This window comes from Pseudomonas fluorescens (assembly GCF_902497745.1).
GTDB classification, from domain to species: domain Bacteria; phylum Pseudomonadota; class Gammaproteobacteria; order Pseudomonadales; family Pseudomonadaceae; genus Aquipseudomonas; species Aquipseudomonas fluorescens_BM.
This window is the reverse complement of record NZ_CABVHJ010000012.1, coordinates 167834-221470: the sequence shown is the minus strand read 5'-3', so window position 1 is coordinate 221470 and position 53637 is coordinate 167834. Positions and strand designations below refer to the sequence as shown.

Genomic DNA, 53637 nt, shown 5'->3' with positions numbered 1-53637 from the left:
CTCCACAGCCATGCTGACCATCGCCATAGTGTTTAGTCGCGGCTTTGCACAGGTAGCTGCACCGACGAAAGAACTCGTCGTGACCGAGGTAATCCTGCCGAGTCAGGTGGAACTTGGACTCCCTGGGGATATGCACAGCCCCCAACACATCAGGCACTGGTAAACGAAGTGCACTCGCCCAAGCCAATTCGAGACGGCTGTACAGGTTCGGACCCTCAGACCCGATACGGCCTACCGTCCGGTAAGCATCACGATTGAGAAAAACAATACAGTGGTAATGAGGCACACCTGCTTGTCCACGCTCTCGTACCCAGAAGAGCCTGATGCACGTGTCATGAGCCAATCTATTGAGACGGCGCGCACACTGACGATCATGACTGATCTGCGCCTCCAGTGACGCCCTGAAGCGCGCTATGACCCTATTGGTCATCGCATCGTCAGGTAGGTTCTTGTCATGCGGTAGTCTTAGATCAAACCTGAAGGCAAATACTCGGGCGTAGTCATTCAAAGCGTATTGCAGCGTCTGGTACAACTTCTCCAAGTACTGTTCAACGAAGGGGCCTTTGTCCAGCATGAGCGGGTAGCCATTTCAGACAGATAGCCTGCGCAACGTACCTTTGCGCAAACACTTCGCCCCCATGGGCTTGAGACGCACCTGCTGAGCATCCTTGACCAGGTAGCACATCGCGTAATGGACATGCGGACGGATCTCCTGATCGTTCTGAAAGATCATGCCGATACCCAGCTCGCGCTGCTCCTCTACCTTATCCCGCCCCTTCTTACCGTACTTTTCTTCCTTGTCGTGATTGCAGCTGTCGTAATAGCCTTGACCACGGGTGATATGAGCCCAAAGCTCGCCTATCTGATCGGCCTTGTAGACATCCCTGCACACCTCATTACCATTGAAAAAGTAAGCAGCATGGATGTGGTAGCCGCGATCATCACCCTGCTCCACCGCACAGATATAACCAAGGAGGTGATTAAATATCGGGTTACGCTCATGCTCAGCTGTCAACCGGTCAAGATCATCGAAGACTCGCTCGACTCGCAGCCTGAGCTGAACTGTCTGGTAGTAATACAGATTGACCCGAATGATCAGCGTGCGCGAGTAGCGACTGATCAGGGCATCGGTGTAGTCACAGACACGTACAGCATTTTCCTTGGCTTGCTGACGTCGATCTCCCTTCGGGCGACGATACCATTGCTCACCTGTTAGCCGGCGGATGCGCTCGACCAACATGTTCATACTGCGGTGATGACCCAGGTACGCTGTAGCGCTCTCGTTCAAGCACACAGGACCTTGTGTACTCCTTTCCAGCCCAATGCCCTGGCAGGCCTCCCAGAAGGCTCGCAGGTGCTCACTGTATTGGTATGGGAAGTCCTCCTGGAAGAGATTCAGCATCTGCCGGATGTATTTGAAGTATCGGGACAGCTGGGTACGCTCAATCCGCTCAAGACCTGAACGTGTCACTTCGAATCGAAAGGCGGGCGTGTCGTGTCTCTCGATGGATAAAACGAGTCGTTCGATCTGCAGCGTAATGCCGGATTGCGAGAGCCCGGTGTAGAGGTTGCTGTGCGTCATGGCTGTGTACCTGGCGATGTTTTCATACCAGATACCGAATGAGTATTTTAGAACCGGCGAGCTAACTCCCTATCGCCAGAGATGACTGAGCGTTAGTCAGAATTGCTCATTGCCTGTGGGTCTATCATTGGGTGTTGTTTGATGGTTGATGCTGCGATAGGGATGAGTAGTACTGATAGGTCTAGCTAGTTGAGTACTTAGACCATAAGCCTATACAAATCCAACTAGTTAAGAAGCTACACCTACAAACCCAACTATCAACACATAGAGCTATAAATCAAATTCTTACTCCAGCCAAGCTAATAAGTTAAACCTATCAATCTAATTGGTTAGAACCTATGTTAGAAGCTATCAATCTAATTAGTTAGAACCTATATAACTAGATGCAGCTCAGCCTCCAGCGATCATTCACGCTCCCATCAGGCCAAGTGGACCCACACTCCCAAGCCAGCTGAGGAATTTACGCCATCTCCTTCTGAGGAAGTTAGCTGAGAGCTGAGGCTGCTCAGTGGGCAGTAACGCCAACCGAATGACTCGATTGAAGCTCATCCCATCGACTGCTCGCCACCCTGGCCACTGAGCGCTTGCCAACAGCTCTTGCCGAGCGCGAGAACAGCAACCGGGTCATACGGCATACAGGCATCACGACGGGAGTCACCCCAGTCGTGATGCCTGTCAATTACTCATCGCTAGCTACGCTCAAGCTGTTGTTTAGTCAGCCAGGTCGCGCGCCTCGATCCTGGCCAAGATCCAATCGTGGACCTCTCCCTCCACCCAGCCTACGCAACGCTCTCCCAATGAGACCGGCTTCGGGAACGTACTGTCAGCGATGTACTTGTAGATGGTCGACCGGGCCAGACCGGTCGAGTCGATAACGTCTTTCAGGCGAATGATCCTCATGAACGGGGCTCCTCTGTTCGTTCAGAGGATGGGCAGGGTCGGTAAAAAATGACCTAGGGCTTCTCAGCCTTGCGCTTGGGCGGCGTGAGCAGCCCAAAGTCATAGCGGTTGAGCAAATTGACCTCAGACTCCGCCATCTCTGGTCGAAGCCTGACGACACCGGGTCGTTCTTCCTCCAGCCAGACAAACGCCTTGGCACCTTCTGGGGGCGATCCAACCACCAGGGTGATGACCTTGTAGCCCAGATCGTCGGCCACGGGGAGCACGCTCATCTGCCTCCCATCCAGCGGCAGAAAGGCGGCCTGCCCGAAGCGACTACGAAACTCATGGGCGATCTCATGGGTCAGCCTGTAAAAGTACTCGATGATCTCAGCCCAGTCAGCATCAAGACTACCTTGCTCGGCTGTAGTGTCCTCGCTGGTTACCTTCAATACCGGCTGGCGAAAGTCACGCCTGATCATGGCGTAGAGCTTGTCGTCCCACAGGTAGGCCCCCGGCAAAAGAGCCGACCAGCGCTGGGACAGCAAAAAGGAGGCATAGCGATACAGCCTGACCTGGAGTACGGGGTAAACGCGTGATCGCTGCCCCGCCAGAAAGCGAAGGACGCTCAGCGGCGTCACCAGGGCTGACCCCCTATCCCCGCGCTCATACGCGGCGACATCGAAGCTGAGAATATCGGCATGGGTAAAGCGCTTAGCCTCCCGATCCCACGCCAGATGCACCATCACCGCGCAGTGACTTTTGAGCCCAAAACCAGGGTTCAAATTCAAAAAATAGGTGCTGCTGACTCTAGGACTGGCAAATATCGAGCTGGAGACCCCAGGCACATAACGACGGATCAACCCCAGGTCCATCAGGCGTCGCAGGCGGTGCTTTAAGCTGGCCGCGTCGAAGCCGGTCAACTGCCGCAACTCCGGACCGCCGAGCCCACTGACCACACCACAGTGGTCCGCACGTGCCAGCAAGGTGGCGAACAACAACCGATTACCCGCACTCAGTCGCCTGCTCGCGCCCGGTGGTGCCGGCCGCCCTGCCTTGGTCACGGCTAGCCGCGGTTTTGCTGGGTGCAGCGGAAGGCCGGGTACTTGCGTCTCGATGGGAGCGCCAGACAATAGACAGCCAAGCAATTCAGCGTGAACCCCGTACACCGGCCCGCTGACCGTCAACGTCTGCACCACCTTCGGAGAGAGGGTGTAGGTGATTGAGGGTCGCCCTTTACCCTCCGACCGAGAGCGCTCTGGCACCACCAGACCTAACCGCACCAACTCGCCCAAGGCGTCACTGACCAGCGTTCGGGATAGCTGAAAGCGTACCGCCAGCACCTCGACTCGGTAGCCCTGCGCATCGCCCGGTGCGCGCACCGCGCCAGCCGCAAGCAGCTCAAACACCAACCGGGTTTCTGGATCAGCCCCTTGCAGTGACGCTATAAACAGCTGATAGAAAAGCTTCATAGGCTGAAGGGGTGCCATTAATTAACTGTTTTTATACCCTATAGGAAATATTGCATTTGTACAATAACGTTACCTATAACGTGACAGTAACATTACTATAACACCTGAAAAATAAACCTTACCTATACAGACACCCCTGCCAGAGTGACGGATAGAACCATGATCGAAGAGAAGCGCGAACTGAGATGGTTACGCAGAGGAGGCGATGAGTGGCAGTGGGCACAGCAGTACATCAGCAAGCATGCTGACGTCGCCATGCGCAGCGACATTGAGCGCTTTGCTCGCCGCATGGTGGAGGGTTACGAGCAGGTCGTAGCGGACATCGCCCACCTTGAGCAGACCGCCGAGGGACTGAAGTTGGTAATGCGGCTGAAGAATGCACTGAGGCAGCACCGCTACCGCGCCCCCAGTCACGGCAGAAAGCCGTGTACCTTCTCGTTGCCCAGCGCGACGCGAGCGAATCTTTCTCGCCTGTCCAAGGCCAATAGGGTCACAGAGACAGCCGTCATCACTACGCTCATCGACGACGCCGAATGGGCCACCAGAAAACACATCGAGCGCGAGAAAAACCTCAAGACCAGCCTGGCACTGGAACGTAAGCGCGCAGAGCTCGCCTTGGAAGCAGCCAACGCCCAGCTTGAGCAGACGATCAAGCAGCTGGAGCGCACCACTGAGCGTCTCGTCATGTGGGAGCTCGCCATGGAGAGCGAACAACCACCGTTTAATGGCGACCAAGAACAGGTCAGGCAAGCGGTGGAAACGCGCCTGAAGAAGGTGAAGACGATGAACGCCATCATTGCCCTGAGTCACAGCCAACCCAACGAAGACTAAGCAGCCATAAAACTGGCCTTGCTACTCAGGAGACGCGACAGAGCAAGTGCGCGCGAGCCACGCAAATGTCACTCGCCCTCCCGGCGACCTGTCGAGCGAACACAACCCCAACCAACACACCCAACCATACTCCTGCCCATCGTTCTTGATACGCAAAGACCAAACATATGAGACGCCATGAGAGTGTACTTTCCAGGGTTCGAACTACAGTACCTGAAAGTTCAGCGACCACAAAAACAAGAGAACTCATAGCATGGAAGATGAATTGGAACAACGGGCTGCCGACTACCTCAGCAGCGTCCTGGGCTTTAATGGCGAGCGTATCGACCCGGTGCTGGGTGGCTATCACTTGGGCAATGGCTACCGCCTACAGCCCTGGTCTGCGAGAAACGCAGAAGCTGACCTGGCACAAATCCGCGGTCAGAGGGCTGAAAGCACGTAAGTAGAGTGCCTATGAACAGTTGCCGTTCTGTGACGTGGCTGATGTATTCCGCCTTGTTAACGAACAATGCCATTTTCTTCCTGTCATGAAACCCCTGCAACCGCGCTGTGCCAAAAAAGGAAGCGGATGCTGACAGTTTGACGGCTACCTGATTGGCACTAACGAGTACGAAGCTCACCATGTATTTGACATCTGGTACCGCAACACGTCGGATATCATACCCATTATGAGATTTTTTTTGCCGGGCAGCAATAAATGCCTTTGAGAGGCTTGAGCGGAGTGCGGTGAAAGTCGCACGCTCCGTTCTTAGGAGAGCACAGTCAGGCAACTGCCTGTGTTTATTCTACTATATGACCGTTTTGACTGATCGACAGCAAAACCCCAGTTTTTTTCTGTGCAATGGTTAATTAAATATAAGTTTCCACCAAACAAAAAAAGGTAATTAATGTGGCGTATACAAAAGAAAGTCCAGGGGTGTGGTTTTCGATGAAGCAAGTTCATCCGGGCGATATTTATATGGTGATCGCCGCAGACTTGGATCGGAATTCCGCTTACACGGTGGGGAATTACTTTTCAGCTACCCAATCATTTCTCTGCAGTGGAGATCCCGTCACGTATTACCCTGCTGGGAATATGTCAACAGATAACTGGACGTGGGTTGGACATCAATTTACAAAAGGCAATCCGGGGATATGGAAGAGGGGGCAGCAAGTTAATCAGGGTGACACTTATTTGGTGACCCCCGCAGACCACTCCAGGAATTCCGCTTACACGCCAGGGAATTATTTTGTAGCCGCAGGCTCATTTATCTGTAATGAGGGCGTCACAGATTACCCATCTGGGGATAGTTCAGGCGGTTACTGGACGTGGGTTGGAAACCAGCAGTCTCCGATGACATATCCGCTGAATAGAGCAGGCAATCCAGGGGTATGTCCGTTTCTGCAAGTTAATCCGCATGACATTTATATAGTGACCGCCGCAGACCACTCCCGAAATTCCGATTACACGGCGGGAAACTACTTTTTATCCCGCTACTACCAGCCCCCCGATTTATATCATCCTTACCCTTCTTACCCTGCTGATGACAGTTCAACCGATTCTTGGGCCTGGATTGGAAATCAGCAATATCCGCTGAATACAAAAGGCAATCCCGGGTTATGGTGGGAGACTCAGCAAGTGAATGCGGGTGACATTTATATGGTGGATACCATATATGCCGATGTACATTCCACTACCACAGGGTGCACAGCGGGGAATTATTTTTTAGCCGCCGACTCATTTGTCTGTAAGTATTACGCCGCGGATATGTACCCTGCCGGTGACAGCTCAACAAATCACTGGCTGTGGGTTGGAAACAAGCAATATCCGTTGAATACAAAAGGCAATCCGGGGATATGGAAACAGTTGCAGCAAGTTCATCCGGGTGACATTTATATGGTAACTCTCGCAGACCATGCCCGGAATTCCGCTTACACGACAGAAAACTATTTTGTAGCCACTGGAACATTTGTCTGTAATGAGGGCGTCACAAATTACCCGGCCGGGGATAGTTCAACCGGTTTCTACTGGTCGTGGATTGGAAATCATCATTATCCTCTGAATACAAAAGGCAACCCGGGGACGTGGAAGATAGGGCAGCTAGTTAATAAGGGTGACATTTATATGGTGACCGCAGACCACGCCCGGAATTCCGCTTACACGTCAGGGAATTATTTTGTAGCCGCAGGCTCATTTATCTGTAATGAGGGCGTCACAGATTACCCATCTGGGGATAGTTCAGGCGGTTACTGGACGTGGGTTGGAAACCAGCAGTCTCCGATGACATATCCGCTGAATAGAGCAGGCAATCCAGGGGTATGTCCGTTTCTGCAAGTTAATCCGCATGACATTTATATAGTGACCGCCGCAGACCACTCCCGAAATTCCGATTACACGGCGGGAAACTACTTTTTATCCCGCTACTACCAGCCCCCCGATTTATATCATCCTTACCCTTCTTACCCTGCTGATGACAGTTCAACCGATTCTTGGGCCTGGATTGGAAATCAGCAATATCCGCTGAATACAAAAGGCAATCCCGGGTTATGGTGGGAGACTCAGCAAGTGAATGCGGGTGACATTTATATGGTGGATACCATATATGCCGATGTACATTCCACTACCACAGGGTGCACAGCGGGGAATTATTTTTTAGCCGCCGACTCATTTGTCTGTAAGTATTACGCCGCGGATATGTACCCTGCCGGTGACAGCTCAACAAATCACTGGCTGTGGGTTGGAAACAAGCAATATCCGTTGAATACAAAAGGCAATCCGGGGATATGGAAACAGTTGCAGCAAGTTCATCCGGGTGACATTTATATGGTAACTCTCGCAGACCATGCCCGGAATTCCGCTTACACGACAGAAAACTATTTTGTAGCCACTGGAACATTTGTCTGTAATGAGGGCGTCACAAATTACCCGGCCGGGGATAGTTCAACCGGTTTCTACTGGTCGTGGATTGGAAATCATCATTATCCTCTGAATACAAAAGGCAACCCGGGGACGTGGAAGATAGGGCAGCTAGTTAATAAGGGTGACATTTATATGGTGACCGCAGACCACGCCCGGAATTCCGCTTACACGTCAGGGAATTATTTTGTAGCCGCAGGCTCATTTTCCTGTAATGAGGGCGTCACAAATTACCCAGTCGGGGATAGTTCAGGCGATTACTGGACGTGGGTTGGAAATCAGCAATATCCGCCGAATACAAAAGGCAACCCGGGGATATGGAAGCAGGGGCAGCAAGTTCATCCGGGTGACATTTATATGGTAACTCTCGCAGACCATGCCCGGAATTCCGCTTACACGACAGAAAACTATTTTGTAGCCACTGGAACATTTGTCTGTAATGAGGGCGTCACAAATTACCCGGCCGGGGATAGTTCAACCGGTTTCTACTGGTCGTGGATTGGAAATCATCATTATCCTCTGAATACAAAAGGCAACCCGGGGACGTGGAAGATAGGGCAGCTAGTTAATAAGGGTGACATTTATATGGTGACCGCAGACCACGCCCGGAATTCCGCTTACACGTCAGGGAATTATTTTGTAGCCGCAGGCTCATTTTCCTGTAATGAGGGCGTCACAAATTACCCAGTCGGGGATAGTTCAGGCGATTACTGGACGTGGGTTGGAAATCAGCAATATCCGCCGAATACAAAAGGCAACCCGGGGATATGGAAGCAGGGGCAGCAAGTTCATCCGGGTGACATTTATATGGTAACTCTCGCAGACCATGCCCGGAATTCCGCTTACACGACAGAAAACTATTTTGTAGCCACTGGAACATTTGTCTGTAATGAGGGCGTCACAAATTACCCGGCCGGGGATAGTTCAACCGGTTTCTACTGGTCGTGGATTGGAAATCATCATTATCCTCTGAATACAAAAGGCAACCCGGGGACGTGGAAGATAGGGCAGCTAGTTAATAAGGGTGACATTTATATGGTGACCGCAGACCACGCCCGGAATTCCGCTTACACGTCAGGGAATTATTTTGTAGCCGCAGGCTCATTTTCCTGTAATGAGGGCGTCACAAATTACCCAGTCGGGGATAGTTCAGGCGATTACTGGACGTGGGTTGGAAATCAGCAATATCCGCCGAATACAAAAGGCAACCCGGGGATATGGAAGCAGGGGCAGCAAGTTCATCCGGGTGACATTTATATGGTAACTCTCGCAGACCATGCCCGGAATTCCGCTTACACGACAGAAAACTATTTTGTAGCCACTGGAACATTTGTCTGTAATGAGGGCGTCACAAATTACCCGGCCGGGGATAGTTCAACCGGTTTCTACTGGTCGTGGATTGGAAATCATCATTATCCTCTGAATACAAAAGGCAACCCGGGGACGTGGAAGATAGGGCAGCTAGTTAATAAGGGTGACATTTATATGGTGACCGCAGACCACGCCCGGAATTCCGCTTACACGTCAGGGAATTATTTTGTAGCCGCAGGCTCATTTTCCTGTAATGAGGGCGTCACAAATTACCCAGTCGGGGATAGTTCAGGCGATTACTGGACGTGGGTTGGAAATCAGCAATATCCGCCGAATACAAAAGGCAACCCGGGGATATGGAAGCAGGGGCAGCAAGTTCATCCGGGTGACATTTATATGGTAACTCTCGCAGACCATGCCAACAATCCTAGTTGTACGACAGGAAACTATTTTTCAGCTATCCAATCATTTGTCTGCAGTGGAAAAAATGTCACGTATTACCCTGCTGGAAACAAGTCAACAGATAACTGGGCGTGGGTGTTTGGTAATCAGCAATATCCGCTGAGTACAAAAGGCAATCCGGGGATATGGGCGTCTGGGCTGAAAGTTAATCCGGGTGACATTTATATGGTCACTGCCGCAGACCACGCCAACAATCCTCGTCATACGACAGGAAACTATTTTTCAGCTACCCAATCATTTGTCTGTCATGATGGCACCACGGCTTACCCTGCTGGTGACAGTTCAACACGGAACTGGATGTGGGTTGGAAATCAGCAAAATCCGCTGAATACAAAACGCAATCCGGGGATATGGAAGATGGGGCAGCAAGTTAATCCGGGTGATATTTATATGGTGACCATCGCAGACCACGTCAACAATTCTCATTATACGACAGGAAACTATTTTTCAGCTATCCAATCATTTGTCTGCAGTGGAAAGAATGTCACGTATTACCCTGTTGGGAATACATCAACAGATAACTGGACGTGGGTTGGAAATCAGCAAGATCCGCTGTAGGGGTTGTGCGCCCAAACCGCCGAAATTTCCATCGAGCCTATAAAGGCGTGTTTTGAGACTGGTCGGCGCTGCGCAAACGTTCGTTTTCAAGAGCATCGTCCAATGGCGGCTTACTGTGCTTTCAATTCCGACTTCTGAGGTGCCCCCCATCTGCGCTTGAATCCTTTGGTGTGAGAGCCTGGGTTCTACCGGTGGCTGACTCTCTGCCTCTCGTTTCAAGCGTTGCAGTTATTCTATGAATTCAGGGGGCCCACTGCACTTTATGAACGACTTTTTTGATAACCGACCATCATAGTTCACGTAATAAGTGATCCGGCCCAGATATTGTGCGGGCGCGCGAGCGAGGAAAATAAAGACTAGCAACACGTGAAGAGCTGGTCTTATTTTTCGTGCGACCATTGCCGAGGTCAACCAGCCATGCACCTTGACCCGGAGCTTCCGATCAGGGGCCGTCTTCGCCCCTATCCGCCCCCGCTTCATGCCTGACTTGATCAGTACGCCGATCACTTTCCTTGAGCGCGCTGTACAAGTCATATCACTCTACTGAGCCAGCGACCTATACCGCTCAGACAGTGGTGGAATCGCTCCAATCAGCTTGGCGCTGCCGACCAATCAATGGTCACAGGAAACCCCGTCTGCTGCTCGATCCGACTGAGCGCTACCCGGTACTACTGCCACAGCTTCAGGTTGGCTGCATCACCATCGCTGGCACTCCCCAGGCCAACCGCATCCTGAAGCGGCGCAATACGAATACCCGTGCTCCCCAGCAAACTGTCCCGTGGCCAGCGTTTGCGCTGCGTGGGCCTGGTGCTCGGCATCAGCATCGAGCTGCCAGCTTCCCCAACTTCAGACATGGTAAGGGTCTGGGCACGATTCCTGGGTTTACTCCTTCGTAGTCGACCGAGCTGGCCCCACTATGCTGGCAGGCCGGTATTGGTATGAAACACCATCCCGCGCACGTCCTCTACATGGGTCCAGACCTGCGTCTCGCCCTCGACATGAATGATCGCAAACCCCGCCTGAGGTTATTTCACAACGCGGCATGCCCACCATCCTCCTCGCAGAGATCGAGCCGAATACGGTTAGGCTGGAGGATAGCGCTCAGAATAGAAAGAAGGGATGACTGAGTCACCTCAAGACACGGACATTTCTGCGAAATCCCCCTGGGGGAACATATGGGGGAACCTAAACGGCAGAATGCAAAAAGGCCCCGTAAAACGGGGCCTTTTTGTACTGATATGGCGGAGAGATAGGGATTCGAACCCTAGGTACCGGTGAAGGTACAACGGATTTCGAATCCGTCCCATTCGGCCACTCTGGCATCTCTCCAACGGCGCGCATCATAACAACACTTTTACCGAAAGCAAACCCTCTTTCGAAAATTTCTTCGTGCTATCAGATGCTTGCGTCGATTAAAGCGGTACGCCCAGACGATTGGCGACTTCTTCGTAGGCTTCGATGACGTCACCGAGGCCCTGACGGAAGCGGTCTTTGTCCATCTTCTTCTTGGTGTCCTTGTCCCACAGACGGCAGCCGTCCGGGCTGAACTCGTCGCCGAGGACGATCGAGCCGTCGCTGAACACGCCAAATTCAAGCTTGAAGTCGACCAGCAGCAGGCCGGCGTCGTCGAACAGCTTGGTCAGGACTTCGTTGACCTTGAGCGACAGTTCTTTCATGCGAACCAGTTGCTCGGCGGTGCCCCAGCCGAATGCCACGACGTGGGATTCGTTGATGAACGGGTCGCCCTTGGCGTCGTCCTTCAGGAACAGTTCGAAGGTGTAAGGGTTGAGCTTGAGGCCTTCTTCGACGCCCAGACGCTTGACCAGGCTACCAGCGGCGTAGTTACGCACGACGCACTCGACCGGAATCATGTCGAGCTTCTTCACCAGGACTTCGTTGTCGGCCAGCAGTTTGTCGAATTGGGTCGGTACGCCGGCCGCTTCGAGTTTCTGCATGATGAAGGCGTTGAACTTGTTGTTGACCATGCCTTTGCGGTCGAGCTGCTCGATGCGCTTGCCGTCGAACGCCGAGGTATCGTTGCGAAACAGCAGGATCAAGCGGTCAGCGTCGTCGGTCTTGTAAACCGATTTGGCTTTGCCGCGGTAGAGTTCTTCACGTTTTTCCATGATGGGCTCCGCTTGCTAAGTAGGTGGGCTAGGCGATGTGGCGCCAGTCGAGCCCTGAATCTTGATCGGCCAGTTGCAGCCAGTCCGGGTCGCACCCAAGGGTGTCGACAAAACATTGCCGGGCCAGCTGCGACAGGTTGTTCTTGCTGCTCAGATGGGCCAGAACCAGGTGTTGCAGACCTTGCCAGCCCAACTCCGACACCAGGAATGCCGCCTGATGGTTGTTCAAATGTCCCAGCTCGCCGCCCACCCGCTGCTTGAGAAAGTACGGGTAATGACCACGGGCCAGCATGTCGCGACAATGGTTGGACTCGATCATCAACGCATCGAGGTCCCGATAACCGTCCAGCACCCGCTCGCAGTAGGAACCCAGGTCGGTCAGCAGGCCGAAACGCCGCTGCTCGTGATCACTGAAGACATACTGGGTCGGTTCCTGCGCATCATGGGCCACGGCAATGACCCCGATGTTCAGAGCACCGATCTGCAGTTGCTCGCCGCCGGCCAGAAAGCCTGCGGGTTCAATCGGTTTGCGCATCCCGCGCAGTGTGCCGCGACTGAGGTAGACCGGTAGATTGTAGCGCCGAGACAGTAAACCCACGCCATGCACGTGGTCGGCATGTTCGTGGGTTACGAGTATCGCGCTCAGTTGCGCCGGGTTCACACCCAGGCGCAACAGGCGTTTTTCGGTTTCCCGCAGGGAAAAACCACAATCCACCAGCACGTACGTATCAGCACTGGCGATCAGCGTGCCGTTCCCTTGGCTACCGCTGCCGAGAACGGCAAAACGCATGATTGATCAGCCCAGGTTGTCCTGAATCACGCTCAACACTTTGCGTGCCACTTCGGCCGGCGCGACGGTGTTGATGTTTTTCTCGACGGTCACCTGAATGTTCTCGCCAACCTTGCTCAGGCGAACCTGATAACGCTCGGCACGGGCTTCAACTTCTTCCTTGCTCGGCGCACTGCCGAACAGGCTGCTGAAGAAACCAGGCTTGTCGTCTTTCTTCTCGGCTTTTTCGGCCAGGTTGATGTAGTACAGGCCCAGGCTGCGGTTGATGTCTTCAACGCGCCATTCGCCTTGTTCCAGTGCACGGCCAACGCTCGACCAGGCACGGTCCAGATCGGTACCGACGTTCAACACAGGGTTACCGCTGCCGTCTTCGCTGAGGCTGACACGGCTCGGGGTATCGAAATCACGAGAAGCCAGCATCGACACCGAACCGCCCTTCTCGGAGATCCGGCTCATGCTTGCAAGCATGTCGTCGACCAGCGCTGCGTCCAGGCCAGTGTTGACCGAACGGTTGGTGAAGGCGACGTCGGCAGTGCTGCCGGCAGGACGCTCGGCGCTGACCACATAGATTTCACTGGTGTTGCGCTGCACGCCCGGCTCGATGCGAACACGCACACGGGTTTCGCTGTCGCTGGCAATGCCGGCTGCGCTCAGGCGCTTGGCCATGGACGCGGACAGTTCATCGGAGTGCTGCCAGGTGGTGGTGAATTCACCGGTTTGCGGGCGCTGCTCATCCAGACGGAAACCGTTGTCCTGGAAGAACTGCACCGCCACTGGCCAGACTTCGGCCGGTGGATGCTGGGCCACGACCCAACGCGAATCACCGCTCTTCTGCAGCGAGTAATCGCTGGCATCGGCAACGGCCGACAGCGGCTGAGGACGCGGAACAATGTATTCGCCCTTGGCGGTGTCATCAGCAACGTTACGCGGGATCGGCAACAGCGGATCCAGACGCTTGGAAGTGCTGACTTCCGGCGGCAGTTGCATCGGTGCAGTCTGTTGCGCTTGCAGGTAATCGCTACCACGGTCGCGGAAATAACCTTCCGGCCCCCAGACCCATCCGCAGCCACTGGTGCTGGAGATAATCAAGGCAAGTGCGGAAAGTCCGGCCATTCGCTTCATGCGTTGTACTTCCTCAATTAAACCAGGACGCTGCACTGGCGCAGGGCCGTGCGAAGCGTTTCATGACAAGGTGTGCTCAGCCAGGTCAGTGGCAGGCGGATGCCTTTGTGCATCAGGCCCATTTCAACCAAAGCCCACTTCACCGGAATCGGGTTGGCTTCGATGAACAGGTCTTTGTGCAGCGGCATCAGTTTTTCGTTGATCGCCCGTGCGGTGTCGGCGTCGCCTTTCAGCGCAGCTTCGCACAGATCGGCCATTTCACGCGGCGCGACGTTGGCGGTTACAGAGATGTTGCCTTTACCGCCCAGCAGGATCAGTTCAACGGCGGTCGGATCATCGCCGGACAGCACGATGAAATCCTTGCTCACGCCATCGATGATCGCCTTGGCGCGCTTCAAGTCGCCAGTGGCTTCCTTGATGCCGATGATGTTCGGCACGGTGGACAGGCGAATCACGGTCTCGGCCTGCATGTCGCACGACGTGCGGCCAGGAACGTTGTAGAGAATCTGTGGAATGTCGACCGCTTCAGCGATGTACTTGAAGTGCTGGTACAAGCCTTCCTGAGTCGGCTTGTTGTAATACGGCACGACCAGCAGGCAGGCATCGGCGCCGGCTTCTTTGGCGTTGCGGGTCAGCTCGACGGCTTCACGGGTCGAGTTGGCGCCAGTGCCGGCGATAACCGGAATGCGCCCGGCAACCTGTTTGACCACGGCTTTGATGACGGCGATGTGTTCTTCTACATCAAGGGTTGCCGACTCGCCGGTAGTACCGACCGCGACAATGGCATGGGTGCCGTTCTTGAGATGGAAGTCCACGAGTTTGCTGAGGCTGTCCCAGTCAAGACGCCCTTGTGCATCCATGGGAGTGACCAGTGCCACCATACTGCCCGCAATCATGAAACCGCTCCTGCCGGAAAAAGAGAGCGGTAATGGTACTGGCGCCAAGATGCTTGCACAAGCGAAGTACTGCGCTGCCGCCATTCCCCTTGGCGCCGCTTTTCGCTACCCTTCAGACTTTGATCGGTACTGATCAGCTTGTACGCCGGGTTTCAGCCTTCCTTTACGGCCTCCCAGACCCCGTTCCTGCGTCGCATCGACGCGCTCCCGCTATAGTGGAGCGAGCCGCGAGCGCTTGCAGGGTCTTTTAGTACGGATGCCAGAACAGGCATTCCCCGGCAGCCAACGCCCGTAAACTACCGACCGCTCATCGCTTTAGGAATGCTGCATGTCCACCCCCACAGTTCGCGAACAATTCCTTGTCATCAGTGCCCTTGGCGCCAACCCCATGGAGCTGACTAACGTCCTGTGCCGCGCCAGCCATGAAAATCGCTGCGCCGTGGTTACTTCGCGCCTGACCCGCCACGGCGAGTGCAGTGCGCTGATCCTCGAGATCTCCGGCAGCTGGGACGCTCTCGCTCGCCTGGAAGGCAGCCTGCCGGGCCTGGCCAAAAAACACGCCTTTACCGCCAATGTGGTGCGCAGCGCGCCGCTGGAAAATCGTCCGCAGGCACTGCCATACGTGGCTTACGTCAGTTCGGCGTATCGCCCGGACATTATCAATGAGCTGTGCCAGTTCTTCATGGATCACAATGTCGAGCTGGAAAACCTGACCTGCGACACCTATCAGGCACCACAGACCGGCGGCACCATGCTTAACGCCACGTTCACCGTGACCCTGCCGGCCGGCACCCAGATCAGTTGGCTGCGCGACCAGTTCCTCGACTTCTCCGACGCGATGAACCTGGACGCACTGATCGAGCCTTGGCGCCCACAGAACCCAATGTAAGGAAGCTTTCATGGCCGTTGTCATCGACCAACCGGTTGCCGATTTCGAAGCACCTGCAACCAGCGGGCAGACTGTCCGCCTGTCCGCCCTGAAGGGCAAGCAAGTGGTGATCTACTTCTACCCGAAGGACAGCACGCCGGGCTGCACGACTCAAGGCCAGGGCTTTCGTGATCAACATGAAGCGTTCAAGGCTGCCAACACGGAAGTCTTCGGCATTTCGCGCGACAGCCTGAAGTCCCACGAGAACTTCAAGGGCAAGCAGGCCTTTCCGTTCGAGTTGATCAGCGACAAGGACGAGGCTGTCTGCCAGCTGTTCGACGTGATCAAACTGAAGAAGCTGTACGGCAAGGAATACCTGGGCGTTGATCGCAGCACGTTCCTGATTGATAAGGACGGTGTGCTGCGTCAGGAATGGCGTGGTGTGAAAGTGCCGGGGCATGTGGATGCGGTGTTGGCTGCTGCTCAGGAACTGAACAAGGCCTGATGGTTTTGCGTCGCCCTCATTGACGCCTTCGCGAGCAAGCTCGCTCCCACATTGAACTTGTGAACGCCACAGATCCAATGTGGGAGCGAGCCTGCTCGCGAATAGCCTTTCTACAAAATCTGGATCAATCGCTACAACAGCGGCGCCACCGCCGGCTCCTTGCGCGGCCACGCATCCAGCACCGCCTTGAACAGCGTTGCCAGCGGGATCGCAAAGAACACCCCCCAGAATCCCCACAACCCGCCAAACAACAGCACCGCGCAGATAATTGCCACCGGATGCAGGTTGACCGCTTCCGAGAACAGCAACGGCACCAGCACGTTGCCATCCAGTGTCTGGATGATCCCGTAGACCGCCATCAAATAGATGAACTGATCGCTCCAGCCCCACTGGAACAGCGCGATCAACAGCACGGGCACGGTCACCACCACCGCACCAACGTACGGCACTACCACCGACACACCGACCAGTAACGCCAGCAGTGCCGCGTAGTTGAGACCGAGCGCCACGAAAGCGATGTAAGTCACGCCGCCACAGATCACGATCTCGATGACCTTGCCGCGAATGTAATTGGCAATCTGCCGGTTCATTTCCTGCGCAACCCGGGTGATCAACGCACGTTCACGCGGCAAGTAGCCACGCACCCATTCGCCGATCATGGCCCGGTCTTTGAGGAAGAAGAACACCAGAATCGGCACCAGTACCAGATAGATCATGATGTTCACCAGCAGCGGCAGACTCGACAATGAGAATGTCAGTGCCCATTGGCCGAACTTGCCGATCTCGCCCCGTGCCGCTTCGATCGCCTGCAAAACCTGCTCGTCGGACACCAGATGCGGATAACGTTCCGGCAGCAATAACAGCAGCGATTGCCACTTGGCGAGCATGCCCGGCAACTCATTGAACAGCGTGATCAACTGATGCCAAAGCAACGGCACGACCACGACGATGAACACCATCAGTACGCCCATGAACAGCGCAAACACCAGACCAACCGCCACACCACCCGGCACGCGCAGGCGCTCCAGCGTTACCACCAGGCCTTGCATCAGATACGCCAACACCATCCCCGCTAACACTGGCGCGAGCATGCCGCCGAGGGTCAGCACGGCCGTAAAGGCGAGAAACAGCAGCACTGCCAGCACCACGGCTTCTTCATCGGAGAAGTAGCGCTGAATCCAGTCGCGTAACACTTTGAACATCAATAATCCTTAGGTCTTTTACGCTGTCGGTTTCAGGCCTTTTTCAACCAGTAACGGTAAACGCCTGCTTCGTCTTCTTCACGCAGCAGCGTATGACCGGCCAATCTGGCAAAGGTGCGAAAGTCGCGCTGCGAGCCAGCATCCGTGGCGATCACCTTGAGGACGGCGCCACTTTGGAGTTTGTTGAGTTCCATTTTTGCCTTGAGCAACGGCAACGGACAATTCAGGCCACTGGCGTCCAGTTCCACGTCATGGGCTACAGCGTCAGTCATTGCGTCACTCCGGTTCGGGTCGTCGAGCTGCCTAGAATATCTGGTCGCAGCTCCGGTGTCCGGCTACAGTAAGGTCTTTGTCTTCTAAGGCTTTGTGCATGACTTTTCTGCGCCCTACCCTGCTGACGCTCGCTTGCCTGCTCGCCTCACCAGGCTTTGCCGACGATCTGCCGTCACTCGGCGACGCCAGTTCTGCCATTGTCTCGCCGCAACAGGAATATCAGCTCGGCCGCGCCTGGCTGGCGATGTTGCGCAGCCAGGTTTCACAGCTCAACGATCCACAGCTCAAGGACTACGTCGAATCCAGCGTCTACAAGCTGGTGGAGACCAGCCAGGTCACTGACCGGCGTCTTGAGTTCATTCTGATCAACAGCCCACAGCTCAACGCCTTCGCAGCGCCGGGCGGTGTGGTCGGGGTCAACGGCGGTCTGTTCCTCAATGCGCAGACCGAGGGCGAATACGCTTCGGTACTGGCGCACGAACTGGCGCACTTGTCGCAACGCCACTTTGCGCGCGGCGTCGAAGCTTCGCAGCGGATGCAGGTGCCGATGATGGCCGCGCTGCTGGCGGGCATCGTCATTGCGGCGGCCGGTGGCGGTGACGCTGGCATCGCAACAATTGCCGGTACACAGGCAGCGGCGATTCAATCGCAACGCACCTTTTCCCGCCAGAACGAACAGGAAGCCGACCGCATCGGCATCCTCAATCTGGAAAAGGCCGGGTATGACCCGCGCTCGATGCCGACCATGTTCGAACGCCTGATGCGTCAATACCGTTTCGACGCCAAGCCCCCGGAATTCCTGCTGACTCACCCGGTCACCGAATCGCGTATCGCCGACACCCGCAACCGCGCTGAACAGGCCAAGCCTGGCGGTATCGAAGACTCCAAGCGCTATCAGTTGATCCGCGCACGCGTGCAACTGATCTACGAAGAAACCCCGGGCCTGGGCGCCAAGCGTTTCCGTGCGCAACTGGACGAAAACCCGAAAAACGACGTGGCGCGCTACGGTCTGGCGATTGCACAGATCAAGGGCGGCCAATTGAATGAGGCGCGTGAGAACCTCAAGCAATTGCTGGCAACGTCACCAAACGAAATCATCTACAACCTTGCTCAGGTCGATCTGGACATCACCAACAATCGCCTGCCGGATGCGCAATCGCGGGTTGACCGGATGCTCACGCAGTATCCGGGCAACTATCCGTTGAATCAGGTTCGTGTGGATCTGCTGCTCAAACAGAATCGCGCACCTGATGCCGAGAAAGCACTGGAAGCATTGCTCAAGTCACGTCCGGATGATCCGGATGTCTGGTATCAGGTCGCCGAAACCCGTGGCTTGTCCGGCAACATCATTGGCCTGCATCAGGCGCGTGCCGAATACTTCGCACTGGTCGGCGATTACCGTCAGGCGATCCAGCAGTTGGACTTTGCCAAGCGCAAGGCTGGCAGCAACTTCCCGCTGTCGTCACGCATCGATGCTCGCCAGCGTGAGCTGATGGAGCAGGAGCGCATGATCAAGGACATGATGGGCTGATCGTTACCTGCCGGGACAAAAGCTTCAGGCATAAAAAAACCGCCTCTTTCGAGGCGGTTTCTTTTTTACCCTACCGCTGGATTATTCAGCCAGCTTGAAGGTGATGAAGCTGGCGCGACCTTGACGCAGAACGCGCATCGACACCGAACGGTTCTTCGGCAGCGCTTTTGCGATCTCGCCGAACTCCTTGCTGGAGCCGATGGCCTGGTTGTTCAGGTGCGTAATCACGTCACCTGGTTGCAGACCGATCAACGCTGCAGGACCGTCCTGCACTTCCTTGATCACCACACCACCTTTGAGGTCGTAGGTTTTCTTCTGCTCGGCAGTCAGTTCGCCTACCGAAACACCGAGGCGGTTACTGGTGCTTTCAGTGCCGGACTTCGGCAGCGCATCCAGCTCTTTGTCTTCGTCCGGGATCGCGCCGACGGTCAGCTCGACGTTCTTGCGCTTGCCTTCACGAATCACTTCCAGATTGGCTTTCGCACCAGCCTTCAATGCGCCAACCAGATGTGGCAGGTCAGCAGACATGACGATCGGCTGACCGTTCATGCTCAGGATCACGTCGCCGACTTGCAGGCCGCCCTTGGCTGCAGGGCCGTCATCCTGAATCTGGGCAACCAGCGCGCCGGCCGGTTTATCCAGACCGAACGACTCGGCCAGATCCTTGTTCACTTCCTGGATGACTACGCCCAGCCAGCCACGGCTCACCTTGCCACCGCTCTTCAACTGGTTGGAGACGTCCATCGCCACGTCGATAGGAATCGCGAACGATACGCCCATGAAGCCACCGGAACGGGTGTAGATCTGCGAGTTGATCCCGACCACTTCACCGTTCAGGTTGAACAGCGGACCACCGGAGTTACCCGGGTTGATCGGCACGTCGGTCTGAATGAACGGCACGTAGTTTTCGTTCGGCAGACTACGGCCGACGGCGCTGACGATGCCTTGGGTCACGGTGTGATCAAAGCCGAACGGCGAACCGATCGCGACAACCCACTGACCGGCTTTCAGGTCCTGGGATTTACCGAGTTTGAGCACGGGCAGGTCTTTGCCTTCGATTTTCAGCAAGGCCACGTCGGAACGCGGGTCGGTGCCGATCAGTTTGGCTTTCATTTCGCTGCGATCAGCCAGACGCACGAGGATCTCGTCAGCATCAGCGATCACATGGTTGTTAGTCAGGATGTAGCCATCTGGAGAGATGATGAAGCCCGAGCCCAGCGACTGCGCTTCACGCTGACGACCACCACCGCCCGGCGAACGCTGCTGAGGCGGCATGCCACGTTCGAAGAACTCGCGCAGCATCGGCGGCAGACCTTCCAGATCAGGCATCTGCTGGTTCACTTTACGGTCCGGCAGCTTCTGCGTGGTACTGATGTTCACCACGGCTGGCGAAGCTTGTTCGACCAATTGGGTGAAGTCAGGCAGATCGGCCGCTTGCGCAGCAGGCACCGCCTGACCGAGCAACAGCACAGTGGCGAAAATGGAAAGACAGGATTTCAAACTTGGTATCGACATACAGCTCCCGTTACGACGAGCAGGGTTAAGCGATATGGAGCAAGGAACACCGGAAACCACCGACCGGCATTTTTGTTCCGGCAACAACAAACAAGGCCAGAGCCGTGAGGCTCTGACCTATAAAAAATTTTCAGGGTATTTGCAAATGAAAATGCTCAGCAAACATTTCATCTACGTCCCGACGAAGAAGTGGTAATGACTGAAATCAGCTCACTGCTTGCTGGTTGCAGCGCCATCAGTGTTACGCATCGACAGAGCAATTCGTTCGGCGGTGCCAATCGGAATTTCGCCGACCACTGTCACCATCATTTCGCCTTCTGGCGTGGTCAGGCGCCGGGAAACGGCAACGGTCGGGCCCAGTTGAGTCCGCGTGTCAGTGACGGTTGCGCCGTTCAATGGCTCAAGGAAAACCGAAAAACGCGCCAGACCGTCGTCATACAGCAAGCTGTTGACCTGAGTCCTGGTTTCCGGATCTTTGTGCGAAGTGCTGCTAGTCAGTTCGAAACCTGGCGGCAGCCAGTCCGAATGCCATACCTGAGCAGCCTTGACGGCCGAAGCCTTGTCGCTGTCGAGCGAAATCGCTTTACAGTCGGCGTCGGCCTGCAAGTCTTTGTCCGAAGGGACTTCATCAGTATCAAGACTGGTGAACTGGAAGCGTTCGAGCAGCTGACCTTTGTCGTTCAGCAACAACGACTTCAACGGCAAGCCGGTTTTCTTGTCCAGATGCAATTCAAAGCCGTAACGATGCTGATCGCGAGGCGTCAGCGATACAATCACCGCGTCTCGCCCAGCCACACGCGATTTGCCGATAACGGCAAGGTCATACCAGTTTTTCAGCTTTTGCGGATCGAGAGGACGAGCGGCTGAGTTGGGAGAATCTCCCAGCCCGGCAATCAGGGTGCCGCTGACGCATTGAGTGTGTCCATCAATGCGCACGACTTCCTGCGCCGAGCCGTCGAGCTGGAGTAAACGCTCGCGGACCTGGCCATTCTGGACGCGATGCCAGATGTTATGGGTAGAAAAGCTACCGTTACGCTCGTATACGAATGTGCCGTGAAAGCTTTGCTGCTGCTCGGCCTGGCCCAGACGGGTCAACCAGTCCTGGGCCTCATCAGCATGGGCTGGAACAATGAACCAGCCACTGAGCAGAAGCGAAAGTAGAGGTATGGCGCGCATGATCCTCCTTAACGGTTTTCCAGACTTGCTGCACGTGCGTATGGCAGTGCGCTTTCAGTGCCTTTCAGTGCAGCCTGTTGAGCGTGCTGGCGCAGATAACCTGGCAGACGCTGATCATGCCAGCCTGGTTGACCTTGCAATACGCCGTTGGCCATAGGGCCAGTGGCTTCCGAACTCTCACTATAGCCTGCCAGAACAGCCGGACCTTTGACCTGAGGGGTCGCCAGGGTTGGCTGATTGGACTGCTGAGCCAGCTCGACACCAGCGATTTCGTCCTGATTGTACAGGCGAACACCGGCCAGAACGGCAACAGTCACCGAGGCCGCAACAGCCAGACGGCCGAGGTTGCGCCATGGGCTGCGGGATACTTTGGCCGGAGCCGTTTCGTCTTCCAGTGCAGCAGACACTGCCGCAGCGATATCCAGACGTGGAAGCAGCAGATCCTTGTGCATGGCTGCCCGAGCGATCTGGTAACGAGCCCAGGTCTCACGGGTATCAACATCGTCCAGTGCATTGAGCACTCGACGCAATTCCAGTTCGTCCGCTTCGTTATCCATCACTGCGGACAGCGATTCCTGCAGGGCTTCACGACTCATGGCGTTCCTCTCTTGGCTGTCGCCGCTGTCTCAGTTTTCCTGCAACAACGGCTGCAGGGCTTTATCGATGGCCTCCCGGGCGCGGAAAATCCGGGAGCGCACGGTACCCACCGGACATTGCATGACGCTCGCAATGTCCTCGTAACTCAGACCATCGAATTCACGTAAAGTTAAAGCCGTACGCAAATCCTCTGGCAGTTGCTGAATGGTTCGATGGACGGTGCCTTCGATCTCATCCCGCAGCAGTGCACGTTCTGGGGACTCGAGATCCTTGAGGCCATGATCGCCATCGTAGAACTCTGCATCTTCGGAACTTACATCGCTATCCGGCGGCCGGCGGCCGCGTGAAACCAGGTAATTCTTCGCCGTGTTAATGGCAATACGGTACAGCCACGTATAAAACGCACTGTCGCCGCGAAAGTTTCCAAGTGCTCGATACGCCTTGATAAAGGCTTCCTGAGCCACGTCCTGGGCTTCATGGGTGTCGTGCACAAAACGCACGATCAACCCGAGAATCTTGTGCTGATACTTCAGCACCAACAGATCGAAAGCTCGCTTGTCGCCGCGTTGAACGCGCTCGACCAGCTGCTGATCCTCTTCCTGGGTTAGCATGAACACTCCTCGATAAGCCCGAAGGAGACTTGCATAACTAAACGACCAGACTTGCAAACATAGACTCGGGCTTTTCGCAAAAGTTCTCCCCCTCCAGGCAAGTTTCCTGCGGGCTCTGATTTGGCACGCACGAAAAACGCAGCTCGGGATAAACCGGCTGCGCGAATAATCTTGTTATCGGTTTCGCCGGGCAGGAATCCAATCGCAGATTCCGCACTGAAGCCGACACGTCCCTTGTTTCTGGCACCGACTATTGATCTTGGGCCTTTGGCAAAAGTTCCAATTATTTATAGCCGCACCGCCCAGACATTGGGCAACCCTGAGCAGAAAAATCCTGTTTCAGCGCCGATACAGTCGTGTTCTCCCCAAAAGGGTGAAAAAAACTTCCGACGAAGCACCCGGTTTTTTCCGTCACAGTAGTTTCACAATGCCATATCGGCTCGGCTATTGTGCCGTCCCCCCCCTCTATATACTAGTGGGCTGTGTGGCTGTCTTGACTCGCCGATCCAGCTGTCTTGCGCCACCCCCGACCCGGGTCGCTTTGAGCGGAATCCTGTAATGAGCCAACAATTCCAACACGATGTTCTGGTCATAGGCAGCGGTGCTGCCGGTTTGAGTCTCGCGCTGACCCTGCCGGGTCATTTGCGCATTGCCGTATTGAGCAAAGGCGATCTCGCCAACGGTTCAACTTTCTGGGCCCAGGGTGGCGTCGCCGCCGTGCTCGATGACACTGATACTGTCGAATCCCATGTAGACGACACCCTGAACGCCGGTGGCGGTCTGTGCCATGAAGACGCCGTGCGTTTCACCGTGGAGCACAGCCGCGAAGCCATCCAGTGGCTGATCGATCAAGGCGTGCCCTTCACCCGCGACGATCAATCCGGCACTGAAGATGGCGGATTCGAGTTCCATCTGACCCGCGAAGGCGGTCACAGCCACCGTCGCATCATCCATGCGGCCGATGCTACCGGTGCCGCAATCTTCAAAACTTTGCTGACTCAGGCCAAAGAGCGTTCGAATATCGAACTGCTGGAGCAGCGGGTTGCCGTTGATCTGATTACCGAACGCCGTTTAGGCATGGAAGGCGAGCGCTGCCTCGGCGCCTACGTACTCAACCGCAAAACCGGCGAAGTCGACACCTACGGCGCACGCTTCGTGATTCTGGCTTCGGGCGGCGCAGCCAAGGTCTATCTCTATACCAGCAATCCCGACGGCGCCTGCGGTGATGGCATCGCCATGGCCTGGCGCTCCGGCTGTCGGGTGGCGAACCTGGAATTCAACCAGTTCCACCCGACCTGCCTGTACCACCCACAAGCGAAAAGCTTCCTTATTACTGAAGCTCTGCGCGGTGAAGGCGCACACCTGAAGCTGCCGAACGGCGAACGCTTCATGTATCGCTTCGACAAGCGCGCCGAACTGGCACCGCGCGACATCGTCGCCCGGGCCATCGATCATGAAATGAAGCGTCTGGGTGTCGACTGCGTCTATCTCGACATCAGCCACAAGCCCGAAGATTTCATCAAGACTCACTTCCCCACTGTTTATGAGCGCTGCCTCGGTTTTGGCATCGACATCACCAAACAACCAATTCCGGTCGTACCCGCCGCGCACTACACCTGCGGTGGCGTGATGGTCGATCAACAAGGCCGCACCGACGTGCCGGGCTTGTACGCGATTGGCGAAACCAGCTTCACCGGCCTGCATGGCGCTAACCGCATGGCTAGCAACTCGCTGCTGGAATGTTTCGTCTATGCCCGCTCGGCCGCGGCGGACATTCTCGCGCAGCTGGACGATATCGCCGCGCCAAGCGCCCTCCCCGCGTGGGACGCCAGCCAGGTGACCGATTCCGACGAAGACGTGATCATCGCGCACAACTGGGATGAATTGCGCCGGTTCATGTGGGACTACGTCGGCATCGTGCGCACTAACAAGCGCCTGCAACGGGCGCAACACCGCGTGCGACTGCTGCTGGACGAGATCGACGAGTTCTACAGCAACTATAAAGTCAGCCGCGATCTGATCGAGTTGCGCAATCTGGCACAAGTGGCCGAACTGATGATCTGTTCAGCCATGGAGCGCAAGGAAAGTCGCGGCCTGCATTACACCCTCGACTACCCGGACATGCTGCCCGAAGCACTCGACACTATTCTGGTGCCACCCACCTACGCCGGCTGAACTTGAGCCGTACTCGCAGGCGTCGGTGCAGATCCGCCGCCTGCGAGTCCCATGGCACGCAGATCGATCTGACCCGCCATTCGCCGCGCAAGCGAAAACGCAGCACCACGATCAAGGGCAGCGCGAGGCTGTCCGGGCGCAGCTGCGCCGCTTGCCAACCATCAGCCTGATTCCACACCTGCCAACCATCGGCATCCCGACGCAATCCACGAAACGCCTTGGGATTATTCAGCAGAATCTGCCGAGGCAACACCCAAACGCCATGCAGCAGGCAGATTAAAGCCCCGAGCAGACTGGCCCAGAGTGGAATCGAAAGCAGAAACAAAGCACCCAGTGCGAACGCCTGGGCCAACAGATACGCCGCCAGCAACTGCCGTGAGGCATGCCAGCGGCATTCGAACGTATTACTTGGGCTGGACACGATCCAGGATCATGCGAACCATGCGCTGCAGTTCCGGATCTTCAGACTCGCTGCGCTCCATGAACCAGCCGAACATGTCCTGATCCTCGCACGTCAGCAGACGCACATACAGATCGCGATCCACCTGGTTCAACGTCGCGTAAACCTCCTGCACGAATGGCACCAGCAACACGTCAAGCTCAAGCATGCCGCGACGGCTGTGCCAAAAGAGGCGATTCAGTTCAACTTGTTCGACCATGGAGCCCTCCTCAAATTTGGCGGCAAGTATACAGCCCCGAGACGGCTCGCACAGTCGGCTTTGGTCGGGCACCACCGATCCTTTATCAACTACCCATTTCACCGATGCGCCCTTATGATGTGCCCCAGTCTATTTACCCTGCGATGACCCATGGCCGATTCTGCTTTTTTCTGCACCCTGTCTCATGAAGGCGTTCTCGCGGTTCGCGGCGCGGATGCCGGAAAATTCCTGCAAGGCCAGTTGACCTGCAACCTCAATTACCTGAGCGACAGCCGCGCCAGCCTCGGCGCCCGCTGCACACAGAAGGGCCGGATGCAGTCGAGCTTCCGCATTCTGCTCGAAGGTGACGGCGTGGTCCTGGCGATGGCCAGCGAGCTGCTCGAGCCGCAACTGGCGGATCTGAAAAAGTACGCGGTGTTCTCCAAATCGAAACTGACCGACGAAAGTGCCGCTTGGGTGCGTTTCGGCCTGAGGTCGGGCGACGCCGCACTGAGCAGCCTCGGCCTGAATTTGCCAGACGAAACCGACAGCGTCGTGCGTAACGAAGGCCTGATCGCGATTCGCGTCTCGCCCGATCGCGCCGAACTCTGGGCACCGGTCGATCAGGCTGACGCGATCAAAGCCAAATTGTCCGCCGCCCTGCCTGAAACCGAGCTGAATCAATGGTTGCTGGGTCAAATCCGCGCCGGTATCGGCCAGGTCATGCCGAGCACCCGCGAGCTGTTCATCCCGCAGATGCTCAATCTGCAAGCCGTCGGCGGTGTGAGTTTCAAGAAAGGCTGTTACACCGGCCAGGAAATCGTTGCGCGCATGCAGTATCTGGGCAAACTCAAGCGTCGTTTGTATCGCTTGAGCCTGGACGCTGCTGATTTGCCGGAACCTGGCACACAACTGTTTGCGCCGAGCCACAACAGCTCCATCGGCGAAGTGGTGATGGCCGCCAAGGCCGGGCAAAACATTGAACTCCTGGCGGTGCTGCAGGCCGAAGCTGCCGAAGCCGGTGATTTGCATCTGGGCACCCTCGAAGGTCCCGCGCTGCATCTGCTCGACCTGCCTTACGAACTGGATCGCGACCGCGAAATCCAGCGCTGATCGCAGCATTTGTTGCTACACCCTAGAGAGTTTAAATGAGCGAACTGGCGGAAAAAGTCCAACAGGATTTGGTTGAGGCCATCGATAACGATGACCTGGTTCTGCCCACGTTGCCGGAAGTGGCCCTGCAGATTCGCAAGGCCGCTGAAGACCCGGAGATCAGCGTCAGCGACCTGAGCAAAGTGATCGGCCGTGATACCGCGCTGTCGGCGCGCCTGATCAAAGTGGTCAACAGCCCGCTGCTGCGCGCCGCGCAGGAAGTCACCGACCTGCACACTGCCATCACCCGGCTGGGCATCAACTACAGCAGCAACCTGGCGATCGGCCTGGTGATGGAGCAGATCTTCCACGCCCGCTCCGAAGTGGTCGAACAGAAGATGCGCGAGGTCTGGCGCAAGAGCCTGGAAATTGCCGGGGTCAGTTACGCCCTGTGCCGCCGCTACACGCAGCTCAAACCCGATCAGGCTGCCCTCGGCGGGCTGGTGCATCAGATCGGCGTGCTGCCGATTCTGACCTACGCCGAAGACCACTACGAACTGCTGTCGGACCCGGTCAGCCTCAACCACGTGATCGATCATATACACCCGATTCTGGGCGACAAGCTGCTGCGGGTCTGGGAGTTCCCCGAGCGACTGGTAGAGTTGCCGGGGCGCTATCAGGACTTCAAACGCGACTCGACGGCCATTGATTACGTCGATCTGGTGCAGGTGGCGAGCCTGTATTGCCACAAGGACACTGATCATCCGTTTGCGCGGATTGATCCAATGACAGTTCCGGCGTTCCGGAAGCTTGGGATCGATCAGGAGAACAAAGCGCTGTGTGACGATCTGGAAGAATCGCGGACGATGTTTTACTGATTCGAGACCGAGGCGCGCCCTTCGCGAGCAAGCTCGCTCCCACAACGAAATGCATTCCCCTGTGGGAGCACAGCTGATTCACACATTGAAATGCATGCCCCCTGTGGGAGCGAGCCTGCTCGCGAAGGGGCCAGCAAAACCACCACAATCACCCGGCAATAAAACTGACCCGCACCTTCAACCCCGCCTGCTCGCCATCGTGCAAAGTTATCTGGGCCAGATGCGCCCGGCAGATCTCGCCGACAATCGCCAGCCCCAACCCTGAACCTGCCACCTGTTGATTGCGCCGGTAGAACCGCTCGAACACCCGATCGCGCTCTTCCAGCGGAATGCCCGGGCCGTCATCTTCCACTTCAAGTATTGCCGGCGCGGTTACCCGCAAAATCACGTTGCCGCCCGGTGGCGTATGCGCCAAAGCGTTGTCCACCAGATTGCTCAGCAACTCATTGAGCAACGTCGGCTCACCGCGCAGCCAGACGGGTTCATCCGCTTCGAGCGCCAGCGCCACCCCGCGCTTGTGCGCCAGTGGCGCCATGGCCATGCCCAGCTCCCGGGCCAACTGGCTCAGATCGAGCAACTGCGCACCGCCCTCGGCGATCGCCCGGGCACCGTTTTCGACACGCGCCAGCGACAGCAACTGATTGGCCAGATGGGTCAGGCGATCAGTGCTTTGCGCCGAGGATTCCAAGGTTGTGCGCCACGTCTCGGGTTCGTTCGAGCGCAGGCCCAATTCAAGCCGCGCTTTCAGTGCTGCCAATGGCGTGCGCAACTCATGCGCCGCATCGGCAATGAATTGCGCCTGCCGTTCAAACTGACCACGCAGGCGTTCGGTGAAATGGTTGAGTCCACGAACCAACGGCCACAGCTCATGCTGCACTTCAACCAATGGCAGCGGGCGCAAGTCGTCGGGCTGTCGCTCTTCCACCGCTGTGCGCAAACGCTCCAATGGGCGCAAAGCTGCACTCACCGCGAACCACACCAGCAGCAACGCTCCGATCGCCAACATACCCAGGCGCAGCAAAGTATCGGCGGCCAGACTGCGGGCCATGCTCACCCGCGCCTCGTCGGTTTCAGCCACGCGGATTTCCGCCATGCCGTTCATGTTCGGCTCGGTCACCGCTTTCAGCAGGCTGACGACGCGCACGTTCTGGCCGTTGTAGGTCGCATTGTAAAAGCGCGCCAGCGCCGGGTAACTGTCGGTGCGCGGCGTGCCGGGTGGTGGGCCGGGGAGATTTTCGTAGCCGGAAATCAGCTTCTGATGGATGTCGTTGACCTGGTAATAAATCCGCCCGGCGCTGTCGTAAGCAAACGTATCGAGAGCCACGTAAGGCACGTCGGCGCTAAGGCTGCCGTCACGTTGCGACAGACCCGCTGCGATGGTTCGCGCCGAGGCCAACAGCGTGCGGTCGTAGGCAGTGTCGGCGGCCTCGCGACCATTCCAGTACGCGCTCAAGCCACTGGCAAGCATCAACACCACCAGCAGCGACGCGAGGTTCCACAGCAAGCGCCAGCGCAGGCTGCTGGGCTTATGCATCGCGGCTTTCCAGCAGGTAACCGAGACCACGAAAAGTCACGATGGCGACGGGTTGACCATCAAGTTTCTTGCGCAAGCGATGCACGTAGATTTCGATGGCGTCGGGGCTGGCCTCTTCATCAAGACCGAATACTTGCGCGGCCAGTTGCTCCTTGCTCATCACCCGCCCCGGCCGGGCGATCAGCGCTTCCAGCACGGCTTGCTCGCGAGAGGTCAGCGTCAGCAACTCCTCGCCGAGGGTAAAGCGTCGCGTATCGAGGTCGTAGGCGAGTACGCCACAGCGCTGCTGGCGCTCGCCGCCGAGCACACTGCGACGCAATAAGGCTTTGACCCGTGCTTCCAGCTCAGTCAGCTCGAAAGGTTTGGCGAGGTAATCGTCGGCACCGAGATTGAGGCCATGGACGCGATCCTTTACATCACTGCGCGCGGTCAGCATCAGCACCGGCAGATTCTTGCCGCGTGCGCGCAAACGCGCGAGGACTTCAAAACCGTCCATGCGCGGCAGGCCGACGTCGAGGATCGCCACGGCGTATTCCTCGCTGCTCAGCGCCAGGTCGGCAGCGACGCCATCGTGCAACACATCCACGGTCAGACCGGTGCTCTTGAGCGCCTGAGCGACACTTTCGGCCAGTTGCAGATGGTCTTCGACGAGCAGGACACGCATGGATTTTTACCTCGTTCAGGGATGGCCAACGCCACGCTTTGCCGCGGAGTTTACAGCCGCAACCGCCGCTGTGAAGCCCGAAAACCTTGAAAGTCGGCTGAAAGGTTAGCGAAAGGTTAGCTGGTTAAAGTCGGCCCACGGACAGTTCCGACTGCCGTCGCTGATGCCACACAGCGCAAAGAAAAACGCCTCGAAGCGTTTTCGACCAATAAGAACAATAAACGGAGTACACCCGCATGCCGTCCATGCAGCCTCAGGCATTCACGCCTGTTCGCCCTTCCCGTTTCAGCCACACCGCCCTCGCCAGTGCCGCCGCTCTTGCCGGTTTTTCGCCGCTGAGTTTTGCCGACTTCATTGAAGACAGCAGCGCCACCTTCGAAACCCGCAACATGTATTTCAACCGCGACTTTCGCGATGGCACCAGTGCTCAGCAATCCAAGCGTGACGAATGGGCTCAGGGCTTCATGCTCAATCTGCAATCGGGTTACACCGATGGCACCGTCGGGTTCGGTGTCGATGCTTTAGGCATGCTCGGCGTCAAACTCGATTCAAGCCCGGACCGCACCGGCACCGGCCTGCTGCCGACCCACGATGACGGACGCGCGGCAGACGAATACTCGAAAGTCGGCCTGACCGGCAAAGTGAAAATCTCCGCCACCGAACTTAAAATCGGCAGCCTGATTCCTGAACTGCCGATTCTCAAACCAAACGACGGGCGCATCCTGCCGCAGACCTTTGAAGGTGGCTTGCTCACCTCCAAAGAGATCAAGAACCTGACCTTCACCGGTGGTCGACTGGAGAAAGCCAAGGATCGCGACAGCACCGATTTCGAGGACATCGCCCTCAACAACAAGAACAGCCGTTTTGCCGGCACCGCCGCTGGCAAGCACTTTGATTTTGGCGGCGTCGACTACAAGTTCACCGACAAGATCACCGGCAGTTACCACTTCGCCCAACTCGACGAAGTCTACAACCAGCACTTCTTTGGACTTGTGGCCTCGCGGCCGATGGGCCCCGGCACGTTTGCCACTGACCTGCGTTTTGCCGTCAGCGATGACCAGGGCGCAGCCCGTGGCGGCGAAATCGACAACCGCTCGCTCAACGGTCTGGTCAGCTACGCGCTGAGCGGCCACAAGTTCAGCGCCGGTTATCAGCACATGTCCGGCGACAGCGCCTTCCCGTATGTCGATGGCAGCGATCCGTATCTGGTCAACTTCGTGCAGATCAACGATTTCGCCGGTGCTGAAGAGCGCTCCTGGCAGGCTCGCTATGACTTCGACTTCGCCAAGCTCGGCATTCCTGGCCTGAGTTTCATGAGCCGCTACCTGAGCGGTGACAACATCAAGCTCAAAAACGGTGAAGAAGGCAAAGAGTGGGAGCGCAACACCGAGATCAAATATGTAGTACAAAGCGGCGCTTTGAAGGATGTCGCCGTGCGTTTGCGTAATGCCACTTACCGCTCCAACTACTCGGCTCGCGATGCCGACGAAGTGCGTTTGCTGGTGAGCTACAGCGTTGCCCTTTGGTAAATGCCCGTAAGTGAAAAACACGTCGAATAACAACAATGCCCGTGGAGAATCGAATGAACCTGTCACTGCGTAAAGTTGCACTGGCCGCCAGTTGCATCCTGTTTGCCGGCCAACTGATGGCCGAACCGAAACGTCCGGAATGCATCGCCCCGGCCTCCCCCGGCGGTGGTTTCGACCTGACCTGCAAACTGGTGCAGAGTGCACTGGTCAACCAGAAACTGCTGAGCAAACCGATGCGTGTGACCTACATGCCCGGCGGTGTCGGTGCAGTGGCGTACAACGCCGTGGTCGCGCAACGTCCGGCGGATGCCGGCACGCTGGTGGCGTGGTCGAGTGGTTCTTTGCTCAACCTGGCCCAGGGCAAGTTCGGTCGTTTCGATGAGACCAACGTGCGCTGGTTGGCAGCGGTCGGCACCAGCTACGGCGCCATCGCGGTGAAAAGCGATTCGCCCTACAAGACTCTCGACGATCTCGTTCAGGCACTGAAGAAAGATCCAAGCTCGGTGGTGATCGGTTCCGGCGGCACCGTCGGCAGCCAGGACTGGATGCAAACTGCACTGATCGCCAAGGCTGCCGGGATCAACCCGCGCGACCTGCGTTACGTCGCCCTAGAAGGCGGCGGTGAAATCGCTACCGCTCTGCTCGGCGGTCACATCCAGGTCGGCAGTACTGACATCTCCGACTCCATGCCGCACATCCAGAGCGGCGACATGCGTCTGCTCGCGGTGTTTGCCGACAAGCGTCTTGATGAGCCGGAAATGAAAGACATTCCGACCGCTCGCGAGCAAGGCTACGACATCGTCTGGCCGGTGGTGCGCGGCTTCTACCTCGGGCCAAAAGTCAGCGATGAAGACTACGCCTGGTGGAAAGACTCGTTCGACAAACTGCTGGCCTCCGATGAGTTCGCCAAGCTGCGCGATCAGCGTGAACTGTTCCCGTTCGCCATGACTGGCGTGGAGCTGGACACCTACGTGAAGAAGCAAGTCGCGGACTACAAAGTGCTGGCCAAAGAGTTCGGCCTGATTCAGTGATCGTCTCTGTCTAGCGGCTGCGTTCCCGGTGACGGGGACGCGGCACAGGAGCTCCCATGCTTATTCAACGCATTTTCGCCTCAGTGCTGTTGCTGGTTTGCGCCGGCCTGGCATTGATGGCGTGGCCGTACCAAGCGGCTTTTTCCTACGAACCGGTCGGCCCACGCGCCTTCCCTCTGCTGATGCTTGGCCTGATGGGCGCAGCACTGTTGTACATGGTGTTTCGCCCGGCGCCGATCAAACACAGCGATGACGAGCCGCCACTGGATCGCGAAACCCTGACCAAGATCGCCATTTGCGTCGCACTGCTGCTGGTGTTCGCCGGCCTCTTCGAACCGCTGGGTTTCATCCTCAGCAGCATCCTCATCGGCATTCCGATGGCGCGCCTGTATGGCGGTCGCTGGATGCCGAGCATCGTGGTCACCACGCTGATGGCCATCGGTCTGTACCTGCTGTTCGACCGTGTGATGGACGTTCCGCTGCCCCTTGGCCTGCTCGACGTGCTGGAGAACTGATATGGATACCCTCGGTTATTTGGGTCAAGGCTTCGGCGTCGCGCTGAGCCCGTACAACCTGGTCACGGCCCTGACCGGCACGCTGATCGGCACCGTCGTCGGCCTGCTTCCGGGCCTCGGCCCGATCAACGGCGTGGCCTTGCTCATTCCGATTGCTTTCGCCCTCGGCCTGCCGCCGGAGTCAGCACTGATCCTGCTGGCAGCGGTGTATCTGGGTTGCGAATACGGAGGCCGGATCAGTTCGATCCTGCTGAACATTCCGGGCGAGGCGTCGACCGTGATGACCACCCTCGACGGCTACCCGATGGCCCGCAAAGGTCTGGCCGGTGTGGCGCTGTCGCTGTCGGCATGGAGTTCGTTTATCGGCGCATTTATCGCCACCTGCGGCATGGTGCTGTTCGCGCCGCTGCTGGCGAAATGGGCGATCGCCTTCGGGCCGGCGGAATACTTCGTGTTGATGGTGTTTGCGATTGTCTGCCTCGGCGGTATGGCCGGGGATCGACCTTTGAAAACTTTTATCGCGGCGTTGATCGGCCTGTTCCTGTCGAGCGTCGGCATTGACGCCAACAGCGGCGTTTACCGCTTTACCGGCGACAACATTCACCTGACCGACGGCATCCAATTCGTCGTGCTGGTGCTGGGCCTGTTCTCGGTCAGTGAGATTCTGTTGCTGCTGGAGAAAACCCATCGCGGCCAGGAAGCGGTGAAAGCCACCGGCCGCATGATGTTCAACTTCAAGGAAGCCTCGTCGGTGTTCGTGGTGAACATCCGTTGCGGCCTGCTCGGGTTCATCATGGGCGTGTTGCCGGGTGCCGGCGCGACGCTGGCCAGCGCCGTGGCTTACATGACCGAAAAACGCATCGCCGGTGCCAGTGGCAAATTCGGTCAGGGTGATGCCCGCGGCCTCGCCGCACCGGAAACTGCCATTGGCGCGTCGGCCTGCGGTGCGCTGGTGCCAATGCTGACACTGGGTGTGCCAGGTTCGGGCACTACCGCGGTGATGATCGGCGCCCTGTCGCTGTACAACATCACTCCGGGCCCGCTGCTATTCCAGCAACAACCTGACATCGTCTGGGGCCTGATCGCCTCGTTGTTCATCGCCAACATCATGCTGGTGATCCTCAACATTCCGATGATCCGCATCTTCACCCGCATCCTCGCGGTGCCAAACTGGGCACTGGTGCCGGTGATCGCCATCATCACCGGGATCGGCGTTTATGCGGTGCACGCCACCACCTTCGACCTGTTCCTGATGGTCGGCATCGGTATCTTCGGCTACATCCTGCGCAAGCTCGACTTCCCGTTGTCGCCGGTACTGCTGGGCTTCATCCTCGGCGGTCTGATGGAGCAGAACCTGCGTCGGGCGCTGTCGATTTCCAACGGTGCGCTGGAAATCCTCTGGTCGAGCCCGATCACTTTCGGTGTCTGGGTGCTGACCGCGCTGATGCTGGCCTTCCCGCTGATCCGCATCTGGCGCAAACGTTCGGTCGCGCGTCGCGCCATCGCCGATGTTTGATCGCGCCTCACTGAAATCCTGGTGGGGAACCCCGCTGGTCGGTCTGCTGGGCGGTTACCTCGCCAGCCAGATCGGCTGGCCACTGCCGTGGATGGTCGGCTCGTTGCTGGCGATCATCCTCGTGCGCTGCCTGACCCCGTGGCAACTCACGGAAATCCCTGGCGGCCGCAAGTGCGGCCAGTGGATCGTCGGCATCGGCATCGGCCTGCACTTCACCCCGGTGGTGATGGAGCAGGTGCTCAGTCATTTCGGTTTGATCTTCTTCGGCGCACTGGTCACCAGCCTGTCGGCAGTGGTCGGCGTGTGGTTGATGCGCCGCACCGGCGAGGATCGCGCCACGGCGTTTTTCTCAAGTATGCCCGGCGGTTCCGGGGAGATGGTCAACCTTGGCGCGCGTAATGGCGCGATGCTCAGCCACGTCGCGGCGGGGCAGAGTTTGCGGGTGCTGGTGGTGGTGTTGTGCGTGCCGGCGGCGTTCAAGTATCTGCTGGGCGACGGCAATCCGATTTCTCATGCCGGCAGCGTCGATTGGCGCTGGCTGGCGATTCTGTTTCCGGCGGGCGGTGTGCTCGCCTGGCTCTGGCAGCGTTTGCGCCAACCCAATCCGTGGCTGTTCGGACCGTTGCTGGTGAGTGCGGCGGTGAGCATTGGCTGGGATTTGCACATCGGTTTGCCCAATGGTGGAAGTCAGATTGGCCAGTGGCTGATTGGCAGCGGTTTGGGTTGCCACTTCAACCGGCAGTTCTTCCGGCGTGCGCCTTCATTCATGGGCCGGACGTTGATTGGCACGGCGTTGACCATGTTGATCGCGACATTGGCGGCGTTGGGGCTGAGTGCTTTGACTCATCTGGATTTGCGTTCACTGACGTTGGGCATGATGCCCGGCGGGATTGCCGAAATGAGTCTGACGGCGGAGACGCTGCAATTGTCAGTACCGCTGGTGACGGCGATGCAGGTGATGCGGTTGCTGTTTGTGCTGTTTTTGGCGGAGCCGTTGTTCAAGTATTGGAATCGTAATCCCGAGTAAGTCTGCAAGACCGAGTTGCCTTCTTCGCGAGCAAGCTCGCTCCCACATTGGTCATGTGAAACGCCGCAAAACCAATGTGGGAGCGAGCCTGCTCGCGAAGGGGCCGGCTCAGTCAGCGCATCAAATCGGCGGCAAACGCCACTCGATCGGCGTCTCGCCATTCTGCTCGAGAAACTTGTTGGTCCGGCTGAAATGCCCGCAACCGAGAAACCCGCGATACGCTGACAGCGGCGACGGATGCACCGACGTCAGCACCAGGTGCTTGGTCGCGTCGATCAGCTTCTGCTTGCTCTGCGCATGGGCGCCCCAGAGCATGAACACTAGGTGCGGCTGCCGTTCACTGACCAGTTCAATGATCCGGTCGGTGAAAAACTGCCAGCCCTTGTCCTTGTGCGCATTGGCGTTGGCGCGCTCGACGGTCATGGTCGTGTTGATCATCAACACGCCCTGATCGGCCCAGCTCTGCAGGTAACCGTGATTGGGAATGTCGATGTTCAGGTCGCGCTTTAACTCTTTATAGATGTTGACCAGCGACGGCGGCGCCGGCACGCCCGGTTGCACCGAGAAGCACAGGCCATGGGCCTGGCCTGGGCCGTGATACGGATCCTGGCCGAGGATTACCACCTTCACTTTATCCAGCGGTGTTGAATTCAAGGCATTGAAAATCATCGGCCCCGGCGGATAGATTTCCTTGCCGGCCGCCCGCTCCTGCTGCAGAAACTGGCGCAACTCTGCCATGTAAGGCTGGTCGAATTCTGCACGCAGTGCCTCCTTCCAGCTCGGTTCGAGTTTGATACGGTCGTCAGCAGTCATGGTCATACCCGGCAAAAACAATGGGGCGAACCCTAGGAAAGCCGACCACGCTTGTCAATTGATCTGACGCAGATCCGGCACTTTCCCACACAACGATCATACTGATCGTTCAAATTCCCGATCGAGGTCACGATGAATCTGCACTTCGAAGAACTCACCGGCACCGACGGCGCCCGCATCGGTATCGCCAGCCTGGATGCTGAAAAGTCGCTGAATGCGCTGTCTTTGCCGATGATCAACGCCCTCAGCGACAAGTTGAACGCCTGGGCCAAGGATGCGCAAATCGTCTGCGTGCTGCTGCGCGGTAATGGCGCCAAAGCGTTCTGCGCTGGCGGCGAGGTACGCAGCCTGGTGGAGGCCTGTCGCGCCCATCCCGGCGAAGTACCGCCGCTGGCCGCGCAGTTTTTCAGCGCGGAGTATCGCCTGGATTACAGCCTGCACACCTACCCGAAACCGTTGATCTGCTGGGGCCACGGGTATGTGCTCGGTGGGGGCATGGGCCTGCTGCAAGGGGCGAGTACGCGGATTGTCACACCGAGCAGCCGCTTGGCGATGCCGGAAATCACCATCGGTCTGTATCCGGACGTCGGCGCCAGCTGGTTTCTCGCACGGCTGCCGGGCAGGCTCGGTTTGTTTTTGGGCCTGACCGGCGCGCACATGAACGCTCGTGATGCGATCGATCTGGATCTGGCCGACCGCTTCCTGCTCGACGAACAGCAGCCACAACTGATCGAAGGCCTGCTGCAGCTGAATTGGCAGGAACAGATCGACGTGCAACTCAACAGCCTGCTCAAGGCGTTGCAGCAGGAAGCCGTGGCGCAGATGCCTGAAGCGCAGTGGCTGCCGCGTCGTCAGCAGATTGATGAGTTGCTCGACGTCAGCGACGTCACCTGCGCGTGGAAAGCCATCAGCCTGCAACGCGACAGCAGCGATCCGTTGATCGCCCGGGCAGAGAAAACCATGAGCGAAGGCTCGCCGCTGACCGCGCATCTGGTCTGGGAACAGATCATCCGTGCTCGGCACATGTCACTGGCCGAAGTCTTTCAGATGGAATACACCCTGAGCCTCAATTGCTGCCGGCACCCGGAGTTCAGCGAAGGGGTTCGCGCGCGCCTGATCGACAAGGATCAAAAGCCGCACTGGCACTGGCCGGACATCAACAATGTGCCGGATGCGGTGGTTGAGGCGCACTTTCACAAGGTCTGGGAGGGGCGGCATCCGTTGGCGGATTTGACGCAGTATTAAAATCCGGGCACAAAAAAAGCGGCGCTCAAAGCGCCGCTTTTCATTTGCGGGTGATTACCAGCGGTTGCCACGTCCATTGTGGTCACCGCGCCCGCTGTGTCGATCATAGTTGCCACGACCGCGGTGATCGTTATCCCAACCGCCGCGACGGTGGCCGTCCCAACGCCCGCGATCATTGCCGTGCCAGCGACGACTTTCATAATGACGCGGGGCCGGTTGATAGTAACGCGGCGCCGATTGGTAATAGCGCGGTTGCTGGTAATACCGCGGGGCTGGCTGGTAATAGCGTGGCTGCGCGTAATACCTGCTGCCACCGTTGTAATACGTGCCACCCGTGTTGTAGTAGGCCGGTGCAGGTGAGGTGTAGACCTCTGAGCTGTAATACGAGTCCGCGTAGGAGTACGGGACGCAACCGGCAACGGAAAACATCAACGCAGCAAGCAGAAGAATTCGTCTATACATGGCGGCCTCCTGGACCGCGGGTTGGCCACACCAGCGACGCTGGCAGGCGACAGTCATTTAATCGGTGACTGTCGAAAAATCAGACAGCGTTTTCGGCATCTGGTGCGTTCCTGCAACAAGTTGAAACAAGTGATGTATGAAACCTTGTTCATCCGCAAAAATGCCGTCATTCAGCCGCTGATTAATGGTGCCCACCGTGATATCCGCCGCCGTGATAACCCCGCCCGTAACCGCCGCGATAACCGTAGCCACCGTAGTAATAACGGGCGCCGCCGTAGTAGCGCGGGCCGTAATAACTGCCGTAGGAATAAGGTGAGTAATAGCCGGGATAGTAGTAAGTAGCGGGGTAACCGCCGTAGGGTCCGGCGTAGTAATAACAGCCGGACAGACCCAACCCGAGCACCGCTCCCAGCAGCACTCGTCGCAACGTTTTTTGAATAAGCATGGCGGCCTCCTGAAAGACCTGCGACAGCAGTCGGCACAGACCGGCTGACATCTGTTTTGACTGAAGAAGCCATGCCGAGTGCCAACACACCAAAACCATCGGATCAGCGGCGAACACGCTGCATCACGGTGCAGCCGCGCACCAACACAAAGCACCTCAGCGCCCTCGCCGCCAACCCTAAGCAACCCACGCGCCCGTACCAGAGCGCCTGACGCGACTTGGCACGCCTCTCGCTTTAGCAAACCCGTGCAGGAGTCATCACAGGTTCGCGGCACCACAATTTGCAATGGCTGACTAGGGTTCCGGCTCGCAATCGCGAGTGGCTGGTCCGAGAGTTGGCGACCTCCAGTTGAGGTTACACGGCGGGACAAAAGCCCGGGAGACAAGCCACCGTTCGCGGTGCCGCGTTGCCTTCCTGTCCGTCCTCGATCAACTGGAGAAACCACCATGACCCGACTACGTCTGCCCGCCCTGCTCGCCGCCGCATTCGCCGCGCTCATCAGCAGCCAAGCCCCCGCCGCTCAGAAAGATCACTTCAGCGTGTGCTGGACGATTTACGCCGGCTGGATGCCATGGGAATACGCCGGCAGCCAGGGCATCGTCGACAAATGGGCGAAGAAGTACGGGATCAAGATCGACGTCGTGCAGCTCAATGACTACGTCGAATCGATCAACCAGTACACCGCCGGCCAGTTCGACGGCTGCACCATGACCAACATGGATGCGCTGACCATTCCGGCCGCTGGCGGCGTCGACAGCACCGCGCTGATCGTCAGCGATTTCTCCAACGGCAACGACGGCATTGTCCTCAAGGGCGACGGCAAAAAGGTCACCGACCTCAAGGGCATGGACGTCAATCTGGTCGAACTGTCGGTCTCGCACTACCTGCTGGCTCGCGCACTGGACTCGGTCGATCTGACCGAAAAAGACCTGAAAGTGGTTAACACTTCCGACGCCGATATCTCTGCCGCCTTCAACACCGAACAGGTCAACGCCGTGACCACCTGGAACCCGATGCTCTCGGATATCAAGGCCAAACCGGGTGTGACCGAGGTGTTCAATTCCAGCCAGATTCCCGGCGAGATCATGGACATGATGGTGGTCAACAGCGCCACCCTCAAAGACAACCCGGCGCTGGGCAAAGCGCTGACCGGGGCGTGGTTCGAAGTGGTCGAGCTGATGAACGCCAAGAACGCTGCGAGCAAAGCCGCGCTGGAGCACATGGCCAAGGCCTCAGGCACTGATCTGGCCGGATTCCAAGCGCAACTCGACACCACCAAACTGTTCGCCACACCGAGCGAAGCGCTGAGTTTCGCCACCAGCAAGCAACTGCCGGAAACCATGCGCAAGGTCGCCGAATTCTCCTTCCAGCACGGCTTGCTCGGTGAAGGCGCGAAAGACACCAGCGCGGTCGGCATGGCCTTCGCCAACGGCGTGACCAGTGGCGATACCGGCAACCTCAAGCTGCGTTTCGATCCGACCTACGTGCAGATGGCCGCCGACGCCAAGCTGTAAGCCACGGAGGATTTGGCCATGCGCCTGATCAATCGCCACCCGGATCGCCCCAGTCGCCTGTTGCTGGTGATTCTGCCGTTCGCTCTGTTGCTGTTCGCCTATTTCATGGGCTCGGCCGAGCGCCTGGCGGACAACCCCAACGACAAACTGCTGCCCAGCGCCGTACAGATGAGCGACGCGGTGAAACGTCTGGCCTTGAATGCCGACAGCCGCACCGGTGACTACCTGTTGTGGCAGGACACCGCGTCGAGTCTGCGACGACTGGCCATTGGTCTCGGCATCGCTGCACTGGCCGGGCTGTGCCTGGGCATCGCCGCCGGCACGTTGCCGCTGTTTGGCGCACCACTGTCGCCGCTGTTGACGGTGCTGTCGATGGTGCCGCCGCTGGCGATCCTGCCGATTCTGTTCATCGTCTTCGGTCTGGGCGAGTTGTCGAAAGTCATGCTGATCGTCATCGGCATCACCCCGGCGCTTGCTCGTGATCTGGAACAGCGTGCGCGGGAAATTCCCGTCGAACTGCTGATCAAGGCGCAGACCCTCGGCGCCTCGACCTGGACGCTGATGCTGCGCGTGGTACTGCCGCAGTTACTGCCACGCTTGCTGATCTCGTTGCGGCTGATGCTCGGCTCGGCGTGGCTGTTCCTGATTGCCGCCGAAGCGATTGCCTCCACCGACGGCCTCGGCTACCGGATTTTTCTGGTGCGACGCTATCTGGCGATGGACGTGATTCTGCCGTATGTGGTGTGGATCACCCTCCTCGCCTGGCTGATGGATTGGGGCCTGAAATACCTGACCCGTCGCGCCTTCCCTTGGTACGAGGGGGCGGCCAAATGAGCTTCATCACGGTAAAAAACGTCTGGCAGCAATACGCCGATCAGGTCGTGCTGGAAGGCTTGAACCTGAGCGTCAACGAGGGTGAATTCTGCACTTTGGTCGGCGCGTCCGGTTGCGGTAAATCGACCTTCCTGCGCCTGCTGCTCGGTCAGGAAACGGCGAGTCGCGGCGAGATCCTGCTCGACGGTCAGCCGCTGGCCAGCGAGCCGGATGCCAGCCGTGGCGTGGTGTTCCAGCGCTACTCGGTGTTCCCGCATTTGAGCGTGCTCGACAACGTCGCCCTCGGCCTCGAATTGCCGCGTGCGCCGTTGCTCGGTCGGCTGTTCGGCAGCGCCAAACGCGAGGCGCGCGAACAGGCTGCGGCATTGCTGGACAAAGTCGGCCTCGGCCATGCGCTGGACAAATACCCGGCGCAGTTGTCCGGCGGCATGCAGCAACGTCTGGCGATTGCCCAGGCACTGATCATGAAGCCGCGCGTGTTGCTGCTCGACGAACCGTTCGGCGCGCTCGATCCGGGCATCCGCAAAGACATGCACGCCTTGCTGCTGGAGCTGTGGCGCGAGACCAGACTGACCGTGTTCATGGTCACCCATGACTTATCCGAAGGCTTCAGCCTCGGCACCCGTCTGCTGGTGTTCGACAAGGTGCGCCTCGACCCGCACGCCCCCGGCGCCTATGGCGCACGCATCACCTACGACATCCCTTTGAACAGCGACCGCCGCGCCCAACGCGCCGCCGTCGACGCCCTGCCGTTGCCACTGGCAGGCGCCCTTCGCACCGCTTGAGAGGACTGCTCCGATGAATAAGCCGATGACTGATTCGACCCAACTGTTCCCAACGTTCGCCGAAGAAATGCTCCCCGGCGGCGGCCACCGTTCCTTCGTGCTGAAGCGCGGCCAATTGCTGCGCCTGACCGATCTGCGCGGCGGCGCCAACGTCAGCCTGACCCTGCTCAACGCCAATGAAAAAACCGAACGGCTGAACCTGCCCGACAGCCTCAAATGCCAACATACCGCCAAGCTCACCGCCGGCCATTGCCTGTACTCGGACATGGGCCGAGTACTCGCCGCAATCACCGCCGACACCTGCGGCTGGAGCGACAGCCTCGGCGGCGTGCTCTGCGCCGAAGAAGTCGCGCAGAAGTACGGTCAGGGCCGCTATCAGGAACTGCGCAACGGCTTCTTCCGCAACGGCACCGACAACCTGCTGGTGGAGCTCGGCAAGTGGGGGCTGGGCCTGTCCGATCTGCTGATGACGCTCAATCTGTTCAGCCGCGTGAACGTCGATGAGGCCGGGCGCTTCCATTTCATCGAGGGCAATTCCAAGGCTGGCGATTACATCGAACTGTACGCACCGATGGACACGCTGGTGGTGCTCACCGCGCTGCAACACCCGATGGATCCGGCGCCGGAATACGCGCCAAAACCGCTGAAGCTGAGCTGGATGAACGCCGACGCCAGCGTCGCCGAACACTGCCGCACCTCGCGCCCGGAAAATGAGCGCGGCTTTATCAACACCGACCGTTTGTTCGCCTGAGGATCGCTGCCATGTCAGTTGCTATCGCCACTTCGCAAAACCAACCCGACACAGCGGTGTACCGCGCCACGATCCCGGCCGGTGAACCCTGGCTGATGGAGGTCAAGGCTGGCCAGACCCTGCGCATTCTCGACCTGGAAGGCAATCAGGCCGTCGATACCTTGTTCTACAGCCTCGCCAATCCCAAGGAACGCTACGACGTGCAACGCACCTTGCGTCGACAGAACAGCGTCTACCTGAGCACCGGCAGCGTGCTGTATTCCAACCTCGGCCACGCGATGCTGACCATCGTCGCCGACACTTGCGGACGCCACGACACCCTCGGCGGCGCCTGCGCACAAGAGAGCAACACCGTGCGCTACGCCCTGGAAAAACGCTACATGCACAGCTGCCGCGACAACTACCTGCGCGCCTGCATCCATGACGGGCGACTGGGCAAAGGCGACATCGGGCCGAACATCAATTTCTTCATGAATGTACCGGTCACGGCGGATGGCGGGCTGACGTTCGAAGACGGGATTTCGGCGCCGGGCAAGTACGTTGATTTGCGTGCGGAGATGGATGTCATCGTGCTGATTTCCAACTGTCCGCAACTGAACAACCCGTGCAACGCCTACAACCCGACACCTGCGGAGCTGCTGGTATGGAACTGAATTTAAATCGACTGCGCCGTTGGCTTTTTGCACTGTGCCAGGCGCGTTCCGGGCAGTGCCTGAAATCCCCCAAACACCCCTGATCAAAATGTGGGAGCGAGCTTGCTCGCGAAGGCGTTGCATCAGAAACATCAATGCTGACTGACACATCGCATTCGCGAGCAAGCTCGCTCCCACAGGATCCGAGGTGGTTTGGAATTGGTGGTTTTTTCATCCGGGACGGCCCGGATGTCTGTCGAAAAACGGCGGGACGGCCCGCTTCCCCTTCAGGGGTTATGCCATGTTCGAAAAAGTCCTCATCGCCAACCGTGGCGCCATCGCCTGCCGCATCCTGCGCACCCTCGCTTCACTGCAGGTCAAAGGTGTGGCGGTGTATTCCGAAGCCGACGCCGCCAGCCTGCACATCCTGCACGCCGATGAAGCCCACAGCCTCGGTGAAGGCGCTGCTGCCGGCACTTATCTGGCCGTCGAAAAGATCCTCGCCATTGCCAAACAAAGCGGCGCCACGGCGATCCATCCCGGCTACGGATTTCTCTCGGAAAACGCTGCGTTCGCCGAAGCCTGTGAAGCGCAGAAAATCGCCTTCATCGGCCCGACGCCCGAGCAACTTCGCGTGTTCGGCCTCAAGCACACCGCCCGCGTGCTGGCCAAACAACACGGTGTGCCCATGCTCGAAGGCACCGAACTGCTCGACAGCCTCGACGCCGCGCTGATTGCCGGTGAACAGGTCGGCTACCCGGTGATGCTGAAAAGCACCGCCGGCGGTGGCGGCATCGGCATGCGCGTGTGCCGCAGCGCCAGCGAATTGAGCGAATCCTTTGAGGCAGTCAAACGCCTCGGCCAGAACAATTTCAGCGATGCCGGCGTATTCATCGAGAAGTACATCCAGCGCGCCCGTCATCTGGAAGTTCAGTTGTTCGGCGACGGTCGCGGTGAAGTCATCGCCCTCGGCGTGCGCGACTGCTCGGTGCAGCGGCGCAATCAGAAAGTACTCGAAGAAACCCCGGCGCCGAACCTGCCGGACGGCATGGCCGATGAGCTGTGCGCAGCGGCGATCAAACTGGCGAAAGCGGTGAACTACCGCAGCGCCGGCACCGTGGAGTTCGTCTTTGACAGCGAGGCGCAGCGTTTCTATTTTCTTGAAGTGAACACGCGGTTGCAGGTGGAACACGGCGTCACTGAACAGGTCTGGGGCGTCGATCTGGTGCGCTGGATGGTCGAGTTGGCGGCCGGTGATCTGCCGCCGCTGAGCGAACTCATACGTGGTTTGCAACCCGAAGGCCATGCGATTCAGGCGCGGTTGTATGCAGAAGATCCGGGGCGCGATTTCCAGCCGAGCCCGGGCCTGCTGACGGCAGTGGAGTTTCCGCCAGCCAACGGTATTCAACTGCGCATCGATACCTGGGTTGAGGCTGGCTGCGAGATCCCGCCGTATTTCGATCCGATGATTGCCAAAGTCATTACCTGGGCGCCAACCCGCGAACAGGCGCGTGCCGAGTTGCATCAAGCGCTGGGCGACAGTCTGTTGTACGGCGTGGAAACCAACCGCGATTACCTGCGGCAGATTCTCCTCGATGCTCCATTCGCCAGCGGTGAGCCGTGGACCCGTTGCCTGGAGGGTCTGGTCTATCGCGCCAACACTTTCGAAGTGCTCAGCGCCGGCACGCAAACCAGCGTGCAGGATTATCCCGGTCGCCTCGGTTATTGGGCTGTCGGTGTGCCGCCATCGGGGCCGATGGACAGCCGTGCATTGCGTCTGGGCAATCGCTTGCTCGGCAATGCTGAAAGTGCGGCGGCGCTGGAAATCACCATGAGCGGGCCGTTGCTGCGCTTCAACTGTGAAGCGGTGATCGCGGTGACGGGTGCGCCGATTGGCCTGACGCTTGAGGGTGAAAATGTGCCGATGAACACTGCCCTGCTGATCCCGGCGGGCGCGACGTTGCATCTGGGCAGCATCAGCGGCGCCGGGGCACGCAGTTATCTGTGTCTGCGCGGTGGTTTGCAGGTGCCGGATTATCTGGGCAGCAAAAGCACTTTCACCCTTGGCCAGTTTGGTGGACATGGCGGACGGGCGTTGCGTGCCGGGGATGTATTGCATATCCCTGCGCTGACTGACCGCCGTGCTGGTCAGCAGCTGGCCGAACAGCACATCACCGCGTTGCCGGCGGTGCGGCAGATTCGGGTGATTTACGGCCCGCACGCTGCGCCGGAATATTTCACCGAAAATTACATCGGCACTTTTTTTGAAACCCAGTGGGAAGTGCATTTCAACTCCAGTCGCACCGGTGTCCGGCTGATCGGGCCGAAGCCTGAGTGGGTGCGGGCCGACGGTGGCGAGGCTGGGTTGCATCCGTCGAATATTCATGACAATCCGTATGCGATCGGCGCGGTGGATTTCACCGGCGACATGCCGGTGATCCTCGGCCCGGATGGCCCGAGCCTTGGCGGTTTTGTTTGCCCGGTGACGGTGATCGAGGCGGATTTGTGGCAACTGGGGCAGCTCAAGGCCGGCGATAAAATCCAGTTCATTCCGGTCAATCTCGAAACCGCCCGCAACCTAGCCCTGAAATGGAATCTCCCCTGTGGGAGCGAGCCTGCTCGCGAAGGCGATATTTCAGACACATCAGTATTGAATGACCCAGCGCATTCGCGAGCAGGCTCGCTCCCACAGGGTTTGACGTCGCCTGTAGTTTTGGCGTTGGGTCAGGGGGATGTGCGGCTTGTTGCGCGGGTTTCTGGCGACACTCATTTACTGCTGGAAATCGGCGAGCCTGAACTCAATCTTGTTCTGCGCTTCCGCGCCCATGCCCTCATGCAGGCACTGGAAAGCAAATCCCTGCACGGCGTGATCGACCTCACCCCCGGCATTCGCTCATTGCAAATCCACTACCAGCCGGAGCAGCTGCCACTCGCCGATCTGCTCGGCATCGTCGCCGGCGAATGGGACGCGGTGTGCGCGGCCAACGATCTGCAAGTGCCGTCACGTATTGTGCATTTGCCGCTGTCGTGGGACGACCCGGCCTGCCAGTTGGCCATCGAGAAATACATGACCACCGTGCGCAAGGATGCGCCGTGGTGCCCGAGCAATCTGGAGTTCATCCGCCGCATCAACGACCTGCCGAACCTCGACGAAGTGCAGCGCACGGTATTCGATGCAAGCTATCTGGTGATGGGCCTTGGCGACGTTTACCTCGGTGCGCCGGTGGCCACGCCGCTCGACCCGCGCCATCGCTTGGTGACGACCAAATACAACCCGGCACGCACCTGGACCGCCGAAAACTCGGTAGGCATCGGCGGCGCCTATATGTGCGTGTACGGCATGGAAGGCCCCGGCGGTTATCAGTTTGTCGGACGCACCTTGCAGATGTGGAATCGCTACCGCGAAGTCGCCGCGTTCGACGGCAAACCATGGCTGCTGCGCTTCTTCGATCAGATCCGTTTCTACCCGGTCAGCGCCGACGAGCTGCTGCGCATTCGCCGCGATTTTCCGCTGGGGCGCTTCGATCTCAACATCGAACAGAGCCAGCTCAACCTTGCCGATTATCAGGCGTTTCTCGGTCGCGAAGCCGAAGGCATCAGTGCCTTTCGTGCCCAGCAACAGGGCGCGTTCAACGCCGAGCGCGAACGCTGGATCGCCAGCGGTCAAGCACATTTCGACAGCGAAGAAGCCGTGGCGGAGTCCAGCGAAGACGCGCTGCTAGCCGACGGAGAACACAGCGTCGACAGCCACATTGCCGGCAATCTCTGGCAGGTGCAGGTCGAAGCCGGCAGCCGTGTCGCGGCGGGTGACGTGTTGGTGATTCTCGAGTCGATGAAGATGGAAATCCCGGTACTCGCGCCGCTGGCCGGGGTGGTGCGCGAGATTCGCGTGCAACCCGGTTCAGCGGTGCGCGCCGGACAACGGGTCGTGGTGCTGGAACTCGACTGAAGCCAATTGGATAAGGATCTACTCATGAATCTGCAACTCGATGTTCTGCGCCAGGCCTATCGCAATGGCGACACCACACCACGTCAACTGCTGCCGAAACTGCGCGAGAAAGCCGCCGCGCTGAACCCGGATTATCACCTGTTCATTCATCTGCTCAGCGTCGCAGAACTGGAGCCTTACCTTGCCGCCCTCGACGGTCGCGAGCTCGACAGCCTGCCGCTGTACGGCGTGCCGTTTGCGATCAAGGACAACATCGATCTGGCCGGCATATCGACCACCGCCGCGTGCCCGGACTTTGCTTATGTGCCGGAACGCTCGGCGACCATCGTCGAGCAGTTGATTGCCTTGGGGGCGATTCCGCTGGGCAAGACCAATCTTGATCAATTTGCTACGGGGCTTAACGGCAGCCGCTCGCCTTATGGCGCATGCCCGAACAGCGTGTTGACGGAGTATCCGTCCGGCGGTTCCAGCGCCGGTTCGTCGCTGGCAGTGGCGTTGGGTGTGGCGAGTTTTGCCTTGGGCACCGACACCGCAGGCTCCGGTCGGGTGCCGGCGGCGCTGAACAATCTGGTCGGATTGAAGGCGAGCAAAGGCCTGATTTCCACCGCTGGAGTGCTGCCCGCATGCCGCACGCTGGATTGCGTGACCACGTTTACCGCGACGGCGCGGGAGGCCAGTCAGTTGCTCGCGTTGACCGCCAAACTCGATCCGCGTGATGAGTACAGCCGCCGCAATCCGTCGTGGAATGACGGCTCGGCGTTTGGTGCGCCACGAGCGTTTCGATTCGGCGTGCCGCGCGCGCAGGATCTCGAGTTTTTCGGCTGCGTCGAAGGGCCGCTGTTGTTCGGCGATGCCATCGACCGGCTCAAGGCCTTGGGTGGCGAAGCGGTCGAGCTGGACCTGTCGCCATTCCTTGAAGCCGCGCGTTTGCTTTACGAGGGGCCGTGGGTCGCCGAGCGCTATAGCGTGGCGGGCGAGTTGATGGAACAGAATCCCGAAGCCGTTCTGCCGGTGATTCGCGCCGTGCTGGCCAAGGCGCCGGCGGTGACCGGAGTGCAGACCTTCCGCGCGCAGTATCGGCTGCAAGCCCTGAAAGCGCTGTGCGATCAGGCCCTCGAAGGCCTCGACTGCGTGCTCACACCAACCATCGGCCGCCCGGTGACGCTGGCCGAATTGCATGCAGAACCGGTGCTGCGTAACTCCGAACTGGGTTACTACACCAACTTCATGAACCTGCTCGACTACGCCGCCGTCGCCGTGCCGAGCGCGTTCATGGCCAATGGGTTGCCGTGGGGCGTGACGTTGTTTGGCCGGGCGTTCACCGATCAATATCTGCTGAGCGTGGCTGATGCGCTGCAGCGTCAGCAGGACTCGGCACTGCCCACGCCCGCAAACGTTGCACGCCATGATCGCGCACGCATCGTGGTGTGTGGCGCGCATTTGCAAGGGTTGGCGTTGAACTGGCAACTGACGCAGCGGGGTGGGAGATTGCTGGAGACGACGTTGAGTTCACCGGATTATCAACTGCACGCGCTGGCTGGCGGCCCGCCATTGCGGCCGGGGATGGTGCGGGTCAAGGACGGCGGTGTGGCGATTGCGGTGGAGGTATGGGAATTGCCGAGCAGCGAGTTGGGCTCGTTCCTCACCGGGATTCCGGCGCCGCTCGGGTTGGGTAAGGTGCAACTGGCGGATGGGCGTTGGGAGAGCGGGTTCATCTGCGAGCCGTATGGTCTGGAAGGTGCGCTGGACATCAGCCATTTGGGGGGATGGCGGGCGTATCTTGAGACTCGGAACTGATCCAGAAACCAACCCTCACCCTAGCCCTCTCCCGGAGGGAGAGGGGACTGACCGAGGTGTCGGAAAGGTGGTTGTCATTCGGTGATACCGAGCCGAACACAATTTCTGAAATCACCACAATCTAGCCCCTCTCCGTCCGGAAGAGGGGACTGTCCGGGGTGTCTTTAAGATAGTTGCCATTCGGTGATGCCGAGCCGAAGACAATTTCTGAAATCACCACAATCTAGCCCCTCTCCGTCCGGAGGAGGGGACTGTCCGGGGTGTCTTTAAGATAGTTGCCATTCGGTGATGCCGAGCCGAACACAATTTTTGAAATCACCACAATCTAGCTCCCTCTCCCTCCGGGAGAGGGATGGGGTGAGGGAGCAATCCTGCTGACACACCCTCAACGTCATATCCCCCGCCATTTCAGGCATAAATCCCGCAGTCTTTTCCCGGCCATCCCACTAGAATGCATGCCATCGGGCCACTGCCAACGGATCTGCCATGCCGCTTCGTTCTCCCCTGTACTCGCAACGCTCGCTGGTCCTGACGCTGATCGCCCTGCTCGGCGCCGGTTTCCTCGCCACGTCGTTGCTGAGTTACTACGCCTCCCGCGCGTCGATCCGCGACAACATCGTCAACACCGAGCTGCCGCTGACGTCCGACACGGTCTACTCGGAAATCCAGAAAGATCTCGTCCGGCCAATCCTGATTTCCTCGATGATGTCCCGCGACACCTTCATGCGCGACTGGGTGGTCAACGGCGAGCAGAATCCCGAGCAAATGACCCGCTACCTCGACGAGGTCATGACCCATTACGGCGCCTACACCGCATTCTTCGTCTCCAACGCCAGCCACACCTATTACCACGCCAAAGGCGTGCTCAAGCAGGTCAAGGTCAACGAACCGCGCGACGCCTGGTACTTCCGCGTGCGTGACATGCAGGATCCGTACGAGATCAACGTCGACCCGGATCTGGCCAACAAGGACAACCTGACCTTCTTCATCAACTACAAGGTTTACGACTATCACAATCGTTTCATCGGCGCGGCCGGGGTCGGTCTGACCGTGGATGCGGTGATCAAGCTGATCGACAAGTATCAACAGCGCTATCAACGCAGCGTGTACTTCGTCGACACCTTCGGCCGACTGGTATTGACCGGCGCCGACGGTGGCCCGGAAGGCGCGCACATCGGCCAAAGTCTCGGCGAACTCGAAAGCATGAAAAGTCTGGTCAGCCAGTTACCCAAACCCCACAGCGGCAGCTACGAATATTCCGCCCACGGCCAGGGGCATTTCCTCAACGTGCGGTTTATTCCGGAGCTGAACTGGTACCTGTTCGTCGATAAACGCGAAGACGGCGCGCTGAGTGAAATCCGTCAGTCGCTGTATCTGAATCTGCTGATCTGCCTGCTGGTGACTCTGATCGTTCTGGCGCTGCTCAACCGCGTGATCAAACGCTATCAAAGCAAAATCCAGGCGCAGGCCATTCTCGACAGTCTCACCGAACTGCCCAATCGCCGTGGCTTCGACATTCTCGCCGCACAGGCATTGCACGAAGCGCAACGCGAGCCCAAACCGCTGACGGCGTTGCTGCTCGACCTAGATCACTTCAAAGTATTGAACGACACCTACGGGCACATGGCCGGCGATCAGGTGTTGATCGGTTTTGCCCGTGACTTGCAAAGTTGCCTGCGCCACTCGGACATTGTCTGCCGCTGGGGCGGTGAGGAATTTATCGTGTTGCTGAAGGACACCGACGGCGACACCGGTCAGAAAATTGCCGAGAAGATCCGCCAACACGTCGAACAGCACGAATATGTCTACGACGGCCACCGCCTCCATCTGACGGTGAGCATTGGCGCCACCACCCTGCAACGCGATGACACCTTGCACAGCCTGCTGTCGCGGGCCGATCATGCGATGTACCGGGCCAAACACACCGGCCGCAACCGCACCTGCGTGGAAATGCCTCACTCGACTTATGCCTGATTCCGACGTTAAACCCGACCATTGCCCGGCCTGCGGCGCCCGCAACGACTGCAGCCTCGCCGACCCGCGCACCGCCGACCGCGAATGCTGGTGCTATGGCGTGAGCATCGACCCGGCCGTGCTTGAAGCGCTGCCGCCAGAACTGCGCAACCAATCCTGCCTGTGCCCGCGTTGCGCGCAAGTCGAGGCGCAACTGCAAGCGGCCAAGCGGCCGATCCCGTAACATGCGCGCCCCGCCACTCACTGAAACCTGAACATGCGCGTCGACCGTTTCCTCAGCAACCTGCCCCGCTACAACCGTCAGCAGGTTCGTCTGTTGCTGGTGGAAAAGCGCGTGCGGATTGACGGAAAAGTCGTCAGCGATCCGCACAGCGAAGTGCTGGAATTCAGCCGCGTCGAAGTCGATGACGAAGTGCTACAAGTCGGCAAACCGGCACGCTACTTCATGCTGCACAAGCCGCCGGGCTGTGTCAGCGCCACCCGCGATCCGCAACACCCGACGGTGCTCGACCTGATCGATGAACCGGACAAAGACGACCTGCACATCGCCGGACGCCTGGACTTCAACACCACTGGGCTGATGTTGATCACCAACGACGGCGCATGGTCGCGCCGCCTGACCCAGCCGCAGACCAAACTGCCGAAGGTCTATTACGTCGAGACCGAGCAGGAGATTGGCGCGCAATATGCGAGCACCTTTGCCGAGGGGATCTACTTCGCCTTCGAGAACCTGACCACGCAACCGGCGCAGCTGGAGCTGCTCGGCCCAAGGTCGGCGCGGCTGAGCATCGTCGAGGGTCGCTACCATCAGGTGAAGCGCATGTTTGGTTTCTTCAACAACAAAGTCCTGCGCCTGCACCGCGAATCGATGGGCCTTCTACACCTCGATAACGCGCTAAAACCGGGCGAGTACCGCGCTTTGCGCACCGAAGAGATCCATTTGTTCTAAGCCGGCGACCGCTCAGCAGAAGTTGTCGAACAATTTACCAACGGCACTTGCGCGATCCCGACTCCCCTGCTTGAATCAGGACGTCGGCCAGATTGTGACCGATGAGTCACAACATACATCCAAGAAACTTTTTGCCGGTAGAGAGCCTTCAAGGCTCCGCCTCAGCCGGCAGACTGCCCGCCAATAACAATACCCGTCGACCGCAGTCATGGATCGACATGGGCCAAGCAAATTCCAGGCGTATGCCTACCTGTCACAAAGCTCGTGCAATCTCTATTTGCGCGCATACCCGCTTGCTTGCCAGGAGTCTTATGACATGAGGCCAGAAATCGCTGTGCTGGATATACAGGGTCAGTATCGGGTTTACACGGAGTTCTATCGCGCAGACGCCGCAGAAAAGACCATCATCCTGGTCAACGGCTCGATGGCCACGACTGCGTCGTTTGCACAGACTGTGAAAAACCTGCACCCGCAATTCAACGTGGTCTGCTACGACCAGCCCTACGCGGGCCGGTCAAAAGCCCACAACCGCCACGAGAAACATCTGACGAAGGACGTCGAAGGGCAGATTCTGCTCGAGCTGATCGACCACTTCGCCGCCGAACACGTGCTGTCGTTCTCCTGGGGCGGCGCTGCGACCCTGGTCGCCCTCGCCCACCAGCCACGGCGCATCGAACGGGCGGTGATCAGTTCGTTCTCGCCGGTGATCAACGCGCACATGCTCGACTACCTCGAACGCGGCGTCGACTACCTCGGTCAGCGCGACGGCGACCGCGTCGGCCATCTGGTCAACAGCACCATCGGCAAACACCTGCCGTCACTGTTCAAACGCTTCAACTATCGCCACGTCAGCAGCTTGGCCGAGCACGAATACGGGCAGATGCACTTCCACATCAGCGACGTGCTGCACAGCGATCGGCAGTGCTATCTGAATGCAGCGAAAAAGATCAACGTGCCAGTGCTGTTTCTAAACGGCGAATGGGACGAATACACCGCTGCCGAAGACGCACGCCTGTTCGGCAACCACGTGGCGCAGAGCACGTTCACCACGCTGCAAGCCACCGGGCACTTTCTCGACATGGAACACAAGGCGGCGTGCCGCGATAGCCAGAACGCCTTGCTCGGCTTTCTGAAACCGGCGCAGCAGACCAGCCGAACGCGTTACTCGTTTGTTCAGGATCAACATGCACTGGCAATTTGAAAGAGCGTCGTCGCGAGCGAGGCTGTGGGGTTGAGATTTGGCTTTTCTCACCGCAGTGCTCGCCCGCGACTGACCGTTTTCAGTGATTTAAAGCGTTCATGAGTAAAAGAAAAACTTCAAATCCGTGGCCGAGTCTGGTACAAAGTCAGCCGCTCAGAGCGGGTGTCGTATAATGGCATTACTCCAGCTTCCCAAGCTGATAACGAGGGTTCGATTCCCTTCACCCGCTCCAATCGAATTTTTGTCTCACGTTGTTTTTTGACGGGGGATGCAGGAACAGAAAAAACCGGTCTTGATGGCCGGTTTTTTTGTGGCTGGGATTTGAGGTCGGCCACTGATCCAGCGCAGAACCATCAGGAAACAAACCGTTGATTGCAGATTCGCTTTGACGCTTCGGTCCCTCCAACGTTAAGACGTGTTGTTATGTTTGGTTAATTAAATGCGCGAGCGACACCATTTTAAGTCTTCAACCCACGAAACTAA

48 protein-coding genes, 2 tRNA genes, 1 pseudogene and 1 riboswitch are annotated in these 53637 nt (G+C 58.1%); of the genes and pseudogenes, 29 read left to right on the top strand and 22 right to left on the bottom strand.

The window, feature by feature from the left end:
• From F8N44_RS19880 to F8N44_RS19865, 4 genes are all read right to left on the bottom strand, one after another.
• A partial coding sequence (locus F8N44_RS19880; RefSeq protein WP_150651486.1) for an inovirus Gp2 family protein occupies nt 1–574 on the bottom strand: 574 nt, incomplete at its 3' end.
• A 15-nt stretch (nt 575–589) separates the two neighbouring features.
• Nucleotides 590–1582: an inovirus-type Gp2 protein gene (locus tag F8N44_RS19875; RefSeq protein WP_150651485.1), complete on the bottom strand. Its 993-nt coding sequence runs from the start codon at nt 1580–1582 to the stop codon at nt 590–592.
• Nucleotides 1583–2293: 711 nt separating this feature from the next.
• Nucleotides 2294–2482 carry a helix-turn-helix transcriptional regulator gene (locus F8N44_RS19870; protein ID WP_150651484.1) on the bottom strand — a complete coding sequence of 63 codons (189 nt, stop codon included), beginning with the start codon at nt 2480–2482 and terminating at the stop codon, nt 2294–2296.
• A 53-nt stretch (nt 2483–2535) separates the two neighbouring features.
• Nucleotides 2536–3933: a hypothetical protein gene (locus tag F8N44_RS19865; protein WP_150651483.1), complete on the bottom strand. Its 1398-nt coding sequence runs from the start codon at nt 3931–3933 to the stop codon at nt 2536–2538.
• Between the two features lie 159 nt (nt 3934–4092).
• Here F8N44_RS19865 and F8N44_RS19860 point away from each other — a divergent pair, with 159 nt between their 5' ends.
• The 4 genes and pseudogenes from F8N44_RS19860 (at nt 4093) to F8N44_RS19850 (ending at nt 9991) form a co-directional block, all read left to right on the top strand.
• Nucleotides 4093–4764 (top strand): hypothetical protein, encoded by a 672-nt coding sequence (locus F8N44_RS19860; RefSeq protein ID WP_150651482.1) that lies wholly within the window; start codon nt 4093–4095, stop codon nt 4762–4764.
• 253 nt (nt 4765–5017) lie between these two features.
• Complete coding sequence (locus F8N44_RS19855) at nt 5018–5206, top strand: hypothetical protein (protein WP_150651481.1); 189 nt, start codon at nt 5018–5020, stop codon at nt 5204–5206.
• Nucleotides 5148–5352 (top strand): annotated as a pseudogene (locus tag F8N44_RS31815) (hypothetical protein); the annotation flags it as partial. The gene F8N44_RS19855 and the pseudogene F8N44_RS31815, both read left to right, overlap by 59 nt.
• A 340-nt stretch (nt 5353–5692) precedes the next feature.
• Nucleotides 5693–9991, top strand: coding sequence for a hypothetical protein (locus F8N44_RS19850; protein ID WP_150651480.1), 4299 nt, complete (start codon nt 5693–5695; stop codon nt 9989–9991).
• Nucleotides 9992–11230: 1239 nt separating this feature from the next.
• On the opposite strand, the gene F8N44_RS19840 is transcribed toward F8N44_RS19850, so the two are convergent.
• From F8N44_RS19840 to dapA, 5 genes are all read right to left on the bottom strand, one after another.
• A tRNA-Ser gene (locus F8N44_RS19840) sits at nt 11231–11320 on the bottom strand.
• Nucleotides 11321–11403: 83 nt separating this feature from the next.
• On the bottom strand, nt 11404–12117 hold the full coding sequence (purC, locus tag F8N44_RS19835; RefSeq protein WP_007911389.1) for a phosphoribosylaminoimidazolesuccinocarboxamide synthase: 714 nt from the start codon (nt 12115–12117) through the stop codon (nt 11404–11406).
• 28 nt (nt 12118–12145) lie between these two features.
• Nucleotides 12146–12907, bottom strand: coding sequence for an MBL fold metallo-hydrolase (locus tag F8N44_RS19830; protein ID WP_150651478.1), 762 nt, complete (start codon nt 12905–12907; stop codon nt 12146–12148).
• Nucleotides 12908–12913: 6 nt separating this feature from the next.
• Nucleotides 12914–14029, bottom strand: coding sequence for an outer membrane protein assembly factor BamC (gene bamC, locus F8N44_RS19825; RefSeq protein ID WP_034153155.1), 1116 nt, complete (start codon nt 14027–14029; stop codon nt 12914–12916).
• Nucleotides 14030–14046: 17 nt separating this feature from the next.
• Nucleotides 14047–14925 carry a 4-hydroxy-tetrahydrodipicolinate synthase gene (dapA, locus tag F8N44_RS19820; protein ID WP_150651477.1) on the bottom strand — a complete coding sequence of 293 codons (879 nt, stop codon included), beginning with the start codon at nt 14923–14925 and terminating at the stop codon, nt 14047–14049.
• Between the two features lie 328 nt (nt 14926–15253).
• On the opposite strand from dapA, the gene F8N44_RS19810 reads away from it, so the two are divergent.
• On the top strand, nt 15254–15814 hold the full coding sequence (locus tag F8N44_RS19810) for a glycine cleavage system protein R (RefSeq protein WP_038358363.1): 561 nt from the start codon (nt 15254–15256) through the stop codon (nt 15812–15814).
• Between the two features lie 10 nt (nt 15815–15824).
• Nucleotides 15825–16298: a peroxiredoxin gene (locus F8N44_RS19805; protein ID WP_150651475.1), complete on the top strand. Its 474-nt coding sequence runs from the start codon at nt 15825–15827 to the stop codon at nt 16296–16298.
• A 131-nt stretch (nt 16299–16429) separates the two neighbouring features.
• Here F8N44_RS19805 and F8N44_RS19800 read toward each other — a convergent pair whose 3' ends face one another.
• Together F8N44_RS19800 and F8N44_RS19795 are read right to left on the bottom strand one after the other, a co-directional pair.
• Entirely contained in the window at nt 16430–17500 is a 1071-nt protein-coding gene (locus F8N44_RS19800; RefSeq protein ID WP_150651474.1) for an AI-2E family transporter, read from the bottom strand.
• Between the two features lie 32 nt (nt 17501–17532).
• Nucleotides 17533–17772 carry a sulfurtransferase TusA family protein gene (locus tag F8N44_RS19795; RefSeq protein WP_038358357.1) on the bottom strand — a complete coding sequence of 80 codons (240 nt, stop codon included), beginning with the start codon at nt 17770–17772 and terminating at the stop codon, nt 17533–17535.
• 98 nt (nt 17773–17870) lie between these two features.
• Between F8N44_RS19795 and F8N44_RS19790 the strand changes: the two genes are divergently transcribed.
• Nucleotides 17871–19304: a M48 family metalloprotease gene (locus tag F8N44_RS19790; protein ID WP_016984698.1), complete on the top strand. Its 1434-nt coding sequence runs from the start codon at nt 17871–17873 to the stop codon at nt 19302–19304.
• Nucleotides 19305–19385: 81 nt separating this feature from the next.
• Here the strand turns inward: F8N44_RS19790 and F8N44_RS19785 are convergent, their stop codons facing one another.
• Complete coding sequence (locus F8N44_RS19785) at nt 19386–20819, bottom strand: DegQ family serine endoprotease (RefSeq protein ID WP_122844981.1); 1434 nt, start codon at nt 20817–20819, stop codon at nt 19386–19388.
• A 34-nt stretch (nt 20820–20853) separates the two neighbouring features.
• Between F8N44_RS19785 and F8N44_RS31395 the strand changes: the two genes are divergently transcribed.
• Nucleotides 20854–21015, top strand: a complete 162-nt coding sequence (locus F8N44_RS31395) for a hypothetical protein (RefSeq protein WP_191630925.1) — start codon at nt 20854–20856, stop codon at nt 21013–21015.
• A gap of 14 nt (nt 21016–21029) precedes the next feature.
• Here F8N44_RS31395 and F8N44_RS19780 read toward each other — a convergent pair whose 3' ends face one another.
• The 3 genes from F8N44_RS19780 to rpoE are packed head-to-tail and all read right to left on the bottom strand — an operon-like array spanning nt 21030 to nt 23203.
• Nucleotides 21030–21995, bottom strand: a complete 966-nt coding sequence (locus F8N44_RS19780; RefSeq protein ID WP_150651473.1) for a MucB/RseB C-terminal domain-containing protein — start codon at nt 21993–21995, stop codon at nt 21030–21032.
• An 8-nt stretch (nt 21996–22003) separates the two neighbouring features.
• On the bottom strand, nt 22004–22591 hold the full coding sequence (locus F8N44_RS19775) for a sigma-E factor negative regulatory protein (RefSeq protein WP_034153146.1): 588 nt from the start codon (nt 22589–22591) through the stop codon (nt 22004–22006).
• A gap of 30 nt (nt 22592–22621) precedes the next feature.
• Nucleotides 22622–23203: an RNA polymerase sigma factor RpoE gene (gene rpoE, locus F8N44_RS19770; RefSeq protein ID WP_003172477.1), complete on the bottom strand. Its 582-nt coding sequence runs from the start codon at nt 23201–23203 to the stop codon at nt 22622–22624.
• Nucleotides 23204–23761: 558 nt separating this feature from the next.
• On the opposite strand from rpoE, the gene nadB reads away from it, so the two are divergent.
• Nucleotides 23762–25378, top strand: coding sequence for an L-aspartate oxidase (gene nadB / locus F8N44_RS19765; protein WP_150651472.1), 1617 nt, complete (start codon nt 23762–23764; stop codon nt 25376–25378).
• Here nadB and F8N44_RS19760 read toward each other — a convergent pair.
• Both F8N44_RS19760 and F8N44_RS19755 read right to left on the bottom strand, forming a co-directional pair.
• The gene (locus F8N44_RS19760) at nt 25347–25799 is read right to left on the bottom strand and encodes a protein YgfX (RefSeq protein ID WP_150651471.1); all 453 of its coding nucleotides are present in this window, start codon (nt 25797–25799) and stop codon (nt 25347–25349) included. The genes nadB and F8N44_RS19760 overlap by 32 nt on opposite strands.
• On the bottom strand, nt 25783–26037 hold the full coding sequence (locus F8N44_RS19755) for a succinate dehydrogenase assembly factor 2 (RefSeq protein WP_007911418.1): 255 nt from the start codon (nt 26035–26037) through the stop codon (nt 25783–25785). Before F8N44_RS19755 ends, F8N44_RS19760 begins: the two co-directional genes overlap by 17 nt.
• A gap of 150 nt (nt 26038–26187) precedes the next feature.
• Between F8N44_RS19755 and F8N44_RS19750 the strand changes: the two genes are divergently transcribed.
• Nucleotides 26188–27129, top strand: coding sequence for a YgfZ/GcvT domain-containing protein (locus F8N44_RS19750; RefSeq protein ID WP_150651470.1), 942 nt, complete (start codon nt 26188–26190; stop codon nt 27127–27129).
• Nucleotides 27130–27164: 35 nt separating this feature from the next.
• On the top strand, nt 27165–27986 hold the full coding sequence (locus F8N44_RS19745) for an HDOD domain-containing protein (RefSeq protein ID WP_150651469.1): 822 nt from the start codon (nt 27165–27167) through the stop codon (nt 27984–27986).
• A 148-nt stretch (nt 27987–28134) separates the two neighbouring features.
• Here the strand turns inward: F8N44_RS19745 and F8N44_RS19740 are convergent, their stop codons facing one another.
• Together F8N44_RS19740 and F8N44_RS19735 are read right to left on the bottom strand one after the other, a co-directional pair.
• The gene (locus F8N44_RS19740; protein WP_150651468.1) at nt 28135–29520 is read right to left on the bottom strand and encodes a sensor histidine kinase; all 1386 of its coding nucleotides are present in this window, start codon (nt 29518–29520) and stop codon (nt 28135–28137) included.
• Nucleotides 29513–30184 (bottom strand): response regulator, encoded by a 672-nt coding sequence (locus tag F8N44_RS19735; RefSeq protein WP_007898613.1) that lies wholly within the window; start codon nt 30182–30184, stop codon nt 29513–29515. The genes F8N44_RS19740 and F8N44_RS19735 overlap by 8 nt, the downstream gene beginning before the upstream one ends.
• Before the next feature lie 236 nt (nt 30185–30420).
• Between F8N44_RS19735 and F8N44_RS19730 the strand changes: the two genes are divergently transcribed.
• The 5 genes from F8N44_RS19730 to F8N44_RS19710 are packed head-to-tail and all read left to right on the top strand — an operon-like array spanning nt 30421 to nt 35802.
• Nucleotides 30421–31713: an OprD family porin gene (locus F8N44_RS19730; protein ID WP_064119693.1), complete on the top strand. Its 1293-nt coding sequence runs from the start codon at nt 30421–30423 to the stop codon at nt 31711–31713.
• 53 nt (nt 31714–31766) lie between these two features.
• The gene (locus F8N44_RS19725) at nt 31767–32744 is read left to right on the top strand and encodes a Bug family tripartite tricarboxylate transporter substrate binding protein (RefSeq protein ID WP_150651467.1); all 978 of its coding nucleotides are present in this window, start codon (nt 31767–31769) and stop codon (nt 32742–32744) included.
• A gap of 56 nt (nt 32745–32800) precedes the next feature.
• Complete coding sequence (locus F8N44_RS19720) at nt 32801–33259, top strand: tripartite tricarboxylate transporter TctB family protein (protein WP_095119119.1); 459 nt, start codon at nt 32801–32803, stop codon at nt 33257–33259.
• Between the two features lies 1 nt (nt 33260).
• Nucleotides 33261–34775, top strand: coding sequence for a tripartite tricarboxylate transporter permease (locus F8N44_RS19715; RefSeq protein WP_053118038.1), 1515 nt, complete (start codon nt 33261–33263; stop codon nt 34773–34775).
• Nucleotides 34768–35802, top strand: a complete 1035-nt coding sequence (locus F8N44_RS19710; protein WP_150651466.1) for an AbrB family transcriptional regulator — start codon at nt 34768–34770, stop codon at nt 35800–35802. Before F8N44_RS19715 ends, F8N44_RS19710 begins: the two co-directional genes overlap by 8 nt.
• A gap of 120 nt (nt 35803–35922) precedes the next feature.
• On the opposite strand, the gene ung is transcribed toward F8N44_RS19710, so the two are convergent.
• A complete protein-coding gene (gene ung, locus F8N44_RS19705) occupies nt 35923–36615 on the bottom strand; it encodes a uracil-DNA glycosylase (protein ID WP_007911441.1) in 693 nt (230 codons plus the stop codon).
• Between the two features lie 132 nt (nt 36616–36747).
• Between ung and F8N44_RS19700 the strand changes: the two genes are divergently transcribed.
• Nucleotides 36748–37860, top strand: a complete 1113-nt coding sequence (locus tag F8N44_RS19700; protein ID WP_150651465.1) for an enoyl-CoA hydratase/isomerase family protein — start codon at nt 36748–36750, stop codon at nt 37858–37860.
• A 54-nt stretch (nt 37861–37914) separates the two neighbouring features.
• On the opposite strand, the gene F8N44_RS19695 is transcribed toward F8N44_RS19700, so the two are convergent.
• Together F8N44_RS19695 and F8N44_RS19690 are read right to left on the bottom strand one after the other, a co-directional pair.
• Nucleotides 37915–38322: a hypothetical protein gene (locus F8N44_RS19695; protein ID WP_064388490.1), complete on the bottom strand. Its 408-nt coding sequence runs from the start codon at nt 38320–38322 to the stop codon at nt 37915–37917.
• A gap of 181 nt (nt 38323–38503) precedes the next feature.
• Nucleotides 38504–38767, bottom strand: coding sequence for a hypothetical protein (locus tag F8N44_RS19690; protein ID WP_150651464.1), 264 nt, complete (start codon nt 38765–38767; stop codon nt 38504–38506).
• A 283-nt stretch (nt 38768–39050) separates the two neighbouring features.
• A riboswitch (guanidine-I (ykkC/yxkD leader) is annotated at nt 39051–39151 on the top strand.
• Nucleotides 39152–39214: 63 nt separating this feature from the next.
• Between F8N44_RS19690 and F8N44_RS19680 the strand changes: the two genes are divergently transcribed.
• The 12 genes from F8N44_RS19680 (at nt 39215) to F8N44_RS19625 (ending at nt 53386) form a co-directional block, all read left to right on the top strand.
• A complete protein-coding gene (locus F8N44_RS19680) occupies nt 39215–40282 on the top strand; it encodes a putative urea ABC transporter substrate-binding protein (RefSeq protein WP_150651463.1) in 1068 nt (355 codons plus the stop codon).
• 18 nt (nt 40283–40300) lie between these two features.
• On the top strand, nt 40301–41116 hold the full coding sequence (locus F8N44_RS19675; protein WP_038358319.1) for an ABC transporter permease: 816 nt from the start codon (nt 40301–40303) through the stop codon (nt 41114–41116).
• A complete protein-coding gene (locus F8N44_RS19670) occupies nt 41113–41901 on the top strand; it encodes an ABC transporter ATP-binding protein (protein WP_150651462.1) in 789 nt (262 codons plus the stop codon). The genes F8N44_RS19675 and F8N44_RS19670 overlap by 4 nt, the downstream gene beginning before the upstream one ends.
• Nucleotides 41902–41926: 25 nt before the next feature.
• On the top strand, nt 41927–42652 hold the full coding sequence (locus tag F8N44_RS19665; RefSeq protein WP_150651492.1) for an urea amidolyase associated protein UAAP1: 726 nt from the start codon (nt 41927–41929) through the stop codon (nt 42650–42652).
• Between the two features lie 11 nt (nt 42653–42663).
• Entirely contained in the window at nt 42664–43305 is a 642-nt protein-coding gene (locus F8N44_RS19660) for an urea amidolyase associated protein UAAP2 (protein WP_150651461.1), read from the top strand.
• A gap of 280 nt (nt 43306–43585) precedes the next feature.
• A complete protein-coding gene (gene uca, locus F8N44_RS19655) occupies nt 43586–47233 on the top strand; it encodes an urea carboxylase (RefSeq protein ID WP_150651460.1) in 3648 nt (1215 codons plus the stop codon).
• 24 nt (nt 47234–47257) lie between these two features.
• Nucleotides 47258–49030 (top strand): allophanate hydrolase, encoded by a 1773-nt coding sequence (gene atzF / locus F8N44_RS19650; protein WP_150651459.1) that lies wholly within the window; start codon nt 47258–47260, stop codon nt 49028–49030.
• Nucleotides 49031–49516: 486 nt separating this feature from the next.
• Entirely contained in the window at nt 49517–51004 is a 1488-nt protein-coding gene (locus F8N44_RS19645; protein WP_150651458.1) for a sensor domain-containing diguanylate cyclase, read from the top strand.
• The gene (locus F8N44_RS19640; protein WP_064119704.1) at nt 50997–51227 is read left to right on the top strand and encodes a cysteine-rich CWC family protein; all 231 of its coding nucleotides are present in this window, start codon (nt 50997–50999) and stop codon (nt 51225–51227) included. The genes F8N44_RS19645 and F8N44_RS19640 overlap by 8 nt, the downstream gene beginning before the upstream one ends.
• A 33-nt stretch (nt 51228–51260) precedes the next feature.
• Entirely contained in the window at nt 51261–51953 is a 693-nt protein-coding gene (locus tag F8N44_RS19635) for a pseudouridine synthase (RefSeq protein WP_150651457.1), read from the top strand.
• Between the two features lie 316 nt (nt 51954–52269).
• The gene (locus F8N44_RS19630) at nt 52270–53154 is read left to right on the top strand and encodes an alpha/beta fold hydrolase (RefSeq protein WP_007911470.1); all 885 of its coding nucleotides are present in this window, start codon (nt 52270–52272) and stop codon (nt 53152–53154) included.
• A gap of 158 nt (nt 53155–53312) precedes the next feature.
• Nucleotides 53313–53386, top strand: a tRNA-Gly gene (locus tag F8N44_RS19625).
• Nucleotides 53387–53637: the final 251 nt, after the last annotated feature.

Bases quoted from the DNA above. Each gene is read 5' to 3' on its own strand.
- F8N44_RS19875 (WP_150651485.1), bottom strand. From the start codon at position 1,582: ATGACGCACAGCAACCTCTACACCGGGCTCTCGCAATCCGGCATTACG.
- F8N44_RS19870 (WP_150651484.1), bottom strand. From the start codon at position 2,482: ATGAGGATCATTCGCCTGAAAGACGTTATCGACTCGACCGGTCTGGCC.
- F8N44_RS19865 (WP_150651483.1), bottom strand. From the start codon at position 3,933: ATGAAGCTTTTCTATCAGCTGTTTATAGCGTCACTGCAAGGGGCTGAT.
- F8N44_RS19860 (WP_150651482.1), top strand. From the start codon at position 4,093: ATGATCGAAGAGAAGCGCGAACTGAGATGGTTACGCAGAGGAGGCGAT.
- F8N44_RS19855 (WP_150651481.1), top strand. From the start codon at position 5,018: ATGGAAGATGAATTGGAACAACGGGCTGCCGACTACCTCAGCAGCGTC.
- F8N44_RS19850 (WP_150651480.1), top strand. From the start codon at position 5,693: ATGAAGCAAGTTCATCCGGGCGATATTTATATGGTGATCGCCGCAGAC.
- purC (WP_007911389.1), bottom strand. From the start codon at position 12,117: ATGGAAAAACGTGAAGAACTCTACCGCGGCAAAGCCAAATCGGTTTAC.
- F8N44_RS19830 (WP_150651478.1), bottom strand. From the start codon at position 12,907: ATGCGTTTTGCCGTTCTCGGCAGCGGTAGCCAAGGGAACGGCACGCTG.
- bamC (WP_034153155.1), bottom strand. From the start codon at position 14,029: ATGAAGCGAATGGCCGGACTTTCCGCACTTGCCTTGATTATCTCCAGC.
- dapA (WP_150651477.1), bottom strand. From the start codon at position 14,925: ATGATTGCGGGCAGTATGGTGGCACTGGTCACTCCCATGGATGCACAA.
- F8N44_RS19810 (WP_038358363.1), top strand. From the start codon at position 15,254: ATGTCCACCCCCACAGTTCGCGAACAATTCCTTGTCATCAGTGCCCTT.
- F8N44_RS19805 (WP_150651475.1), top strand. From the start codon at position 15,825: ATGGCCGTTGTCATCGACCAACCGGTTGCCGATTTCGAAGCACCTGCA.
- F8N44_RS19800 (WP_150651474.1), bottom strand. From the start codon at position 17,500: ATGTTCAAAGTGTTACGCGACTGGATTCAGCGCTACTTCTCCGATGAA.
- F8N44_RS19795 (WP_038358357.1), bottom strand. From the start codon at position 17,772: ATGACTGACGCTGTAGCCCATGACGTGGAACTGGACGCCAGTGGCCTG.
- F8N44_RS19790 (WP_016984698.1), top strand. From the start codon at position 17,871: ATGACTTTTCTGCGCCCTACCCTGCTGACGCTCGCTTGCCTGCTCGCC.
- F8N44_RS19785 (WP_122844981.1), bottom strand. From the start codon at position 20,819: ATGTCGATACCAAGTTTGAAATCCTGTCTTTCCATTTTCGCCACTGTG.
- F8N44_RS31395 (WP_191630925.1), top strand. From the start codon at position 20,854: ATGGAGCAAGGAACACCGGAAACCACCGACCGGCATTTTTGTTCCGGC.
- F8N44_RS19780 (WP_150651473.1), bottom strand. From the start codon at position 21,995: ATGCGCGCCATACCTCTACTTTCGCTTCTGCTCAGTGGCTGGTTCATT.
- F8N44_RS19775 (WP_034153146.1), bottom strand. From the start codon at position 22,591: ATGAGTCGTGAAGCCCTGCAGGAATCGCTGTCCGCAGTGATGGATAAC.
- rpoE (WP_003172477.1), bottom strand. From the start codon at position 23,203: ATGCTAACCCAGGAAGAGGATCAGCAGCTGGTCGAGCGCGTTCAACGC.
- nadB (WP_150651472.1), top strand. From the start codon at position 23,762: ATGAGCCAACAATTCCAACACGATGTTCTGGTCATAGGCAGCGGTGCT.
- F8N44_RS19755 (WP_007911418.1), bottom strand. From the start codon at position 26,037: ATGGTCGAACAAGTTGAACTGAATCGCCTCTTTTGGCACAGCCGTCGC.
- F8N44_RS19750 (WP_150651470.1), top strand. From the start codon at position 26,188: ATGGCCGATTCTGCTTTTTTCTGCACCCTGTCTCATGAAGGCGTTCTC.
- F8N44_RS19745 (WP_150651469.1), top strand. From the start codon at position 27,165: ATGAGCGAACTGGCGGAAAAAGTCCAACAGGATTTGGTTGAGGCCATC.
- F8N44_RS19740 (WP_150651468.1), bottom strand. From the start codon at position 29,520: ATGCATAAGCCCAGCAGCCTGCGCTGGCGCTTGCTGTGGAACCTCGCG.
- F8N44_RS19735 (WP_007898613.1), bottom strand. From the start codon at position 30,184: ATGCGTGTCCTGCTCGTCGAAGACCATCTGCAACTGGCCGAAAGTGTC.
- F8N44_RS19730 (WP_064119693.1), top strand. From the start codon at position 30,421: ATGCCGTCCATGCAGCCTCAGGCATTCACGCCTGTTCGCCCTTCCCGT.
- F8N44_RS19725 (WP_150651467.1), top strand. From the start codon at position 31,767: ATGAACCTGTCACTGCGTAAAGTTGCACTGGCCGCCAGTTGCATCCTG.
- F8N44_RS19720 (WP_095119119.1), top strand. From the start codon at position 32,801: ATGCTTATTCAACGCATTTTCGCCTCAGTGCTGTTGCTGGTTTGCGCC.
- F8N44_RS19715 (WP_053118038.1), top strand. From the start codon at position 33,261: ATGGATACCCTCGGTTATTTGGGTCAAGGCTTCGGCGTCGCGCTGAGC.
- F8N44_RS19710 (WP_150651466.1), top strand. From the start codon at position 34,768: ATGTTTGATCGCGCCTCACTGAAATCCTGGTGGGGAACCCCGCTGGTC.
- ung (WP_007911441.1), bottom strand. From the start codon at position 36,615: ATGACTGCTGACGACCGTATCAAACTCGAACCGAGCTGGAAGGAGGCA.
- F8N44_RS19700 (WP_150651465.1), top strand. From the start codon at position 36,748: ATGAATCTGCACTTCGAAGAACTCACCGGCACCGACGGCGCCCGCATC.
- F8N44_RS19695 (WP_064388490.1), bottom strand. From the start codon at position 38,322: ATGTATAGACGAATTCTTCTGCTTGCTGCGTTGATGTTTTCCGTTGCC.
- F8N44_RS19690 (WP_150651464.1), bottom strand. From the start codon at position 38,767: ATGCTTATTCAAAAAACGTTGCGACGAGTGCTGCTGGGAGCGGTGCTC.
- F8N44_RS19680 (WP_150651463.1), top strand. From the start codon at position 39,215: ATGACCCGACTACGTCTGCCCGCCCTGCTCGCCGCCGCATTCGCCGCG.
- F8N44_RS19675 (WP_038358319.1), top strand. From the start codon at position 40,301: ATGCGCCTGATCAATCGCCACCCGGATCGCCCCAGTCGCCTGTTGCTG.
- F8N44_RS19670 (WP_150651462.1), top strand. From the start codon at position 41,113: ATGAGCTTCATCACGGTAAAAAACGTCTGGCAGCAATACGCCGATCAG.
- F8N44_RS19665 (WP_150651492.1), top strand. From the start codon at position 41,927: ATGACTGATTCGACCCAACTGTTCCCAACGTTCGCCGAAGAAATGCTC.
- F8N44_RS19660 (WP_150651461.1), top strand. From the start codon at position 42,664: ATGTCAGTTGCTATCGCCACTTCGCAAAACCAACCCGACACAGCGGTG.
- uca (WP_150651460.1), top strand. From the start codon at position 43,586: ATGTTCGAAAAAGTCCTCATCGCCAACCGTGGCGCCATCGCCTGCCGC.
- atzF (WP_150651459.1), top strand. From the start codon at position 47,258: ATGAATCTGCAACTCGATGTTCTGCGCCAGGCCTATCGCAATGGCGAC.
- F8N44_RS19645 (WP_150651458.1), top strand. From the start codon at position 49,517: ATGCCGCTTCGTTCTCCCCTGTACTCGCAACGCTCGCTGGTCCTGACG.
- F8N44_RS19640 (WP_064119704.1), top strand. From the start codon at position 50,997: ATGCCTGATTCCGACGTTAAACCCGACCATTGCCCGGCCTGCGGCGCC.
- F8N44_RS19635 (WP_150651457.1), top strand. From the start codon at position 51,261: ATGCGCGTCGACCGTTTCCTCAGCAACCTGCCCCGCTACAACCGTCAG.
- F8N44_RS19630 (WP_007911470.1), top strand. From the start codon at position 52,270: ATGAGGCCAGAAATCGCTGTGCTGGATATACAGGGTCAGTATCGGGTT.